Here is a 57,671-nt window from a genome sequence, read left to right as displayed (position 1 = left end):
CCTAAAAATGATGTTTTAGAAATAATACGTTTTCTATTATCTTGTTTGTTATCTTCATTCGGTATAACTTCATTGAATCTTGTTAATTTAAAATACTTTGATTTCAAAAGGTTTTTATCGGAACCTGAAGTGAAAAAATATTTAACAATAAATGTTATGAAATGACGTAACTTGCGTTTTAAATTCACAGCACCTAATGCTGGAACAGATAATAATGCTGTTTTGTCGTCTAGGTTTATATCACAAATTACAGTTTTATTATTAGATAGGCTTGGTAAATCAGTTATACAAATTGTGTAATCCCAATTCTTTTGTTTTTTAATATTTGATGCGATGTCTAGTGCTTTATCCATATGTTCAGCAGTTCCAACCATTGAAGCGACATGTGTTTCAAATTCCCAATTTGTTTTATCATCTACATGGTTTTGGATATCATCAGCTAGATAATCGGAAATCTTGTTTATAAGTTTATGTGGCATGTCAGGTGAAGGAATTAAACCTATTGTTATATTTGTCATTATATCCCTCCTTTATAAATAGTGTATGAAATGATTAGATTCATACTTTAATTCCCGTTCGTTAAGGAAATTAATCATTGTTAACAAGTTTGAGTTTTTAATTGAAAGTGTATATTACTTTGTTTGTAACTTTTTAGTAGTGGTAAACAATAATTAAGACGAAGAATAAATTATAACGTAGGAGGTTGAAGTAATGCCTTGGACAATGAATGATTACCCACAAAGTTGGAAAAACATGGAAAAACTAGAACTTAAAAAAGCAATAGATATTGGAAATGCGATGCTTAAAGATGGTTATAAAGAAGATAGAGCAATACCAATTGCGACGAAACAAGCTGAATCTTGGTATAAAGACGCTTCTAAAAAAGAATTAGATGAATTGAAAAACAAGAAAATAACTAAACATGAAAAAGATGATTCAGCGAATCCTAAATTAAATAATAAAGATGTTCACGTTTATTATGAAGATAATAAGTGGAAGATTAAAACGGAGGGTGCTAAGCAAGCTTCCGATAGTTTTGATAAGAAAGAAGACGCCATGAAACGTGCACGTAATATTGCTGATAACAGATCGACAGAAGTGAGAGAACATAAGAAAGATGAATAGCATTCAAATATTCAGTTTTCTAGTCATCTTTGCCGGGGTGGGACAACGAAATCTCATTTAAAAATGAGGTTTCTGTTCCACTCCTTTTTTAAAATATATTTTAGTTTTGAAAACAAAACAACGATTTTTTTAAAGTGTAGTTTATCACATTTGAAGTATCTTTTTATTTAGTTAATAAATGGGAATTAGCTATAATGTAGTTTAAGTAGATTTTTGGGAGGAACGAAATATGTATATTGAACGTAAACCTTCGTTAAATATAGACAATTTGAAGGAAGAATTTAGAGCGAGTATAAAAAATATCAATAATCAAGAAGATGCATTTGATATGGTAATAGGGTTTGTTGCTTTGGAACAATTATACTCGTCAGCACTTAAGGAAATTAGTACCAAGTTAGATATCTTAGATGACAATTTTCAACAAATGTATAAACACAACCCAATTCATCATATGGAACGTCGCGTTAAAGAAATGAGAAGCTTAATTAAAAAGTTAAATCGTAAAGGATTAGAGATAAGAACAACGTCTGCTAAAGAAAATATACTAGATATCGCAGGTATTAGAGTGATATGTAATTATATTGATGATATTTATGTTATAGAAGAATTATTACTCAAACAAGAAGATGTGAAGCTCTTGAAACGTAAAGACTATATTGGAAATCCTAAAGATAATGGATATCGTAGTTTACATATCGTTGTAGCCATTCCAGTATTTTTAGCTAATTCAGTAGAAACTGTGCCTGTAGAAATTCAAATTAGAACAATTGGTATGGATATGTGGGCAAGCTTAGAGCATAAAATACGTTATAAAAACACTGAAAATACTGAGAACCATAGAAATGTATTAAAGCAATGTGCAAACGAAATAACAGCGGTTGAAAGTAAAATGCAAAATATACATTCCGAAGTCTTCGATAATTAAATAAGGCTACATTAAAGTTGAATCGCTAATTTGTTGTGGCTAGGGACGGTGTCGTGAGCTTCACCCATCTTAATGCTTCAATTTTTTATGAAAGTAAAATAAATATAAAAACCGATATGCCAGGTTCAAGTCCTGCCATGTCGGTTTTTTAAGTTGAAAAGAGATAAAAATCTCATTTGCAAGCGTTTGCAAATGCTGAACTTGTGTATTACTATACTTGTATACAAGTATATCGTATTGATAAAAGAGGTGATGTCATCATGAATTATAAATATCCAGAACAATGGTTAGAGGGTGTCTCGAAAGGTGAAATGATTGCTGCAGAGATTCGTTTAAGAATTGTTGAGGGCACAATAACGCCAGATACGTTATTGACGGAGAATCAAATTGCTAAAGAATTTAATGTTAGTCGATCGCCAGTTAGGGATGCATTTAAATTATTAAAGCAAGATCAATTGATACATTTAGAAAGAATGGGCGCAGAAGTATTGCCTTTTGATGATACAGAGAAAAAAGAACTTTATGATTTAAGAATAATGTTGGAATCATTTGCGTTTAGTAGAATCAAAGCTTTGAATAATGAACAGATTGTTAAAGAATTACGTAAACAATTAGAAATGATGAAAGTGGCAGTTAAATTCGAAGATGCAGAAGCATTTACTGAACATGATATGAAATTTCATGAAGTAACCATACTCGCTTCAAAGCACCAATACTTAAAAACTTTTTGGAATAACTTAAGACCGGTAATGGAAGCACTGATACTATTGTCAATGCGTACACGCATGAGCGAGAATCCAGAAGATTTTGAGCGCATTCATCGTAATCATGAAGTGTTTATAGAAGCGGTTGCGAAGCAAGATGCTGCAAAACTTAGAGAAGCATTCCATCTCAACTTTGATGATGTTGGTGAGGATGTTGACAGTTTCTGGTTAAATTAATGTTTTAACCCGGTAAAGAAGTAGGAGGAAAAATCATGAAATACATGATAGGTGTCGATATAGGCACAACGAGTACGAAGTCAGTACTATACGATGAAAAAGGTCAATTTATAATGAAACACAATATCGGTTATCCATTGCATACACCGAATGTGGAAATTTCTGAAGAAAACCCAGACGAGCTATTTGATGCAGTGTTAATGACAGTTAAGTATGTAATGAGAGAAGCTAATATCGCTAAAGAGGATCTCAAATTAATCTCCTTTAGTGCACAAATGCACAGTTTAATAGCAATGGATGCAAGTAATCAACGCTTAACTGAAAATTTAACTTGGGCAGATAATCGTGCAAGCCAATACGCTGAACTAATTAAAAATGAACATAATGGTAATGAAATATATCAAAGAACCGGCACACCAATCCATCCTATGTCACCATTGGCAAAAATATTCTGGATGAAGCACGAACAACAAGAAATATACAAACAAACTGCTACATTTGCTGATATTAAGACATACATTTTCTACCAATTATTTGAGCAATTTGTTATAGATCAATCCATGGCATCATCTACAGGAATGCTTAACTTAGAAACATTATCTTGGGATAAAGAAGCGCTCGAATTGTTAGGTATTGAAGAAACACAATTGCCAGAGGTTGTACCAACAACGCACATTTTAAAAGGTATGAAACATCGTTATGCAACATTAATGGGCATAGATGAAAATACACCAATTGTGGTTGGTGCGAGTGACGGGGTACTTTCCAATTTAGGTGTGAATGCATTTAAAAAAGGTGAAGTCGCTGTGACGATAGGAACATCAGGAGCGATAAGAACAGTGATAGATAAACCACGTACAGATTACAAAGGACGTATTTTTTGTTATGTGTTAACTGAAGACCATTATGTTATAGGCGGTCCTGTGAACAATGGTGGTGTTGTATTACGTTGGCTTCGTGATGAATTATTAGCTAGTGAAGTAGAGACTGCAAAACGTTTAGGCGTCGATCCATATGATGTGTTAACTAAAATTGCTAATCGAGTTAAACCAGGTGCAGAAGGGTTGATTTTCCATCCATATCTCGCTGGTGAGCGTGCACCATTATGGAATGCAGATGCTAGAGGATCATTCTTTGGTTTAACACTAACACACAAAAAAGAACATATGATTCGTGCTGCGTTAGAAGGTGTACTTTATAATCTTTACACCGTATACCTTGCGCTAATCGAAGTGATGAATGAAACACCATCGACAATTAAAGCAACAGGCGGTTTTGCAAAAAGTGAAGTGTGGCGCCAAATGATGGCAGATATTTTTGATACGAATTTAATTGTACCTGAAAGTTATGAAAGTTCTTGTTTGGGTGCATGTGTATTAGGAATGAAAGCACTTGGGGAAATTGATGATTTTTCTATTATCGAAGAGATGGTCGGTACTACAAACGAACATAAACCAAACCAAGATAATGTGAAAGTGTATCAACAACTCGTTTCCATATTTATCAACTTAAGTCGTTCATTAGAGGATCGCTACGCAGAAATTGCAACATTTCAACGTGAACATATGACAGAGGACAAACCATAGCAAAACGATATAGATATAACCTTTAAAGAGAAAAGTGACAAGTAAACAAGCGACACTCACGTTACGAAAAACTTGTCACATGCTCTTTAAAATTTTAATTATGAAAGAAAGCGTTACCACGATTGATTAGTTATATGTCTGTTAAGTTCTAATTCAATCTTTAATTTGAAAGGGGAGAACGATGATGTTTGAAACAATTTGGCCATTGATTACGGTGGTAATAGGAATTATCGTATTATTATCACTTATTATTTTCTTGAAATTAAACACATTTATTTCATTAATTATCACATCAATTGTGACAGCAATTTTACTAGGTATGCCTTTAGATAAAATCATTGAAACAGTAGAAAATGGTATGGGAAGTACACTAGGACATATTGCATTAATCTTCGGATTAGGTGCTATATTAGGGAAACTACTCTCTGATGGTGGGGGTGCGACACGTATTGCCGACACGCTCATCGATAAGTTCGGACCTAAACATGTACAATGGGCAATGCTTGTAGCTGCGTTTATTGTAGGTATTGCCTTATTCTTTGAAGTAGGTTTAGTATTATTGATTCCTTTAGTATTTACGATTGCAAAACGTGCAAATGTTTCACAATTGAAATTAGGTTTTCCAATGGTTGTGGCTTTATCTGTAACACACGGATTTTTACCGCCACATCCAGGACCAGTGGTTATAGCTAAAGAATTAGACGCAAACCTAGGTCATGTATTACTTTACGGTATGATTATTGCAGTTCCAGTTACAATTATAGCTGGACCATTGTTTAATAAAATTGCTCAAAAAATTGCACCAACAGCTTATACACGTGAAGGTGATATATCAGCCTTAGGTGCACAAAAAGAATTTTCAGAAGAAGAAATGCCTGGATTCGGAGTCAGTTTATTAACTGCGATTTCCCCTGTTATTTTGATGTTATTATCAACAATTGTACAATTAATTACAGGACATGAAGAAGCTACAAATGGCTTTGAATCATTTATTTACTTTATTGGTACTGCAGCTACGGCAATGCTTATCGCGGTATTGTTTGCAATCTTTACTATGGGTATAAAACAAGGACGCAAAAACTCAGAAATCATGGATTCAGTATCTAATGCAATTTATCCAATTGGGATGATGATCTTAATTATTGGTGGTGGCGGCACTTTCAAAGAAGTGTTAATTGAAGGTGGCGTTGGAGATACGATTGCTACATTATTTGAAGGTACAGAAATGTCGCCGATATTCTTAGCATGGCTTGTTGCTGCAGTACTTCGTATTGCACTAGGTTCATCAACAGTAGCAGCAATATCATCTACAGGTATCGTCTTACCATTGTTACAAGTATCAGATGTTAACGTTGCGCTCGTTGTTCTTGCCATAGGTGCGGGTAGTGTTATTTTATCTCACGTTAATGATGCAGGTTTCTGGATGTTCAAAGAATATTTCGGTTTGACTGTTAAAGAGACTTTCTTAACGTGGTCATTACTTGAAACTGTGATTTCAGTATCTGGTTTAATCTTCATACTTATACTTAATATGTTTGTATAAAATAGAAAGACAATCTGTCGACAAAGTCTAACGACTTTGTTGGCATTTTTTTGTGCGCGCTTTTTGCGGGCACAGCCTGAGCTTGTAGTCTTCGGCTAGTGCTTTATTAACGATTCAGGAGTCGGCCCAAATAATTGCCGTTTTAAACTAACATAATCTCATGATTGAACTCATATAAAAGTAAACACATAAAAAAATATAACTGAAAAAGCGAAAAAAGATTAACTTAATATCTATTAAAATTAAAAAATAAATTTGATGAACAAAGATAATCTCAATAAAGGATCCCTTAATAGTTAAGAGGCATTTTATTTAATTTATTATGAATTTTTAAATTTTTGTTGTGATTTTACGTTACTTAAATATAGTTGTCATTGAGAAGAACAACATTAAATTGCTTTAAAATGATAAAATAGAATCAATATCAAATTTTTAACGGTGTCAAAACGCCTATTTCAACCTTTTAGAGTGATTGAAATATGAGTTATTGATGTTACACAAATATACGAGTATTGAAATTATACACAACTCATTTATAGTAAGTAAAATAGGGGGCTTAATTATGAAAAGAATATTACTGATCGCAAGCGCGTTTATCGGTGTCATTGTAGGAGCCGGATTTGCATCAGGGCAAGAAGTACTCCAATACTTCACGAGCTTTGGCATTATGGGGACATTTGGCGCTATCATTACTACAGCATTATTTGCTTATGTGGGTATGATGCTTGTTTGGTTAGGAAGTAAATCTAAGACAGATTCTCATAAAGAAGTTATACATAATATCACAGGGAAATCTATATTCGGTAAAATTTTAGGATGGATTATTGATTTAGTCATTATCTTTACACTCTTTGGTGTAGGTGTCGTTATGATTGCAGGAGCTGGATCAAACCTTAATCAACAATTTGGATTACCTTCAATTGTAGGTACTATCCTTATGACAATACTTATTTTACTTGCGGGTATGATGAAAGTAGAAGGCGTTGTTAAAGTTATTGGGAATATTACTCCATTTTTAATTATATTCATTATAATAATTTCAGTTTATAGTTTTATGACAACAGATACATCATTTTCACAACTTAATACAATGTCGGATGCGAAACCATCAACATTACCTAACTGGTTTATAGCAGGTGTAAACTATGCATCATTTAATACAGCAGTTGGTGCTTCTATGGCAATTGTTATGGGTGGTTCCGAGAAAAATACAAAAGTTGCAGCATTAGGTGGTTTATTCGGTGGACTCGCATTAGGTGTTATGATTGTACTAAGTCATTTAGCTATCTTTACACAAATCGATATTGTTGGCGAAATGGAGATGCCAATGTTAGGTATCGTAAATCATATTTCACCTATACTCGGCGTCGTTATGGCTTTTGTCATTTTCGGTATGATTTTCAATACTGGTTTAGGTATGTTCTATGCATTTGCAACTCGTTTTACGGTAGTAGATACGAAACGATTTAAACTTTTCTATACAGTTACAGTTATCGTTGGTTTATGCTTGAGTTTCGTAGGTTTTACAGATTTAGTAGCAATTTTCTATCCATTAATTGGTTATTTAGGACTTGTACTAATATTTGTATTATTCTATGCACCATTTAAACTCAAATTTGGTAAGAAAAATTCACATAAATAAGCACGAGAGTATAACGTAAATAGTCGTTTATCCAGTTTGAATTAATATTTTTAATGAATTTTTTTGATAATAAAAAATGAACTAGTTATAGAATTATTTGATAAGTTCAAAGAAATTTAATATAAATTTCACACCTCACTCCTTATTTTTAGATATAATAAAAATATAAGGAATGGGGTGTTTTTTTATGAATGAGGAAACGCTAGAGATTTTACAGATGAATGCACTACAATTATTGGGAATTCGGCTAGAAGGATATGATATGAGTGATATGAATGGGGTGATTAATCATATCAAGACGCCGTTTACAAATACTGCACGCAAGCAGTTCAAAAATGAATTGAAACATTTTATTGTGCAAATGCACAGCAATAAAATTTATCATTATACGAATCGTTTTGGTGTGAACTTTTTAATATTCAAATTTAAAAAGTACAAACAAATTTATATTGTTGGTCCATATATGGAGAAGCGGCCTAATGAACGTCGTTGTAATGAGTTGCTCCAGAGTTTAGATATTAAAATATCTAAACTATCTATATTGAAGCAATATTTGCTGACTATACCTTTATGTCATCAAGTTAAAGCACAAAAAATGTGTCGTTTAGCAGTTCGATTCTTGAAAAAAAGAAATATAAATTATGAAACTGTAAAAATTGATTTTAGTTTTCATTCAAATACAGAAGATTTAGCAGAATCTAAAGCGCAAATGGATTATACGTTAAAAGAAATAGAGTATCGTTATAATTTAGAGAATCAGCTACTTACTGCAGTTGAAAATGGCAATGCTAATGAAGCTTTATCAATTCTAAATGCAATGAATTTATCAGTGGCAGGCTTACGACGTGTAAGGGATGATATTTCAAATGAACAATATAAGGCATATTTGATTAATACGTTATGCCGTAAAGCCGGTGAAAAAGCGGGTGTAAGTTTGATTCATATTGATGAAATATCTGCAAAGTATGCGGCATTGATAGATCAAACAATGGACATAGAAACTTTAGATGAAATTACCCATTCAATTGTTAAATCATATACAGATAGAGCGATGAAGGTAAAAGCGAATGCTTATAGTCCAAAAGTAAGTAAGGTAATTCAATATATTGAAAGAAACTTAGATAGTGCATTGTCATTAGATGAACTCGCCTCATATGTTGGTTTGGCACCAAGTTATTTGTCCAAAATATTTAATAAGGAAGTTCATAAATCTATCTCACAATATATCATTGAATCAAGAGTTAAAAAGGGACGTGATCTTATTGCAAGAACTAAAATGACGGTCGCTGAAGTTGCCAATTATGTAGGTTTCAAAGAACAAAGTTATTTTACACAGTGTTTTAAAAAGCAATACGGAACAACACCATTAAATTATCGAACAAAACATAAAGAGTTTTATTAGGATAATGAAGTATAGAAAATTAGAAAAAAGGCTTTAAATCTTTCATTTTTAGTGAATATATTATTAAAAATATCAATAAAATGATAATTATGATGTAAAATCATTGTTTAACGTACAAGTTTACAACATATATTTAAAAAATGAATTGCAGGCAAACCAAAAAGAACAGCTAAGTTTATATGTCAAAAAGAAGCTGTAGTTACAGAGTTTGTGAATCACCTACACTTACGATGTATTAATTAAGTGAAATTCATTTTATAACAACGTTGTTATTTTAATGTTGACTGTTCTGTATTTAAAAATATAATAAAGTTAAGATTCCTATAAATAAGGGTGAGCGATATGTCACTATCGACTTCAAAAACAGTTTAATTTATGGGGATAAAAATTTTTAACGATATAAGAAAACGCTTACATCATTGTGTGTCTTATTATCGATTGATTGTAACAATCACTAATACATACTAAGAAACGATTAAACACTAAAGTGTAGTCAGGAACGTTTCTATAGTGGAAAGAGGTTATCAGCATGGTTACAGCAAAATTAAAACCGGCAAATAGTAAGTTAAAGAGTTTTAAAGAAATTCAATCACCAAGATTAAAATTCAAAGAAAAACTTGCGTATGGATTTGGAGATTTAGGTAATGGCTTAATGTTTGATATGGGACAAATTTACTTATTGTTATTCTATACAGATATTTTAGGCATACCGTCAGTAGTTGCGGGAGCTGTTTTTCTTGTTGCGAAGTTCTTTGATGCCTTTGTAGATACTGGAGTGGGGACTTTAGTAGATAATCAAAGGAACTTTGCTAAACGTGGTAAATTCAAGCCTTTTATTTTGTACGGTACGATACCGCTCGCCTTACTTACAGTTTTAACCTTTATGTCGCCAGATATTAGCCAAACTGGGAAAATAATATGGGCATTTGGAACATACTTGTTATTTAACGCAGCATATTCATTTGTGAATATTCCATATGGTTCATTATCAGCATCTATGACAATTAATGCAGATGATCGTACGCAATTATCAGTGTTCCGTAACTTAGGTTCACAAGGGGCTATGTTTATTTCGGGAATCGTAGTTATCCCATTAGTTAGTCTATTTCCAAGTCATGAATTGGGTTATCCAGTTGTAGTAGGTATACTTGCAATCTTTGGTGTAACGTTCCATATGTTGTGTTACAAAGGCGTTAAGGAACGTCATACAGTAGAAAAACCAAAAGAAAAAGGTATTGGTCGTAAAGCGTTTTTTAATTTATTGAAAAATAGACCATTTATCATTTTAGCATTATATACATTATTAACGATTACAGCATTATTCTTACAACAATCATCGCAACTATATTACTTCCAATATGTTTTAGGTGAAGCTAACTTAGTCGGCGTGGTGAGTACATTAAACATCATTGTGTTAGTACCGGCATTATTCTTAACTACATTTTTAAGTAAAAGAGTTGGTAAGAAAATGACAGCAGTTATCGGTGTATCTGGATTCGTTGTATTCCAATTTATAAACTTTATGTTTTTCTCAGAACACGTAGTACTATTCTTAATTGTTAATTCAATTGCCTCATTATTCTTAGTTATTCCAAATACAGTGACATGGGCGTTTATTGCGGACGTTGTAGAATATGGCCAATGGCAATCAGGTATTAGATCAGAAGGTATTATTTATGCGAGTTACAGCTTTACTAGAAAAATATCACAAGGGTTAGCTGGTTTCCTACCAGGTTTAGCTTTAACACTCATTGGTTATGTGCCACAAGCAGCCCAATCAGCTGAGACAATGACAGGATTAAAAGTATTATTCTTTATTGTACCTGGATCACTTTGTTTAATTGCAGTGATATTGTTCTTCTTTGCGTATCCATTAACTGACCATAGACATAAACAAATTGTTAAAGAATTAGCACTTAGAGAAGAATTATAATACATTTCTAATATAATTGAACTGTTATGGAAGGAGTTAAATCATGTTATATCCAGCGATAAACGAAAATAGAAGTATCATTGATTTAAATGGTATCTGGGACTTTAAATTAGAAGGTGTAGATGATCAAATTGATGTGACACGACCATTAAATACGGAATTAGTTATGGCAGTGCCAGGATCATATAATGACCAAGGTGTTACTTCAGATATTCGTAATCATGTAGGCAATGTTTGGTATGAAAGAACATTTACAATACCTAACGTGTTGAGAAACGAACGTATTGTATTAAGATTTGGTTCCGCAACACATAAAGCAACTGTATATATAGATGGTAAAGAAGTAACATCACATCAAGGTGGTTTCTTACCATTTGAAGTTGACATCGATTCGAAATTTGGTTCTGGTCAACATCGTTTAACAGTTTGCGTGAATAATATTTTAGATGAAACCACTTTGCCAGTTGGTGAATACAGTGAAACGATTGGTAAAGATGGTAAAATAATTAAGAAAAATTCACCAAACTTTGACTTCTTTAATTACGCAGGATTGCATAGACCTGTAAAAATATATACGACGCCTAAAGTATTTATACAAGATATTGAAATTGTACCAGAAGTATTAACAGATCGAGCTAATATAAAATATAAAGTCACAACGAATGAAGCAGTACCTACAATAGCAGTTAAGTTGCGAGACGAAGAAGATAATATTGTTGCTGAAACATCAGGTGCAGAAGGAATGATAGAAGTAGAGCATCCTCATCTATGGCAACCCTTAAATGCCTACTTATATCATCTAGAAGTGACATTGTTAGATAATGACCAAGTCATTGATATGTATGCGGAACGTTTCGGTATTCGTTCTGTAGAAGTAACAGATGGGCAATTTTTAATTAATGGAGAGCCATTTTACTTTAAAGGCTTTGGTAAACATGAAGATGCTTATTATAGTGGACGTGGTATGAATGAAGTTACAAATGTATTAGATTTCAATTTGATGAAATGGATTGGTGCCAATTCATTTAGAACGTCACATTATCCATATTCAGAAGAAATGATGCGCTTAGCAGATGAACAAGGAATCGTCATCATTGATGAGACGACCGCAGTAGGTGTGCACTTAAACTTTAGTGCTATTTTATCTGGTAGTACAACGCGAGATACATTTAAGGAAATTGGTACAAAAGCAGCACATGAAGCGGTAATTAAAGGTTTGATTGAACGTGATAAGAATCATGCATGTGTAGTAATGTGGTCTGTTGCTAATGAACCGGCGTCTACTGAAGAAGGTGCTAAAGCATACTTTGAGCCTTTAGTGAACTTAGCTAGAGCATGTGATCCACAACAACGACCGGTAACGATTGTGACAATTCTCACGTCACAACCAGATACATGTGAAGTACAAGATTTAGTTGATGTGCTGTGCTTAAATCGATATTACGGTTGGTATACACAGTCTGGCGATTTAGAAGCAGCTAAAGAAGCATTAAAAGCAGAGTTAGATGGTTGGACAGAGAGACAACCAGGTAAGCCAATTATGTTCACAGAATACGGCGCAGATACAATAGCGGGGATGCACGCAATTAATGATGAGTTATTTACGGAAGAATATCAAATACGTTATTATGAAGCCAATCATGAAGTTATAGATCACTATCCGCAGTTTATAGGTGAACAAACATGGAACTTTGCTGACTTTGAAACATCCAGTGGAATTATTAGAGTGCAAGGAAATAAAAAAGGTATCTTCACACGTGAGAGAAGACCGAAAGCAGTCGCACATTATTTCAAAAAACGTTGGGACAACATTCCAGACTTTGGATATAAAAATTAACACATAGGATTCATAATGAAGTTTAAACTTAGAACCCTCTACGATGGACGATGCATCCGTAGGGGGTTCGTTTTGCTAACGACTTTACGTAATAAGTGATTATTATGAACGAATTCCGATATAAAAATCACTTCATTTGATATATATTAACTATTAGTTTAGTTAATATTACACCACCATTGCTTAATTTATGTATTATTTTTGTTTGAAAAGTGGCAGTGATTTGGTCCGACTCCTGATGAGTTAATAAAGTACTAGCCGAAGCATACAAGGCTGAGGCTGTACTCATAGAAAGCGTGCACAAAAAATGCCAACAAAATCGTGAGGCTTTGTCGACAAATATAAAAGGGATTTTCCGTAATTGGAAAATCCCTTTTAGTCGTTGATAAGTATTTATGTTCTTAAAAATATTTCAACAATCTAATATATAAAACTTACTTATTATTATAATTTTGCTTGCCATTTATCTGTCCAAACTAAGTCGTTATGCGTACCTTTGAATTCACTTTCACCCATGATTTTGTCTACTGTTTGTTTGATTGTTTCTGGGTTCGAATGATATGCGTTAATATAAGCTTTGACCATTGTTGCATCGTGTAGATGCGTTGTGAAGTTTAAAGAGACAAATACTGTTGGGACTTCATGTACATACCAAGGAATTTCATTACTCATGGCAGTACCCCATTTAATACGGTAATTATTTTCAGCAGCGTAACCAATAATGTTTGCGAAGACAAGTGCTGCATCCACTTTTTCACGATAGTCTAGCGTTTTGCCTTTAACTCGTGTAGAGCCATCGTTCAATGTCACATGGAAACCGCGTGATTCTAATTCTTGAATAATATCTTCTTCTACATTGTTCGAAGATTTATAGATACCATCTTTTTCACCTTCGATAATATATAACTGAATATTCTTATGCGTTTCAGGTCGAATCGGTAATTGATCTAAAGTGTTTTTAACTAAAGTGATACCTAAGTCAGCAGCTTCAGCACGCATTGCTAAATGTTCATCACAACCAATAATAGCTAAATCTTCTTGTGAGCGGATCAGCGTACCCTCTGCTTGTTGTTTATGCAAATTCATTTGAGCTTTAAGTCCTAAAATGCGACGTACTGCATCATTTAAACGCTCCTCAGTGATAATACCTTTGTTATAACCATTTAACATAAATTGATAATCTTCTTCTAAATCATTGAAGAATAAGAACATATCACAGCCGGCAGCAATAGCTTGTGGCACATAGTCTTCACGACGCATTGCAGCGGTCATACCTAACATATGGCTAGCATCCGTAACAACTAATCCATTGAAGTTTAAGTCTTCTTTTAATAAGCCTGTAATTAATTCGGGTGCGAGTGTAGCAGGTAAGATATCTTTATCTTCAAGCGATGGATTTAATTTTTTAGAATAAGCGGGTTGTGCAATATGACCTGCCATAATCATTTGAACGCCACGATCGATATGATGTTGATAAACTTTGCCGAAACTATCATCCCATTCTTGTGTTGATAATTCATTCACACCAAGTACGAGATGTTGGTCACGTTCCTCAGTACCATCTCCTGGGAAGTGCTTGATACAAGTAATCATATCGCGTTCAGAATTAAAACCATCTATAAAAGCGCTAGAATATTTTATAACTGTTTCTGCATCTGTCCCGTATGCACGTGTGTTCACTATTGTATTTCGCCAATTTTGCAAAATATCTACACATGGATCGAAATTAATATGTACGCCTAAAGCTGAAGATTCACGTGCTGATACGAGGCCAGCATTATAAGCGACTTTTGTGTCTTGTGCTGCTTCACATTGTGCAGCACTTGCGATGTAGGTGCCATCTTTACAAGCCCCGTTACCACCTGAATCACAGTTTGCGGCTACTAAGACTGGAACTTTTGTGTGTTTTTGTAAATCATTGAGTAAATTTTGTACATCTTCTTTATTCCCGCCTTCATAACGTGCACCACCAATGTGGAAACGTTCTAAGACTTCTTTATTTGTTAAGTCAGCATCATGAAACTTCTTCCCGCCTTCTAAAGAAAATAAATTAAAAAAGAGTTGTCCAATTTTTTCTTCGTCTGATAAATTTCCTAGTGTACGTTCTACCCATGAAATTTGTTCGTCATCTAAATTATAAGGTGTTGCTTTTAAATTTACTTTTGCCATAAACTTAGTTCTCTCCTTCGAAATTATTATAAAATATTGTAGTTAAGGATGATTGAATGTCTTGATTGAATCGACCTTCTTTAAATAATTTTAAATATTTATTATCAAAATCTAACCATGATTGATTTTCATGTCCTGCTAAAATAGGATAGAAATAAAGATCATGCGATTGAGCAGCATCCATGTCACCTTTAGCATCACCTAACATGATGATATCTTCGGTATTGTAAAATTGTTTCAATTGTTCTAAACAGTATTCTTTAGTACCAGCTTCTTGAGCAAACATGCCACTTAAATAGGGTGTAAGGTGATATGTTTCCCATTCATAAGCAACTGCGGATAAATTTGCGGAAGATACGATTGCAATATCTGCAAACGTTGAGGCATTTTTCAACGTACGTTGTACATGGTCGAAAGGACCAATACTAGGTAAGTTTTTGATGTGATCATTTACACTGTGTGACCACGACAGTGCTTTTTGTAAACCTAACTTTTCAGGAGAGGCTTGAATTGCTTTTTCTAGAGCCGGATTGGAAAAAGATGCTGTTGTTTGGACCCAATGCTTTATATCTTCATAACCTTCAATGTTTAATCCTTTTGCTACAAGTTCGCTCAACATTTTTTCAAGGCCTTTAAAACGATTGATACCTCTTGTAATTTCGTATAAATTAAAAGCATTCCAACGCTCTAACACGTCTTCTTTGATATCATCAAGTTGCCATTCATCTACAAGCGCAGGGCCAAAAGCACGTTCGTGTTTAATTGTCATTGAATCGATGGCACAACCATCTGAATCAACACAAATTAATTTCTTAAACTTAGGTTGATATTGTGATAAAGTTTCGATCATATTAAATGCTCCTTTCAAAAATATTTTTTATTTATAACTATCTAAACATTACGAATAAATAGTTAAAGCATTGTTAGTCTAAGCGTAGGGAATATTTATAAAGCGCTTACATTACACTATTAAAATTATCACGCTCAAAGCAAAAATACCACATTATTTCACGAAATAATGTGATAAGATTCACAAATTATTCAGTTTGAAGTGAAATTTTAATAAAAAGGTTATTTTTTTAATAAAAAAGCTGTTTGTGAAAGATCGTAATAAGGAACTTATAACTTATGTATGTCTATAAAAATAATGATATAAGGATACTTTCAACGATATGAAAATGGAAGAAGCGCTTCAATTAATTTGAGAAGTCAATTAATAAACGATTTTAATAAATACAAAAAGATTAAAAGTGATGATTATGTGAAAAAAATCACAAAATACTTTAAAATTAAGTCACTATCTATTATGATGAAAGTGTAGAAGATAGATAAAGCTTAGCGAAAGCAAAAATACGGAGTGATTATAATGAGAAAAGTAATTGAGGAAGTAATTTTTTCAAATGAAAGCAGTTATGATATTTACACGCATACCGGTGTAAACCAAGGCATTATCAATGATATTAAAGATGGATACAGAAGTATTGATTATATCGCTTACATTGATGCAGAGAAATTATACAACTATGGACTTGCAAAAAAAGTAGCTAGTTAATGATTTATACACTGTGTGCATCGAGTGATTTTGGAGCTGAGTATATCTCTCGTTATGACTGTGCAATAATGAAAGTTATCACTCAACTTCTAGCATGATTTTCTCCCCATTATCAACTTTCATGATTTACCGTTCGTCCGTTAAAAGCTTAAAAAGCCTACACTTACTGTTCATCCAGTAGTGTAGGCTTTTGTATTGTATATAAAGTGCAAACAAAAACGTTATCTTAGTATGATGGAATCAAATATAGGCTTTAAAATTATGTTTAATTTCATTGTAATCATAAACTAAATTATACAAGCGCATACGAATATGATCCTCGGTAGTGTAAGGTATGCGTAAATGGTCGTTTTGTTCTATAAATTTATGAAATTCACGTTCTAATTGTTTACGCTGTGGTATCTTCATATTAATCCATTCTTCTTTATCAAATAATGATTCAAATCGAAAATCAAAGCTTGTTTTACCGATTGTTTCACGTAACTTAGCTAAGCGTTCTTCAAAATTCATGAGCCATCCTCCTTTAAGCATCGAACATGTTGCTACTTATATTTATTATACACACTTACTTTATAACGAAATAAGTAATCTGACAAGATAACCAAAATTCAATTATTTATTTATCCTTACAACTGCATGATACAATGTGGAAATATAAAGAAGTAATTACATATATTAAAAAGAGAGGAAGTTATAAATGGTTGAATTGAAAAATAAAGTTGCAATTGTTACAGGTGCAAGTAGTGGAATTGGTGCAAGCATTGCGCAAGTACTTTCAAGTCATGGAGTGAAAGTGGTATTGTCAGGACGTAATGAATCACGTTTAAACGATACTGCCCAACGTATTCAAACAGCAGGCAATGCAGACGTTGAGACATTAGTAGTGGATATTACAGACAAAAAAGATGTTGAGCGTTTAGTCCAAACTGCAAAAGACAAATTTGGCCGTATAGATATATTAATAAATAGTGCTGGTCAAATGCTGTCTTCAGCAATCACAGATGGTGATGTAGAAGCGTGGGATGCAATGATTGATGTGAATGTTAAAGGAACACTTTATGGCATAAATGCAGTGTTACCAACGTTTTTAGGTCAATCAAGTGGTCATATTATAAATATAGCTTCTATCTCTGGATTTGAAGTAACGAAAAAAAGTACATTATATAGTGCGTCAAAAGCAGCTGTACATGCGATAACACAAGGCTTAGAAAAAGAATTGGCTAAGACAGGCGTTAGGGCGACAAGTATTTCACCAGGAATGGTTGATACGCCTTTAAGTGGAGAAACGGACTGGGGAGAACGTAAGAAATTAGACCCTGAAGATATTGCAGAAGCAGCTATATATGCATTACAACAACCGAGCCATGTCAATGTAAACGAAGTAACTGTACGACCAGTATAGAATAATATAAGTGCAGATCCCTAACTTCAAGTAGAGCTAGGGGTCTATGATGATACTTGTAGCGATAGACTGAAAGGCGTGATTAAATGAACTTTAGATATTTAAGTGAAGCTGATGTATCACAGTATCGATTACTAAGACTCAATTCACTCCAGACAGACCCTAATGGCTTTGCTTCTACTTATGCTAGTGAGATTGAATTTCCGATTGAGAAATTCAAAGTGAGGTTAGAAAATACAGCTACTCATTTTACTGTAGGGGCTTTTGATGAAGCAACACTGGTTTGTATTGCGACGTTTTATAGCGAGACTTTAGAAAAAATAAAGCATAAAGGTAATTTAGTTTCAGTATATTGTCATCCACAATATAGACGTCAAGGTATAGCTGAGCAACTAATTCAACAAATCATTGATTATGTGGTTGAACAAAATACAGTAAAAACAATCAATTTATGCGTGCTTAGTGAAAATAAACGTGCAATTAATTTATATGAAAAGTTAGGATTTAAGCGTTATGGAACTGAGCCGAAAGCACTATACGATGGAACTGTTTACTATGATGAAGACTTAATGTGTTTAGAACTTTAAGCTGATTTTAAACTTTGTGATTAGTAAGGCAGCAGTGGGAGAAAATGATGGAACAGTATACAAAAACAGAATTACAACAAAGTAGGGAACAAATACGCTCGCTTTTAACAAAATGTCAAAAATCGCTAACGCAATTAGAACAAAAAGGAAATCCAAATAGTCGAACGACATTATTAAAAAATAGAATTCAAGCATTAGAAATTGCTTTAACATTGATAGATGAACAATTATAATTGCATAAATTACCTAATAAACGCCTCGTACATGAATGATTATGTGCAAGGCGTATTTTTAAGGAATCTAATAAACAACCTAATTATAACCATTCAATAATCTCAATTCGATTGCCGAATGGATCATAAATATAAAAACGATCGGCACCTTCAAGTTCGTCCCCATATATAATTTCAATTGCTTTAGATTCAAGTAATTTTCTTACGTCAGTAGCGTTATGAACGAGAAAAGCAGGGTGTGCTTTTTTAGCCGGTGAGAAGTCATTTTCAACACCAACATGTAATTGTTGATGACCGACTTGAAACCACACGCCACCCTTTAAAGCTAAGTTAGCAGGTTTTGTAATTTCTTTGAATCCAAGTGTGTCGGAATAAAATGTGCGAGCTTCTGATTCACGATTGGCTGGGGCAGCAACTTGTACATGATCAATTCCTAAAAAGTAATTTTCCATTTCAGTCATCTCCCTAATATAATTTTAGAATATCAAAAGATAATTAAAAGAACAGTAATTTTATTTAGCTCATTAAATATAGTATATATTTATTTCTTGTAAAAGTATAATTAAATTGCAATTGATAATCAATTTCAATTATAATAAAGGTAGTATATAATGGGAGAGGTTATTAATTTGAAAAAAATACTATGTTTAATGTTATGTTTTATAATGTTTTTAGCGGCATGTGGTAGTGGCAATGAATCTAATAAATCAGATGCAAAAGATGATAAGGGGACGAAATCTTATACTACAGAGGATGGTAGTAAAGTTAAAATACCTAAAGATCCGAAGAGAGTCCTAGTTTTAACAGCAAATTACGGGAACTTAAAAAAATTAGGTGTTAAACCTGTTGGCATTACGAATGTATATCCAGACTCTAAATATTTAGACATGGGGAAAGTTAAGAAAATTGATCCAGAAAATGTAGAAGCTGCTGCTAAATTGAAACCAGATTTGATTATTACATATAAAGAAAATAAAAATAATAAAAAATTATCTAAAATAGCGCCAACAGTACCTATAAAAGTACAAAATATGGACTATAAAGATACTCATATTGAAATTGGTAAGTTAGTAAACAAAGAAAGCAAAGCTAAGAAACAAGCCAATGAACTATCTGAAAAGTTAGCAAAAGATGGTGAAGAAATTAAAAAAGCCATTGGGGAAGATAAAACTTTTTCAATTATGGATATTCAAGCAAAAGATATTTATCAATTTGGACCTAGGTTTGGACGAGGCAGTGAAGCAATTTACGAAGGGTTTAAACTAAAAGAAGATCCTGAAGCTAAAGAAGCGATGCCAAAAGAAAAATTCATGAAAGTACCTAAAGAAAAATTCAATGACTATTCAGGCGATTATTTACTTTTACCAACAAAAGATGGTGGGAAACTGAACAATGAATTTGTTAAGTCGAACATATGGCATAATAACGAAGCTGTACAAAATGACAATGTGATTTATTATTCAATGGATGAAGCCATTTATGCTGATTTGATCTCAGTAGAAAAACAAGCAGAATTTTTCAAAAAAGAACTTTTGAAAAACAAATAAAATATAAAGTGAAAGAGAGCGGAAATATGAAATCAAATTTTGATTTCTGTACCGCTCTCTTTTTTATGATTTAAAATCGAATGGTAGCAATCAACTTGCTACGTTATCAAAATTAAATAGGATTCACGTCGAAGTAAAGTAAGTGTTGTTTTTACCAATTGTCTATATCATTACGTTCGCCTTTGAAGTTATTTGAGGTCTGATGACGTTGTGCTAACACAGCTTCGACGTCTTCAAATTTAATATTTAAAGCATGTAATAATACGAATAGATGGTACATTAAATCTGCAGTTTCATTTGTCACTTCATGACGATCAGACTTCATCGCGCCAATAACAACTTCAAACGATTCCTCGCCAAATTTTTTGGTAATTTTTTCAAGACCTTCATTTAACAAATATTGTGTATATGAGTTCTCTTTATTGGATTGTGCACTTGAAGTTACAGTTTGTTCTAATTGTTGGATATTAAAAGGAACGTCGGTATTAAAGCAACTTTGGCTCCCAGTATGGCAAGTTGGACCATTTGGCACAACATCGATGAGTAGTGTATCTTGATCGCAGTCTAAATGAATATTTTTAACTACTTGCGTGTGTCCAGAAGATTCGCCTTTGGTCCACAAACGTTCTTTAGAGCGAGAATAGAAACAAACAATGCCATCTGCTAAAGTTTTGTTATATGCTGCTTCGTTCATATAGCCAAGCATGAGCACTTGTTTTGTATCAACATCTTGCAAAATTGCTGGTAAGAGTCCTTTACTAAAATCAGGTTGTTGTGTCATCTAATGGGAATACCTCCTTGTGCCATCGTTTGTTTTATTTCATCTACAGTAGTTTCTTTATCGTGTAATATACTTGCCGCGAGACCTGCAGAGACATCTGTTTGTTTAAATAAATCAACAAAGTGATCTGGTTTTCCGCCACCACCTGAAGCAATGACAGGAATATTTACAAGTTGTTCAATGTCATGTAAATGTTTCACATCAAAGCCTTGTTTCATACCATCGTGTGTCATGCTTGTGATGAGTAGTTCACCTGCACCTAATGCTTCTACTTCTTGGACCCAATCATATACGCGTTTATCAGTACGTTGTTTACCACCGTGAGTATAACAATAATAGTCGTTCAGTTCGTCATCATAATTGCTATCAATAGCGATACAAATGCACTGACTTCCAAATTTTTCACTCGCTTGTTTAATGAACTCTGGATTGTTAAGTGCGCTTGAATTCAGTGAAACTTTGTCTGCACCATGATTAAGTAATTGTGAAATATCATCTAAAGTAGCGATCCCGCCGCCAACCGTAAGTGGAATAAATAATTTTTCGGCAGTTTCCTCAATGACATCAAGTACAAGATCATGACCTGCTTCTGTTCGAGAAATATCTAAAAAGACAAGCTCATCTGCACCTTGGTCATTGTAATAAAGTGCATAGTCTACTGGATTGCCAATATCTCGTAATCCTTTAAATTGAATCCCTTTAACTACGCGACCATCTTTTACATCTAAACAGGGGATAATTCTCTTTTTAATCATGATAATCCCTCCCAAAAATCAGCATTGTGCGCTGCTTTACCGACGATTGCAGCATAGACGCCTAGTGATTCTAACTGTGTTAAGTCTTGTTGGTTTCGTATACCACCTGAAGCGATAATTTGTTTGTCAGATGCTTCGACTAATTGTCCTGTTATTTCAAAGTTAGGACCTTCAAGTCGGCCATCTTTAGAAATGTCTGTATAAATAATACCACCAAGTGGAAAGTGTTCGATTTTATTAACTAAATCAAATAGGTCTAGTTGAGCGTCTTGTTCCCAACCATTGATTTTTACATCACGACGATAAGCATCAACAGAAATGTATATACGATTTGGATACTGATTTGCCACTTGTTCTAACCATGTTAAATCTTGAATCCCTTTCGTACCAACAATACAATAATCAATACCGTCATTGAAATATGCTTCTATTGTGTCGATGCTTCTAATACCACCACCAACTTCCATTGGTTTGTCAGTAAGTTGTCTTAACTCTTTTATATAATTTCTTTCAATAGATGATTGCTGTTTTGCGCCGATTAAATCGACAATGTGAATACGATCAACACACTTAAACTGGTTATAAAATTTGATGCTTTCTTCAGCGCTACGTGGCATTTTTTCTTCTGAATTATATTTACCTTCAGTTAGTCGCACACTTGTAGCATTGATTAAATCAATTGCTGGCCAGAGTTTAATCATAATAAGAAACCGCCTTTCAATGCTTGGTTGAGTATTGCTAATCCATCGGCACCACTTTTTTCTGGATGAAATTGAATGCCGATATAGTGTTTATATTGAACAATTGCTGGAATGGGATCACCGTATTCAGCGAAAGCTACAACATGTTCAGACATTTCAGCTTGATATGAATGTACGAAGTATACATCTTGTGCCAATTGAGGGTGGTTGCTAATTAAATTATTCCAGCCTAAATGTGGCACAGGATAGGGTGTTTGAATCGGAACAATATTTCCTGGGAAAAGTTTTAAACCTTCGACATTTCCTTCTGCACTCCAATCGTATAAGAGTTGCATGCCAAGACAGATGCCTATAATCGGTTTATCTGTAATTGACTGTAACACTGTTGCTAAACCACGTGTTTGAATCGCTTGCATGGCATCTTTAAAATGACCAACACCAGGTAATATGATCATATCTGCAGCTTCAATTTCATTTTGATCATCTGTCAGTATCGTTTCATAGCCCAAATGTTCCACCGCACGTTGTACATTTTTAATATTTCCTAGACCGTAGTCTATGATAGCAATCATTCAATCACACCCTTAGAAGAGGGGATGCCTTCTGAATCGTTACTTGCTAAAGCTTCTTTTAGTGCACGGGCGAATGATTTGAATATGCCTTCGATTTCGTGGTGCGTATTACCGCCACGTAATAAATCAATATGTGTTGTTAATCGTGCGTTAATCACTAATGCACGAAAGAATTCATCTACAAGTTCCGTATCAAAAGTACCGACTTTTTCTTTACTTAATTGTGCATTAAATGATAAATATGGACGACCGCTGATATCTACAACTGAACGTGCAAGTGTTTCATCCATAGGAATATAGCTTACGCCGTAGCGTTGAAAGCTTTTGCGTTCTTTAACTAATTCTAATAATAATTGACCAAGCACAATACCAATGTCTTCAGTTACATGGTGATCATCGACTTCCGTATCACCGTTTGCTTCTATTATAATTGACAATTTGCTGTGGAAAGTAAAGAGGGTGAGCATATGATCTAGAAACCCCACACCAGTATCAATCTTACTTGAACGCTGATCGTCTGCGAGAGAAATACTTAGTTGTGTTTCGGCGGTGTTACGTGTTTTTTGATAAATCATATTGAGACCTCCAATTTTTAATGATTGCGATTAATTCATCTAATTGTTCATCTGTAGCTATAGAATAACGTACATAATCAGCCATTTCCTTTTCGTCATAGACTCTAGGTAGGAAACCGTGCGCTTTAATAAATGCGCCTAAACTTTTGGCTGCAGTTCCCTTTGTTAAAACAAAGTTAGTCGAGGAAGGAAATACGACCATGATATCTGATACTAAATCATCAAACATATTGCGTAATTTCATAGCAAGTTGTCTTTGATGATTTATAAAATTGTTAAGCATTTCTGTATGTTCAAACATATATATAGCAATATGCAATGTAATTGTATTTAATGGATAAGGGTGTTCAATCCTTTTAATTTCTTGAATTGTTTCGGGCGTACTAATCAGCATGCCTAATCTTAATCCAGCGATGCCAAAGGCTTTTGAGAGTGTACGCATTTGTAAAATGTGCGGCTGCATCTCTATTTGATAAGTATTACCAAAATCTAAATAAGCCTCATCTATGATGAAATACCCACCTAATGTTTCCATCTTATCCCCAATTGCTTTTAAGAACGTCTGACTATATTGCTTGCCTGACGGATTGTGTGGATTGCTCATGATAAAGAACGCGGGCTGAACTTCATCTATACGTTGTAAAATATGCTCTAAATCGAATGATAAATCTGGCTCAGCATTCACAAATTCGATTGGACGATCGACTTGATAGGCATAGGCTTGATACATGAAAAAATCTGGATTCAATGTGAGTACTGGACCTTCTGGCATAATCAGCATTAACTTTTGAATTAATTCATCAGAACCATTACCTGCAATAATTTGTTTAGCTGAAAGTTTATAATAATTTGCATAAGCTGTTTTAAAGCGCTCATATTCGTCATCTGGATAGAAATTAAATGGTGCTTCTTGAATAATTGTTGCCAGTTGTGAATCGGATAATGGACGAAGTGGACTTTCATTTTTGTTAATTCTAATCATCATGTGGCTCCTTTGGTGATCTAATTTCTATAGATTGTTCATGGTTATAAAGTTGTTCAATATGAGCAAGCTTACGTGCAGAGCCTTCAATTGTCTCAAAAGTAGATTCAGATAGATCAATCACAGAATGACGTGTTAAAAAGTCATTGACGGATAAACCATTGGTAAATCTCGCAGTTTGATTGGTCGGTAATACATGACTTGGACCCGCTACATAATCACCTATAACTTCTGGAGAATAATGTCCTAAGAATAGTGCACCTACATAACGCACGTGATTTAGGTAATCACGTGGTGAAGCTGTTTGAATTGATGCGTGTTCTGGCGCGATTTGATTCATTAAATCACATGCTTCATTAAAATTATCTACTGAAATTAAAAAATGATTGTTTGTTAGGCTTGCTTGAACGATAGGTTGACGTTCAATTTGGCTTAAAGTTTGTTGAATGCGTTGTTCGAGTTGTTGTAATAAGTCTTTATTTTCACTAATCACAAACGTTCTCGCAAGTTCATCATGTTCTGCTTGAGCAAATACATCGTAAGTTATAGCATCTAAATCAGCCGTCTCATCTATAATTAGGGCGATTTCGCTTGGACCAGCAATTTGATCGATACCTACTTGACCAAAGAGATATTTTTTGGCGTAGGCAACATACTGATTGCCTGGACCTACAATTTTATCTACTTTAGGTATTGTTTCTGTACCATAAGCAAGCGCTGCGATGCTTTGTGCGCCACCGACCTGGAATACCCTATCGACACCTGCAATATAGCAAGCTGCTAAAACAATATCAGGTAATCCTTGAGTTTGTGGAGGTGTGACAACAAAAATATTTTTAACACCAGCTACTTTAGCTAATGTAACAGTCATTAACACAGTAGAAGGATAGCTTGCTTTACCACCGGGTACGTATACACCGACACGTTCTAATGGATGATACATTTCATAACATTCATTAGAACCTTGTTGTTCCGTGGATTTAATAGATGTTTGATAAGCTTTGATACGTGAGTGACTTTGTTGAAGTGCGTCACGTAATGTATCGTCAATGCGACTATAAGCTGCTTCTAAAGTTTCATAAGGAATTTCAAGTTCTGATGTCTCCACATGATCAAGTTGTTGGTTATAAGCTTTTAAAGCTTGATCACCTTGAAGTTTTACATTGTCACAAATATCCTTAACTAGAGGATATAATGCTTCATTTAATGCGGATTGATTTAAATAGTTCTCTAAAAATGTAGCTTTATTTATAATCAATGAGAGACACCTCCAATGTTTGTATAAAATCATCTATCTCGGTTGATTTTTTAAAATAAGATTGCTTATTTGTAATTAATTTAGCATTAATGTTTTTTATTGTATCTTTTTCAACTAATCCATTTGATTTTAAAGTTGTACCTGTTTGAACGATATCTACAATGCCATCAACCATATCGACTAAACAAGCTAACTCGATAGAACCAGATAGTTTTACTAATTCTACGTCTAACCCTTGGGCTTCAAAATATTTTCTGGCCGTTTTAGTATAAGATGTAGCTACTTTCGTAAAAGTTGTTGTATCTGGTTTCGCTGCTAATGCAAAGTGGCAAGCACCAAAAGGCAAATCAAGTAAATTATTGATTGTGTAATTACCTTCTTCTAGGATGTCACTACCTACGATGCCTACATCTGCAACGCCCTGTTCCACATAAATAGGTACATCGCTTCCTTTAACTAAAACAAATTGGATTTCTCCTACAGAGATGAGTAACTGACGCTCTCTCTGTTCCAACGCGCGTACAAGTTCTTGTTCATCTACTTCATTCAAATAAGCAATGAAACTTTTTAGTAATCTTCCTTTTGCTAAAGCTACAGTAAGCATGATGTTCTCTCCTTTTTAATTAAAGTATAAACCCAAGTCCAAAGCCTTCTAACTCACCTTTGTAAAAACCACCTGTAAGTTGTTGTGCTTTATTATTTTTAAGATGACATCTCATAAAAGCACCTTTGTAATAAGAACGCGGTGGTTGTGGGGTGATATCTAAGTGAATATCAGTGATGTGTTGAGATTTAAACCACTGTTCCCATCGAAGTAATGCTTGTATTGTACGATGATCATGTGGGAATAACTGACTTAATAAATCAAGTTGTTCTGTTGTCTTAGTAGTAAGTAATTGAACTACCGGGTGCGCTATACCTAATTGAGATGTAAGTTCTGAAATATTGCGTTCCTGTATGAGTTTCAATACCTCTTTGGTTTGTTCTTTAGGAGATAGAAGTAAATCTATCAGTTGATAATGACCTAAAATCACAAAATCAATATCATCATTTAAAGTTGTTTTGATATAGTCATAAAAAGTGATGAAGTCATTTTGCATATCTGTAATGGTTGGATTGTAATGTTCGATACCTAACTGAGTATAGACTTCATTATCACGAACAATAGGGCCGGTGTACGCGACACTTTGATATTGTGGTGGATAATTACTGTAATAACGTAATAATTGATCGGTAAAATCATTGCGTAATGCAAAGATATGATGGTCATGTTGCCAGAAACTGCGCTCAGTCATTTGCTGTAAATCGTCTGTAGTCAGTGTTCGCCACGACAGTGATTCGATAAAACTGAAATCTACAAGTTTGAATCCAGCTTGTTCAAAATGTTTTAAAAACGCTAATTCAAATTCTTTGTTATTAATAAGTGTTGTTGTATTCATAATATGACCATCCTTTGTCTTTTTGCTTTGTCACTCTACCGAACTAAAGTGGATTGATAAAGAATACTTTAACATAGTTATTTTTTAAATTCAATAAATATTCTGAAAATAGATATTTGATTTAAATGAGATAACTAAAAGTTTCTTATTAAAAAATGGGAGAAAATGATTAAAAAGGAGCGGGAATATGAAATCGAACTTTGATTTCATATTCCCGCTTCCAATTATCTAACTAAATAGTGATCAGCTATTTTAAATTAAACTCTGACCATAGATGACGTATTTCATCATTTCTTCTTTTGGTACCATGTTTCCACCTGTAGCCCACACGATGTGGTTGGCATTTTCTATATGAATCCCTTTGTTTTTAGCGTGTTTTGTAGCTTCAGCAATGCCAGCAAAACCTGAAGCAGCAGATGGTTCGATAAAGATATCTTCTTTTTCACTTAACATATATAAGTAGCGATACATTTGCTTATCCTCAACTGTAAATGCGCCATATAAAAGTGTATTCATGATTTGACCGACTAAGCGGGAAGGGCGTGACACTGCAAGTCCATCGGCATCGGTACGTCCGTCTAATCCAATATCAGTCACTGAAATTTCATCGTGCAATTGCGTCATCATGCCAAGTAACATACAAGGTGCATGGGTTGGTTCGGCAAAAATACAATAAACGTGTTCACCAAAGACTTTTTTCAATCCAAAAGCAACACCACCAGGTCCGCCACCAACGCCACACGGTAAATAGACAAAAAGAGGGTGGTCAGCATCTACTTGAATATTTTGACGCTCTAATTGTGTTCTTAGGCGTAATACAGCTACAGTATAACCTAAAAATAAATCAGCAGAACCTTCATCATCAACAAAGTGACAAGATGCATCATGTTCTGCGCTTTTTCTACCCTCAGCAACAGCAAATTGGTAATCAGATTGATGTTCCACGACTTCTACACCACGCGCACGTAGTAAGTCTTTTTTCCATTGACGGGCATCACTAGACATGTGTACAGTAACACTGAAACCAAGTTTGGCACTCATGATACCTATACTTAAACCTAAGTTGCCAGTTGAGCCAACAGAAACATTATATTTACTGAACAATTCTTTATAATGTGGTTCATCTAGAATACGATAATCATCTGTCCATTTGAGACCACCATGTTCCATTGCTATCGTTTCAGCCAGCTTAAGGACTTCATAAATACCACCTCGAGCTTTGATAGAACCTGAGATAGCAAGATGGCTATCGCATTTAAGCCATAACTTCCCGTTAGCTCCATATTGTTCCGTTTGAGAAAGGTGATTGTGCATAAAAGGTATGGGCTTTAATGGTGATTCAATTAACCCATGATCTTTCTCTGTTTCAGGAAATACTTTGCGTATATAATTACTAAATCGTTCGAGACGTAATGCTGCGTCCTCCATATCTTCTATTGAAAATGGCAGTGTTTCAACTTGACGAAATTTGGGGTTTTCCCAAAAGATAGGTTTATATTGTTGCATATCATTAATTAAAGGGAAATTTTGTTTTAATTTTTCTAATTCTAGCATAAAAATCCTCCTATAATACGAAATCTTTCATTTATTAATTATAGCAAAAATAGTGTGTTAAAATGCGAATGATACGAATGATATCATTTGATGCGTCGTTTTTAAAAAATATCAAATCAATTATCAACTAGAGCGTAAATAGGAGCGATAACAATGAAAGTGTTTATATTTGGTGCGAATTGTTATTTAGGTAGTCAATTAATTAAGAAATTACAAAAGCATCATGAAGTTTATACAAATAACAATATTGCGCATTTGAATAGTGGTTTTATGGCAACAAATGTATTCCAAACTTATGAATTGCAACGTACTTTAAAACAAATGCATCATATTATATATATAACGAATAAAGCAGCGCTTCCCAATGCATATTTACAAGGGCATTCGCATAGTATGCATGTGTGGGCTATTGAAAATATATTACAGACCTTACCTTCATATAGTGACAAGAAGATTCACATATTAAACGTGGAAAAAAAGTATAATAATCATTTTAAAAATTTATTTGATTCGCAAAACGTCAAAGTAATCGATATGTCAGCATCTAAAGTTATAAACAAAATAGGTAAATGCTCGAGACCTATGCAAAATAAATATAAAAAAGTCTATTCATTTCAACATATGTTACTTACAAAAGAAATCAATGCAATACAACTTGTTGGTATGTATGAACAATATTTAAAAGAATGTAGTTTAGGATGGATTAGAATTAAGCAAACAGAGCAACGCTTTGAAATTAGCTTGAAGTTTCTTCCATATCCATTAATAAAAATGGAAAAAGCATATAGCTCACCAACCAATTTCATTTTAAAAGTAACAGGCGGTTTACTAGTAAGTACAAAAGGAGAAAAAAATGGGATGCTCGAATTTAGAACGTCAGCATCGAGTTATAGATGTGTGATTGGTTTGAACCATTATGAACCCGCATTGCCTTGGCTGGTATATTTATTATCACAAGCTCCGATTCACAAGTGGGTGATGTCTAAACTTTATAATTATGTGTGGAAGTACTATTAATATATAATGGCAAGCGCTATTGTATGGCAAAAAACATAATAAATAGCGCTGGGTGCTCACTTTTAAACGGAGCATTCAGCGCTATATTTAATGTAGTGGATTATTTTTTGAAGGTGCGACGTATTTTAGAGAACCAACCTTGAGGTGAATTGGCTGATACAACATGAGGTTGTGATACTTCATCTTGAAGTTGTTGACCATAATTCACCGCTTCCTTCATTAAATAAGCTTGAGAGTTCAATGGTGACAAGTTATTTTGGATGTAATGATAACGTCCATGTGCATCTTGAAAACGTCCTTTTTGATTATCAGATAACTGAAGGTTCATATAATCTAATAAACGTTTGGCAATGACTTTGTCTTCAACAGGAAATAAGATTTCTACACGTTTAATCATGTTACGTGTCATGGCATCTGCTGAAGATAAATAGATTTTTTCATCTCCATTATTGTGGAAATAGTAAATGCGTGAATGTTCTAAAAAGCGACCCACGATACTCACGACTTCTATATTTTCACTAATACCCGGAATACCTGGTTTGAGACAGCAAATACCACGAATAATAAGTTGAACTTTTACGCCGGCGCAAGAGGCTTCAAATAATTTAAGAATAATATCTTTATCTGTTAAAGAGTTCATCTTCATTATAATATTGCCGTTACCATGTTCGTGATGTGTTTGAATTTCATTGTCTATGCGTGCTAAGAAGACATCTCTAATATCAAATGGCGCAACGATGAGTTTATTGTAAACAGGTTTGACTGAATACCCACTAAGATAATTGAAAAAGTTTAGAGCATCTTCAGCAATTGCATCGTTGGTAGTAATTAATCCCATATCTGTATATAATTTAGCCGTTTTATCATTATAGTTTCCAGTTCCTAGATGAATAAAGGAAGTGAGTTTATTATTGATACGTTTGACTACAAGCGCAATTTTACTATGCGTTTTTAAATGGGTCATCCCATATATAACGTGACAGCCAGCATCTTCTAACATTCTTGCCCAATGCACATTATTTTCTTCATCAAAACGTGCTTTTAACTCAACAAGTACGGTAACTTGTTTCCCATTTTCAGCTGCCGTTTTCAAGCTATTAATAATAGGAGAATCTTTACTTACACGATAAAGCGTTTGTTTAATAGCAATTGTGTCTGGATCTTCAGCGGCTTCACGTATAAAGTCGACAATAGGTTCAAACGATTCGAAAGGATGATGGAAGAATATATCTTTTTTTAACGATAAATCAAATACATTATGATTACCTAAAGACTGTGGTGTCTGTGGCACGTACTTTTTGTATTTTAAGTGTTTCAATTTATTAGATAAGTGATCAACTAAATTAGATAGCATCGTTAAATCTAACGGCCCGTCTACGAAATAAACCTCATCATCATGTACTTCTACTTGGTTCATAATCCACACAATGTCTTCATGTGTAGCGAATCGGCCATCTACTTCTAAACGTACAGCAGTGCCACGTTTACGCTCCTTTAAAAACCTTTCAATTTCAATGAGGAGGTCTTCCGCACCGTCTTCATGTATAGTTAAATCAGCATTTCGAGTGATTCTAAAGGTAAAAGTATTTAATACTTCATATCCACTAAATAAATCATTGATAAAATGCGTAATGATGTCTTCAACCATAATAATGAATTGCGTATCGCCTTTATTTAATGAATAAAACCTTGGTATTAAGGAAGGTATTTGAACAATTGCAGAGTTAATGGCATCTTCAGTATCTATATCAACAAAGATATTCAGGCTTTTATTATTTAGTTTTGGGAAGGGATGATAGGCATCTATTCCTAATGGCGTTAACGTTGGTAAAATGCCCGTTTTGAATTCTGATTGTAATTGAGATAATAACGATTCAGGTAATTCATCTGGTTGAACAATTTCAACTTTATGTTGGCGTAAATCTTCTACCAATTCGTTATAACGCTTATATTGTAAGTCAACATTTTGTTTATTTTTGATATTGATTTGATTAAGTTGTTGTTTTGGTGTTAATTGGGCTTTGTTTTCTGGTTTGTCATAACCCATTTTGACTTGGTCTTGTAACCCAGCTACACGTACCATAAAGAATTCATCTAAATTCGAACTAAATATCGAAACAAAATTAAGTTGTTCAAGCAATGGATTGTTTTTATCACTTGCTTCTTGTAATACGCGATAGTTAAAATCTAACCAACTGAGTTCTCTATTATTAAAGTATTGTGGTAGGTTCAAATCTTTTGCTCCCAAATTTCTATGCATAACTCTAATTACACCTCGTTGTAGTCTGAATATTGGATTTTGCTACGTATAACTTATCATATAAATTTTAAGATTTTGTAAAGATGATAGATAGGTCATCTTTTAAGATTTTTTCAATATGTTTTTTCTGCCTCAAGGATTGATATTCTTCAGCGATAGGCTCACCGTTGTAGTATACATATAAGGTGTAACCATCATCATTTTGTTGTAATTCTACTTGCTCTACAGAACTCGTATGAGAAACATTAAGCGCATTAACAAACTTGATAATGCCACCTAAGCATTGGATGTTATCTAGTTCTTTACCACGCAACCACTTTGTTTCATGACTAAAGAATTTTAATAACGACTTATTTTTAAAACTAGCAAGTAAAGCGAGTTTCACTCGATCTTCGTGTGGAAAACCATCAATCATTGAATTCGCGATAATATAATAAGTGTGCGGTGAGCTTGAATCAGCATCAATAAATCTCCCTAAGTAATACAAGAAAGAACCCTCGGCAAATAGTTCATTTTCTTTTTGAGTGACCTCTAATTTTTTAAAGCCTATTAATTGTTCTAATAATGTTTGTGCTAACTTCACACGTTGTTTTGCACTTGTTTCCTCAATACGATATTCATTAGCTAAATGGTATAACGCGTCTTTACGAATATTCTCTTTTCTAAATTCTTCAGGATGACGTTCAGAAATTAATTTCATCGCATAACCTTCACGCAGTCCTTTTCGAGAAAAAGTGAATTGCTTCGCGTTAATTCTATTAAATAATGACTTGAAGACAGCTACTGCAGGTAGAATAATGTCTACACGATCTCTACTTAGACCATCTATATCTTTTAAATCATCATATGAACTTTTTTTAATGATTGAGTAGACTTCATCAATATGCGCTTCAGTCATTGCATAGTTGTGAACCCCGCCGATAGGATATGAGTGTTCAGATTGATGAATGCGCGCGACATTACGTGCAGAACCCCCAATACCAACTAAAGTAACTTCTTGATTTTTTAACCAAGAAAGTTGCTCAAATTGTTTAACTAAAAACTTTTCCATATTTTTGATTGCTGATTTATCATTATGGTCTTTACCCTCAAAGAATCGATGGGACAAAGTAACGACACCAAATGGAAAACTATGCGAATCTATTAGTTTTTTATCTTTAAAAAGTGTAACTTCTGTAGAGCCACCACCGATATCGATAGATACGCCGTCATTAACGTCAGTAGTATGTGTAATAGCGTAGAAACCATAAAATGCTTCTTCTTGTTCTGAAATAATTTTAATGTTGATGTTAAGTGTTTTCTTGATATGTTCTATAATCTGATCTTGGTTGATAGATTGTCTAATGGCTGCAGTTGCTACCGGATGTAATTCATCTATATTAAACTTGTCAGCAACCTTTTTAAAACTGCGCAATGCTTTAGTTAATACTTCAATACCGTCATCATTCATGGCCAAATCTTCAGTTAAATATTGGCTTAATCTTGCCGGTGTTTTGATATTTAATATTTCATTTAATCCTGTTTTATGATCAAATTCAAAAATAACGAGTCGAATGGTATTTGAACCAATGTCTATTAATCCTATACGTTCCATAATTTCCTCCTAAGTAAATGAGGTTATTTTACTTTACTTGTACTGTATTTACCCTTTTCTTACTTATATATTACAACATTTATAAAAAAATGTGATCTATAATTTTAATATTACTTAATAAAAGTATAACTATACTTTGGTTATTTCAGAGATTAGTGTGGTTGAAAGTAAAGAGACAGACACGGAAATGATTCTACGTGTCTGTCTCTATTTTAATAACTTATTTTACATGTAAAGGGCCACCTGGGCCAAGCGGCCAACCTAATAAATACCAAGCAATCATGAATAATGGCCACACGATACTTAATATAATTGTATAGGGCATTAGACTAGATAATAAAGAACCTAATTTCATATCATTATCATATTTTTGTGCATAAGATAATAACAATGGCAAGTAGGGCATCATAGGTGTAATTGGGTTACTAATGGAATCACCAATTCTATACAGCATTTGAGTCAATGCTGGATGGAAACCTACAATGATAAGCATCGGTATGAAAATAGGTGCTAAAATACCCCATTTGGCAGATGCACTACCAATCAATAAATTAATTAGTGCACTTAATAAGATAATACCTAGGATAAGTACAACGCCGTTCTGACCTTGAAGTATTGAAGCACCTTTAACGGCAACGATAATGCCTAGGTTACTCCACTCTAAAAAGGCAAGTAACTGAGCTGCAAAAAACACAATGACAATAAAGGAACCCATAGATGACATTGAATCAGCTAACATTTTTCCTAAGTCCTTAGAACTCTTAAATTCATTTACCATAATGCCATAAACTAAACCAGGAACTAAAAATAATACTAAAATAATTAGGCCGACGCCGTTAATGATAGGTGCATCATTCAGTAAACTACCTGTGTTAGCATTCCTCAGAAAACTTTGTTGCGGTATAGCTAAAATAATAAGCAATATAATTAATACAAAAAAACTGATATTAGCCCAAAATACGGCACGGTTTTCTTGAGGTGTGAGTTTTGAATTAGAATCATCTGCTTGAATAGCTGAATTAGAATCATCATATTTACCTAATCTAGGAATGACAAAACGCATAGTAACCCAATATACGGAAGGCAATAAGATGAGCACACTTGCTGCAATAAAGTACCAGTTCATTGCTACGTTGACATGCACACTATCAGAAACAATGCTTGTAGCTGGTTTTGTAAATGCATAAAGCAGTGCGTCTGACATACCAATCATGACATTTGCAGAGAATCCGCCAAGTGCAGATGCGTAAGCCATTGCTAAACCTGCAATAGGGTGGTAGCCCAATTTAATAAAGACCATAGCTGCTAATGGGGGTAACACAATCGGCGCTGCATCACCAGCAGCATTGCCTAAGATACCTATAATAATAATGACCGGCACAATGAAATGCTTAGGTGCCTTATGTACGACTTGAATCATTAATTTATCGAAGTAACCTGTTTTTTCTGCTACGCCAATACCAAGCATGACTGCAAGGACAAGACCTAATGCCGGAAATTCTGAAAAGTTTTTTATGGCGTCATTCAGAATCATCGATAGTCCATCTTTACTCAAAATACTTTTGATTGCGATGGTATCGCCTGTGCCCGGATGTTTTACGGAAATCTGAAACAATGATACAACCCAAGTAAGTATTGCGAGTCCTACACACATTAAGAAAAATAAAATGCTAGGATCAGGTAATCTGTTTCCAACTTTTTCTACAATATTCAAAAATCTATTTATTAGCGTTGGCTTATCTTTAGTATTCGAAACCATCATAACGACCTCCCTAATAAGTTATCGGTAGTATAACAAATTAAGAATAAAAATAGAATAAATATTCTGAAAACTTTATAATTTTCAAATTTTAAATATATATTGCATATATGAACGTTCGTATATTTATTTAAAAATTTCATTTGAAAAGTATAAAAAAGAGAGGGGATAGAAAATCAACTTTTGATTTCTGTCCCGCTCCCGTATAGCTTATATAAATTCACGCTATGTTTGTTGAAAAGTTATATTTGAATACTGTGTCTCAGTTAACTCGTAGCTTACCAAATGATTTGATCAACCACATCGTCATTAAGAGATTTAATAATTTCTGTAACTAAGGCTACTGAATTTTTGTAATCATCCGTGTGTAACACAGAAACATTGGAATGCATGTAACGTAATGCGACGCCAATAGCGACAGTTGGTGTCCCTTCATTCGCTACATGAATACTTCCTGCGTCTGTTCCGCCGCCAGCAGTAGTGTCTAATTGAATCGTAATATTGTGTTTTTTAGCCACTGCTTTAATATGTTTCATAAAACCAACATGACCGATATTAGATCCATCCATTAAAATAACAACAGGACCATTACCAATTGCTGTATCACTTACTTGCCCAGACATTCCTGGTGTATCATATGCAACAGCAACGTCTACAGCTATAGCCAAGTCAGGTTTAATCTTGTTGGCAGCTACTTTAGCACCTCGAAGCCCAACTTCTTCTTGAACATTGGCACCTGAGACAAGATTGATGTCAATTGTCTCGTTCTTAAGGTTTTGTAATACATCTACTGCAAGTGCACAGCCGTAACGGTTATCAAAAGCTTTTGCAGTTAAATATTTATTATTCGCTAATGCTTCGAATTCACTATATGGTGTGACCATATTGCCTAATTCAATACCGAATTGTTGTGCTTCTTTTTTACTTTTAACTCCAATATCAATAAACATTTCTTTCATATCAACGTTTTTTTTGCGTTCTTCCGGTGATAATACATGTGGCGGTTTTGAACCAATAATACCTCTGATTTTTCTACCATCATCTGTAGTTACCGTTACTTTTTGAGAGAGCATGACTTGATTCCACCAGCCACCAATAGGGGTGAATTTTAGGAAGCCGTCATTATCTATTTTAGTCACCATAAAGCCGATTTCATCTAAGTGACCAGCAACCATTAATGTTTTATTACTTGTAGTGGCAGTCTTTTTACCGAAAACACCACCTAGATTGTCTTCTATGATTTCATCGCTTACTTGTGTTAAATATTCGTGCATTAAAGATTTAACTGCCATTTCGTGTCCTGCAATACCATCAACATCTGTTAGAGATTTTAATAACTTCACTGAATTGTTCATATAATGCCTCCCATTAAAATTGATAACTTTATTTTAACATGAAGTATGCGATTACATAGCATTTTGACTGTAAGGGGGGATTAAGCAGTGAGGAAAGTCGTTAGTTTATTTGAAAAATAAAAATTCCTACTAAATCACTCAGACTAAAAGTGTGCATAAAAAGAATAAGCATGTTTCAATATAAATATAGACAAAGTGGAGGGATTTTATATGACAGAAGTTCAACATCTTACATTAGGTTCATCAAAAGCACCTGTTAAAGTGGAATCATTTATAAATTTGGCTTGCCCATATTGTAAAAATTATTTTAAAGCCGCAGATCAATCATTAAAACCACTGATAAATCAGGGGAAAGTACAACATGTAATTAAGCATTTTGATAAAACGAAGCAAGGATTATTAAAAGGTACGGTTGCAAATATTCATTTAGATTATCAAAATACTGATGAAACACTAGAAATTATACGTAAATTGTATGACACTCAAAAAGAATGGACAGTTGATTTTGCTACTATAGAAGAAAAAATGCAGCAAGAGTTTAACTTATCACCTCAGAAAGAAGCTGATGAACGCGCTTTAGCGATTACTGAAGAAGCGTTTAGTCGTGAAATTAAAGGCATACCAACAGTATTTATAAATGATAAGAAATTTGAGTTCAATCCATTAGAAGATGCGCAAAGTACAATAGAAACAAAACTAACGCAACAAATAAATGAAGCAAGTCATTAGAAAAAAGCTCTATTACTTTGAAAAGCAGTTTAATTGCTTTTAAGTAATAGAGCTCTCTTTATGTCATCGATGTTGATCAATCAGTTTCAATTTATAGTCTCGTATAGATTGGATTCCGCCATCTTTATTTTTAATAATAAGATGGTCTTTAGATATTTGAGTAGGTGATTCAACACCAACCGCAGCAGCTATATTAAATAACCCCTCATGTAAGCTTGTTACAAAATTAGTGACACGATATTGTTTCTCATCGATAATCAGTCCTCTTTCAAGTTTAGGATCCGTAGTAGCTACACCTACTGGACAAGTATTCATATGACATTGTTGACTCATAATACAGCCGACACTAATCATCATGCCACGTGCCACGTTCACTAAGTCTGCGCCGAGTCCTAAAGCAATAGCGATTTTATCCGGCGTGATAAGCTTTCCGGATGCGAAGATTTTAACACGATCACGAATGCCATGCTTTTCAAGCAGTGAAGTTACAATAGGCAAAGCCGTAAATAAAGGTAAACCAACACCATCTTGCAATTCTTGGAAAGTTGCACCAGTGCCGCCCTCACCGCCGTCAACAGTTATGAAGCTAGGATATTGGTTTGTCTCAACCATAGTTTGTACAAGTTTTTCTACTTCTGAAACTTTGCTTACAACAATTTTAAAGCCAACTGGTTTTTGAGCTTGTTGCTTGAGCTGAGTCACCCAATTAAGTAAAGCTTTTGGACTATCAATGTTATCGAAGCGGTTAGGTGAATTAATGGTTTTCCATGGTTCAACCATACGTATATTTGCAATTTCTTCTGTTACTTTATTACCTTGCATATGACCACCACGCGTTTTGGCACCTTGAGCGAGTTTTATTTCAAAAGCTCTAATCTTATCTCTATGTGCTAACTCAAGAAAAGCATCTATATCAAATACACCTGCTTTATCACGTACACCGAATAATCCCGGTCCAATTTGAAAGATGAGATCTACGTCTCCAGAAAGATGGTGTTCTGATAATCCACCTTCGCCGGTATTCATCCAAGTACCTGCTTGACCAAGTCCTTTAGACAGTGCAGTGATTGCATTACTACCTAATGCACCATAACTCATACCAGATTGGCCAACTAAGCGCTTAGGTTTGAATGGATACTTAAGTTCTGCACCTAAAGTGATGCGGTTTTCTTCTGATATATAGTAAGGATTAAGTTCAGCTTGAATTTTATGTTCATCACGATTGAACAGACGTTCATTATCGATTTCATAGATAAAAGAAGAAATCATAGGTGACTGATCAATGTGTAATTCTGATGTTTGTAAAGGAAACATTGTATTTTGTAAATAAAACCCATCTTCGTAATCTTCTTGCGTACCAAAACTCGTCATTCTAGAATTATATTTTCCAGCTAATACGATGTTAGTAAAATCATTTCTAGAAAATGGTTTACCTTTCGTATCCGCTAAGAATAAATATTGACGGAGTTCAGGACCAATTTTTTCTCCAAAATAACGAACACGTGCAAGTAATGGGTAATTACGTAATACACTATGTTGCTTTTGGTGCTTATCTTTAAATAGTAAAAATCCCCCAACAATTAGTACACTTAATAAAATTAGCACTAAGATGATATTTACGATGAATTGTAATATTGTCAAAATCGTCATGTAACATCCCTCCCTATTTATATATATACTACAACAAAATGCGCTTTTTACAATATGATAACTACTATAAAGTTAGTCTGACCAATATACTAGTGTTGAGGATAGATACCGAATAAATATATTATAAAATGTATATAAGTAATTTAAATCATGGTATATTCATTGTATACAATGATAAGGAAGGTGTCATATGGCTCAACAGTCAACTCAAGAGATAAAAAAAGCACACAATGAAAAAAACATATGGAACAATGACAAGATTGTAAAAAAAGATTTTTGGCTATTCCCTATATATATTGTTGCGAATAATATAGTTCCTATTATTTTCTTTGTTTTGATATATGGAATATATTCTATTTTTGATATAAAAAATGAATCATTTGTTACTGATGAAAATATATTAATCATGGGCGCAGTCATTGCAGAAATAATCATTCTATATAGCTTTTATGTAATGCATAGAAAAGATAGAATGATATCAATTGCAATGGATAAATTTAAAAAAGTGCCACGATATCTATTGATGATTATGGGTGCATATCTATTAATTTTAATTTTAAATTCAACATACGCTTGGTTAATGGAATTTTTGCCTAAGTCATTACAATATAATGAAACACAAAATCAAATGTTATTAGAAGAAATGTTCGCTGATAACAGGATGTTACCATTTTTATTTATTGATATTGTGATTTTAACGCCTATTATTGAAGAACTATTATTTAGGCATTTAATCATCCATGAACTAGGCAAAAAAATTACATATGGTTTTGCCACTGTCCTTTCAATTATACTTTTTGCAGGTGTTCATGTGATTGGTGCCACATCTCCATTTGAGATAGGATCTTATATTATTATCGCGATGGGGATTGCTTTTGTTTATTTAAAGAGTGGTATGAATTTAGCACTGGCTATAACGTTACATGCTGTAAATAATTTAATTTCATTCATAGCTATTGTTTTTATGAAATAACAAATAAGTAAATGAAATTTGATGAGTGACATATTAATTATTAGGTGAACGCCTTAACTCAACTCATTATGAGAAAAAAAGGCTATTAAAATAATTGATTTAGGGAATAAGTAATATCAAATGATTCATATTTTAAGGAGGGCAGATGATGTTAGAAGTTAAAAATGTTTCTTACAAAATAGACAATAGAAACATCATCGATAATATCAATTTGAAGATAGAAAAGGGAGATACAATTGCTATTATAGGGCCTTCTGGAAGTGGTAAAAGTACATTGTTACGATTGCTTAATAATTTAATTAGCCCAACGCATGGCGAAATATATTTTAACGGCAAAGCTTATGAACAAATTAAACCCGAGTCATTACGTATGGACATTAGTTATTTATTACAAGAAAGTGATTTGTTTGATCTTACAATTGGTGATAACATGGCGTTTCCTGCTGTAGTTCGAGAGGACAAATTTGACCGTAAAAGAGCTAAGAAGTTATTAAAAGCTGTTGGCTTAGGTCACTATAATTTTAATACAAGTGTAGAGCATCTATCAGGTGGAGAAAGACAGCGTATTACAATTGCTAGACAATTAATGTATAAACCTCAAATACTATTATTAGATGAAGCTACAAGTGCATTGGATACGCAAAATAGTGAGAAAGTAGAAGACCTCATTTTCAAGTTTGCCGCTGAAGGTGTTGCGATTTTATGGATTACTCATAGTACGAATCAGAGTATTAAACATTTTCAAAAAAGAATCCGAATTGTTGATGGCAAAATAGACAAACAGGAGGATTTATAATGAGTACAACAGCTTTAGTGTTAACAGGGTTACTCCTAATCTTTCCTATGATTGTATCTTATAAAGAAAAATTACATATTATTAAAGATTTACTCGTGGCAACAACACGGGCTGTCGTTCAACTTGTTATTTTAGGATATCTTTTGCATTTTATCTTTGATGTAAACCAAAAATGGTTGCTCTTATTATTTGTACTAATTATCATTATTAATGCTTCTTGGAATACAATCAGTAGAGCATCGCCAGTGATGCATCATGTGTTTTGGATATCTTTTGCAGCAATATTTATTGGTGTTGCATTACCATTAGCAGGCGTCATCATCACAGGTGCTATTCAGTTCAAGCCTAATGAAGTCATTCCGATTGCAGGTATGCTTGGGAGTAATGGTCTGATTGCTATTAATTTAGCCTATCAGAATTTAGATAGAGAATTTGTTAAAGAGATGAGTAGGATTGAAGCTAAATTAGCGTTAGGTGCTACACCGAAACTCTCTTCTAAAACGACAATACGGGAAAGTGTAAAGACAGCAATTGTACCAACAATAGATTCAGTTAAAACATATGGGATTGTATCTATACCTGGTATGATGACAGGGTTAATTATTGGTGGTGTTGATCCATTAGAAGCTGTAAAATTTCAATTGATGGTCGTGTTTATTCATACAACAGCAACAATCATGTCAGCACTAATTGCTACATACTTAAGTTACAAACAATTCTTTAACCATCGCAATCAACTGATAGGGCGACACTTACACGCGAAACAACGCTAATTTTTATAGAAGAAATTCAGTCAGGGAGCATCTAAAATAGGATGTTCCCTTTATTTATTGTTGCTTTTAACTTTATGGGCTAATTAATGAATATTGCAGTAATTTGTGAATTGTAAAATGATATTAATAAGTCAGAGATTGCAATAAGTAAATGTATTCAAACTTGTTGACGAATGGTTTATAATATAGTGGTTATGTAAAAATTGCAACGAAATGAAAGAAAGGAGTGAAACGTATGTCAGCTATGCGAATTACAACCTTTATTTTAAGTATATTTATCGTAGGTATGGTTGAAATGATGGTTGCTGGGATTATGAATTTAATGAGTAATGATTTAGGTGTTTCTGAAGCAATTATTGGTCAGTTAGTAACTTTATATGCAATTACCTTTGCTATTGCAGGACCAATCTTGGTTAAAGTCACAAATCGTTTTTCACCAAGGCCAGTTTTATTGTGGGCATTAGTAATGTTTATGTTAGGGAACGTAATTATTGCAGTTGCACCTGATTTTACTATTTTAGTATTTGGACGTATTTTATCTTCAGCAGCTGCAGCTTTAATTGTAGTGAAGATACTAGCATTAACTGCTTTATTAACGGCACCTCAACATCGTGGGAAAATGATAGGTATTGTTTATTCAGGGTTTAGTGGTGCTAACGTATTCGGTGTGCCGATTGGGACGATTATTGGTGACTTAGTTGGTTGGAGATTTACATTTCTATTTATAGTAGCTGTAAGTATACTTGTTGGTATTCTTATGTACTTTTATGTACCTGATCCAGAGTTTAAAGCATCTACAACAAGTACAAGTAGTCAAAAACGTGGCAGCAGTTATTCTAAAATCTTAAGACCTGCAGAAATTACAAAATATTTAGGAATTACATTCCTATTATTAGTAGCGAATTCCGTTACATTTATCTACATTAATCCGTTAATGTTGTCTAGTGGTCATGATTTATCATTTGTCTCTATAGCATTATTAATCAATGGTATAGCAGGTGTAATAGGAACTTCGATGGGCGGAGTACTATCAGATAAATTAACAAGTAAGCGCTGGTTAACGATTGCAACTTCAATATTTATTCTTATGATGTTAATCTTGAATGTTTTCTTACCAGGTACTGGCTTGCTATTAATGGTCATCTTCATTTGGAACATCATGCAATGGAGTACAAATCCGGCAGTTCAAAGTGGTATCATCGAACACGTTGACGGTGATACGAGTCAAGTTATGAGTTGGAATATGTCGAGCTTAAATGCTGGTATTGGTATCGGTGGTATCATTGGTGGCTTGGTTGTTTCGAAAATAGATGTTTTAGCTGTAACTTACTTTAGTGGTGCCATTGCTTTAGTAGCACTCATATTGGTTATAAGTTTAAAAAATGTAGCAAAATATAATAAAGCATAGGTAACATTAATTCAGAGTATCAAAAATTGTTGATTAGCTCACAAAAATTAGTGATAATGATGCTTTAGTTATAAGTAAATTAAGATTTAATTTTAAGTAGAAAACTGAATGTTTGGAAGCCAAACAGTAATGAGGACGGACACATGTCGATTGAAGAATTGATGTCATGTATCCGTCCTCATTTTTATTAAGTTATAGATTATTAGAAAAGTTGATTTGTTTTTCGGGGGTTTGCTTAGAATTTAGTTGTATTTCACTAATGTTTAAATGCGCTTTTTTATTTGAAAAATGAGCAATAAAAGCTGAGATAATAATATATATAAAGGTACCTATGATATAACCTAATTTTAAATCTGAAATGAGCAAATAAGATTGGCATAGCAAGACTATAATTGCACATATAGCAATTGTCACCAGAATAGGATAAGGGACTTTAAATGGGGATTGTTTATATGCTTTAGGATATTTTTTTGGCAATTGTGTCACAGCTAAGGCTGGAAATGCAAATACGATGAGAGAGATGCCTGTACCAAGTTGTGCAACAACATCTAAAGACATACCTGTAATAATAGGCAATGCACCAATAATGTAAAAGATAAGTAATAGCCAATGAGGTGTACCAAAACGTTTGTTTACTTTACCTAAATATTTAGGTAAATAACCGTCATGAATTGCGACTAATAAACTTTTTGTTACCCAAGTAAAAGTCGAATTAAGTGTTGTTGCTAAAGCAAACATTGCGCCACCCACCATGAAGAAAATAAATGCCGGAGTTGGTAATACTTCTTTTGCGACACTCGTTAAAGGTCTACCTGCTACTTCTGGAATAGGTAATACACCTACTGCAATTGAGGCAATAAATGCGTATAATAATCCGACAAATATAGTAGCAACAATAATAACAATTGGAATGTCCCTTTTAGGGTTTTTCATTTCTCCACCAAGTTCAGCAACTACTTGAGCACCTCCTGTCGCAAAAGAAACAAGGCCTACAGCAGTAAAGAAGCCGGTGAAACCATCTGGGAGCATAGATTTCGTATTAAATACACCAAAGTTAACATGTGGAACACCAAATATGATAAAGCAAGACAAAGCCACTATTAAAGTGACTACCATGATATTTCCAATAATAGAGGCAGATTTAATACCAACTATATTTACGATAAATAAAATAGTTAATAATGAGAAGGCGACAGCCCTAACCGGTACTCCAGGGAAAAGACCTTCTAAATATTGTGCGAATGACAATGCATATAATGACAACGTGATCTGCAAAAAGATAAATAATAGTAACCAAAAAATGCCTGTCTTTGGAGACAATAAACGACTAGTGTATTGATACATTCCGCCAGTAGTAGGTAATGTCGAACCTAATATTGCGATTGGGAGCATCGTAAGTAAGGTGATGATGGCAGATAAAATAAATGCAGGTGTTATGCCGCTACCAGTCATCTGTATACCAATTCCAGTTAGTGACATGACACCAGCACCTATGATTTGCCCGATAGCTATACCCAGGACGTCAGTTAAACCTAGTACTTTTTTTAAATTTGTTGCTTGTTGCATTAAAATCACCTCTAAATTCTATGTAATAGTCTAAATAATAAAAAAATCATAACATAACAAACATTTAATTCATAGTACATCAATCGGAAAACTTGGTATAAATGTTAAAAAGATTAAATATAGATAAAATTAATCATTTCATAGTAGACTAAAGATAAATAAATTAATTATAAAGAGGTGCAATTTTTATGACTAATGAACACGATCATATTAAAGTAAATGCATTTATTGATAGGTTAAAACAATGGCAAGATGAATTTAAAATAATGCGTGAAATTATTAGAGAAACTGAATTAGTAGAAGATTACAAATGGATGCATCCTTGTTACACGTTAGACAATAAAAATGTTGTGATTATTCAAGATTTTAAACATTATTGCGCGTTACTTTTTGAAAAAGGATCTATCATGGAAGACCCATACCAATCACTTATCCAACAAACGAAAAATGTCCAAGCTGCAAGACAGTTGCGCTTTGAAAGTCTAGACGAAATTGAAAAACGAAGAGATGAAATTAAATGGTATATTGAAGAAGCGATAAGAATTGAAAAATCAGGTAAGCAAGTGCCAATGAAAAAAACAGCAGACTATGAAATGCCGGAAGAACTACAAATAAAATTAAATAACAGCGCTGAACTTGAAGAAGCATTTTATAATTTAACACCTGGTAGACAAAGACAATACATGTTCCATATAGGACAAGCTAAAAGAGCGATAACACGCGAAAAACGCGTTGAAAAATATGTGGATCATATTTTAGAGGGTAAGGGTATAGATGATAAATAATATAGACTTGAAGTTGATATTAAAAGAACGAAGTGAGTTTACAAAGTAGCAACTTAATTTAAGTAAAGTGTAAAATGTTTTTTAAGAGGTATTCATATTTATTTTAAATAAAATAAAACATGTGTTGAGTTCATATCGCTTGTTTAATGGTCATTATTTTAATTAATAATAAAAAGATACAGTTGCAACTTTAACAATTATCGTTTATAGTTTGCTCGAATATAAAAAGTGTTATGAGAAATCAACTCGTAAAGTACTTTTAGAGAGAGGGTGTATTAATGCCAAGAGTTTCTAAACGGATACAATTACTAGAAGCAGCTGCTTCTATCGTTAATGAACAAGGTAGTGAATATTTAACTTTAGATGCTGTTGCTAAGAAAGCAGGCGTAAGTAAAGGTGGCTTGTTGTATCATTTCAAAAACAAATTTGCATTAATTCAAGGGCTTGTCGACCATGCAGACGAAATATATCGAATTAACGTTGATAAACATGTGCAAGATAATGACCAACAGCAAGGTAAGTGGATACGCGCATTTATAGATGCCACGCGCGAATATAGTTCTGAAAATGCATCTATCACTTCAGGGATGTTAGCTGCACAAGGTATAAATAGTAATTTATTATTACCTTTACAAGACACATATAAAGAATGGCAATTCAATATTGAAAATGATGGCTTAGACAAAGTTGATGCGACAATTATTCGAATGGCAGTCGATGGACTATGGTTGTCTGAAATATTTGGTTTAGCTGCCATTGATGATTCGATGAGAGCTGAAGTTTTAGAAAGATTAACAGCTTATACTAAAAATGAAAAAATCGATTAAAAAGGGTCAATAAAATTAGAAATTATAAAAAAATAATTAAATGAAAATTTCATGTAAAGCACTGATAATATAGGGATAGTCAATGATTCAAAATTGATTAGTCCCTTTTTTTATATGTTATAAGGTTGAAACTAAACCGTCTGGTTGGTACACTAATCGATGTATTAAAAAACTCTGTTGGAGGTTTATATTAATGAAGAAAGTTATGCTAACAGCAGCTATAACAGGTGCTGGAGATACTACAGAAAAAAATAAAAGTGTTCCTGTAACACCTCAAGAGATTGCTGATTCAGCGATAAAATGTGCAAGAGCAGGAGCGACTGTGGCACATATACATGCTAGAGACCCAGAAACAGGTGGCATTAGTCATAATGTTGAATTTTTTAAAGAAGCAGTGAAATTAATTAGAGAAGCAGACGAAGATATTGTTATAAATATTACTTCTGGTGGGGGCGGAGACTTCATTCCGAATCTAGAAGATCCATATACTGGTGCAAAAGGAACAGACATGCTAACGCCAGAAGAAAGACATGAACCCGTAGGCGCATTATTACCAGAAATGTGTACCTTAGACTGTGGTAGTGTCAATATGGGTGATACGCTTTATTTAAGTCCAGCAGGTTGGTTAAGAGAACAAGCACAACTTGTTAAAGATGCTGGGGTTAAACCTGAGTTAGAATGTTTTGATAGTGGCCATATTTCATTTGCTAATCAACTTATAAATGAAGGTTTAATTGAAGGAGAGCCGATGTTCCAATTCTGTCTTGGTATTCCATGGGGCGCAGAAAATGACGCGGAAACGATAGAATACTTTAAGACACGTATACCTGAAAATGCACATTGGTCAGCATTTGGTATTGGCAGAATGCAATTTCCAACAGTAGAAGAAGCGGCTAAACGTGGAGGCAATGTACGTGTGGGATTAGAAGATAATTTATATTTGGCAAAAGGTGTCAAAGCCACTAATGAACAACTCGTTGAAAAGGCTGTAGAAATATTAAAAGGGTTAGATATAGCACCAATGACGCCAGCTGAAGCGCGTGAAAAATATCAACTTAGAGATCCACAAGGAGGCACAAAATGAAATTCGCAGTCGTAGGTACAGGCGTTATTGGTAGTGGATGGATTACAAGAATGTTAGCACATGGACATGAAGTAATTGCTACAGACCCAAGTGAAGGTGCATATGAAAGCATGTTGAAACAAGTAAAACAAAATTGGCCATATGCTGAAGAACTTGGCTTAGCAGAAGGTGCTTCATTAGAAAACCTTACATTTACACCTTATTTAGAAGAAGCAGTTAAAGAAGCAGATCATATACAAGAAAATGTGCCTGAAGTTGAATCAATAAAAGAGCAAGTGCTTACAGATATAGACTTTTATGCACGACCTGATGCAACAATAGGCTCAAGTACTTCAGGTATTAAACCTTCAGAATTACAGCGAAACTTGCAACATCCAGAACGTTTAGTTGTCGCTCATCCTTTCCATCCGGTATATATTTTACCGCTTGTAGAAATTGTTCCAGGACAATTAACTGCGGAAGCAACGACAGTAAAAGCTGAACAAGCTTATGAAAGTATCGGCATGGACGTATTGCATGTAAGACATGAAATAGAAGGTCATATTGCTGATAGATTAATGGAAGCACTTTGGAGAGAAGCATTGCATATTGTAAATGATGGGATAGCTACTACAGAGGAAGTAGATAAAGCATTCACACATGCAGCAGGCTTACGTTACGCACAATATGGACCGTTCATGACTTTCCATTTGGCAGGCGGAGAAGGCGGTATGCGCCACATGCTAAAACAATTTGGACCAGCATTGAAAAAACCATGGACTAAATTAGTAGCACCAGAATTAACGAAAGATTTATATGATGAAGTTGTTAATGGTTGTGAAGCTTCATCACAAGGCCAAACAATGTCAGAGCTTGATCAAAAACGCAATGAATTCTTAATCAAAGTTAAAAAATTAGCAGAAGCATATTGGCCAGAAGATACACCATCAATGAAAAAAGCTACAAGCCCATCGGTGTATTAATATGATACATTCACAGTTTGAATATACGACTAAAGTGAAAGATATTTGGGTGGACCACAATGGTCATATGAATGACGCTGAATATAATCGTGTGTTTAGTGATGCGACAGATGCTTGGCTTGCTTATCTAGGATTAGATAAAGAGACGATAGCACAAAAGCAATACACAGTGTTTACTTTAGAAAACCATGTGATGTATTTAAAAGAAATTAAAGTCGATGAATCCATCACGGTTAATGTTGAGTTATATGATTATGATGCGAAACGTTTACATGTATTTATGACGTTAACAGATGCAAATCAATCTCGTTGTGCAACTTATGAAGTGATGCTCATGGGGATGAATACAGCTGTAGATAAGCCCGAAGCATTTCCAGAAATGATAAAAAAAGCGATTGAAGATTATGCTGCTACCAATACGATTGAATATCAGCCCAAAGAGCTTGGTCATCTGATTGGTATTAAGCATAAATAGTATAATTGAAATCAATTTGAAACGATTGATTAACTTCGTTTATTGAATGTTTTAAGAAACAAAATCCATGAGTATAAATTGTTTATTTTTATTAATTAAGGTATCTTATTATATAGGGTAACAAAATCAAATTTTAATTTATTGTATAATTGATTTGTTTTTTAACAACTAAAACGAATAAATTAGGGCTATTTGTAGCTATGTTGTTACTTATTTTAGAATTTGTATAACATCCACAAGTAGTCCTAAATTTATTATGAAATATTTGTAATTTAAATATGTACATAGAAAGGAATTGAACCATGTTAAGTATTAAAAACTTATCAAAAGTCTACGGTGGCGGGAAGAAAGCTGTAGATAACATATCATTAGATATTGAATCTGGTGAATTTATTGCGTTTATAGGAACAAGTGGTAGTGGAAAAACAACTGCTTTAAGAATGATCAACAGAATGATAGAAGCTACTGAGGGACAAATAACAATTAATGGCGGCGATGTCCGCAAAATGAATCCAGTAGAATTACGTAGAAAAATTGGTTATGTAATTCAACAAATAGGACTTATGCCTCATATGACGATCAGAGAAAATATCGTTTTAGTGCCAAAATTATTAAAATGGTCTCAAGAAAAGAAAGAACGTAAAGCGAAAGAATTAATTAAACTCGTAGATTTACCAGAAGAGTTTTTAGATAGATATCCTTCTCAATTATCTGGGGGACAGCAACAACGTATTGGGGTAGTGCGTGCATTAGCAGCTGAACAAGATGTCATATTAATGGATGAACCATTTGGTGCATTAGACCCGATTACGAGAGATACATTACAAGATTTAGTGAAAGAATTACAACAAAAATTAGGTAAAACATTTGTTTTTGTTACACATGATATGGATGAAGCGATTAAGCTAGCAGATAAGATTTGTATTATGTCTGAAGGACAAGTTATACAATTTGATACGCCAGACAATATCTTACGTCATCCTGCAAACGATTTCGTTCGTGATTTTATAGGTCAAAATAGATTAATTCAAGATCGTCCAAACATGCGTACAGTTAAAGATGCAATGATTAAACCTGTAACTGTACACGCAGATCGTTCACTGAACGAAGTAGTTAAAGTCATGAGAGAACGTCGTGTAGACACTATTTTTGTCGTAGGTAATAACAGTAGATTACTGGGCTATTTAGATATTGAAGATATTAACCAAGGATTACGTTCAAACAAAGAGCTTATCGATACAATGCAACGTGATATTTATAGAGTAAGAATAGACAGTAAATTACAAGATTCAGTACGTACAATTTTAAAACGAAATGTAAGAAACGTTCCGGTAGTGGATAAAGATGGTGAAACATTAATTGGATTAGTTACGAGAGCAAACCTAGTGGATATTGTATATGACAGTATCTGGGGCGAAATAGATGAAGATGACAATGCGAATCAACATGCAATTGTCGAGCCCGAAAATGTAGGAGCTGATAAATAATGAAAGATTTCATAGAGCAATATGGTGGGCAACTGATATCAAAAACAGCTGAACACTTTTATATCTCAATGATCGCATTGTTAATCGCAATCGTAGTTGCTGTTCCATTAGGCATTATCTTATCCAAAATGAAAAGAACTTCAAATATCGTACTCACAATTGCTGGTGTGCTTCAAACAATACCAACGCTTGCGGTATTAGCTATCATGATACCGATATTTGGTGTGGGGAAATTACCTGCAATTGTAGCATTATTTATCTATGTACTTTTACCAATATTGAATAATACTGTATTAGGCGTCAAAAATATAGACAATAATATTAAAGAAGCTGGTACAAGTATGGGAATGACGAAGTTACAACTTATGAAGGATATTGAGTTACCGTTAGCTTTACCACTTATATTAGGTGGCATTCGATTATCATCTGTATATGTAATCAGTTGGGCGACGCTAGCAAGTTATGTTGGTGCAGGCGGATTAGGTGACTTTGTATTTAACGGGTTAAATTTATATGATCCATTGATGATTGTAAGTGCAGCAGTGCTTGTAACAATTTTAGCTTTAGTTGTAGATGTATTACTTTCAATAGTCGAAAAATGGGCTGTTCCAAAAGGATTAAAAGTATCCAGATAATATAAGGAGGACATTATGAAGAAGTTTAAACAGTATAGTATCGTGCTTGTACTGTGTCTGACGGTGTTGTCTGGATGTAGTTTACCTGGTTTAAGTGGTAGCAGCTCAGATAATGAAGTTAAAATTACAGCACTTGCAACGAGTGAATCACAAATTATGTCTCATATGTTGAGACTCATCATACAACATGACACAGATGGTAAGATTAAACCATCATTAATTAACAATTTAGGTTCAAGTACCATTCAACACAATGCTTTAGTGAATGGAGACGCGAATATGTCAGGGGCAAGATACAATGGCACAGATTTAACAGGTGCTTTAAAAGAAGACCCAATAAAAGATCCTGAAAAAGCGATGACAGCGACTCAAGATGGGTTCCAAAAGAAATTTGATCAAACATTCTTTGATTCATATGGTTTTGAGAACACATACGCATTTATGGTTACTAAAGAAACAGCTGAGAAATATAATTTAGAAACTGTTTCAGATTTAGAAAAATATAGTGATGAGTTAAGACTTGGCGTAGACAGTTCATGGTTACATCGTGAAGGTGATGGTTATCCAGGATTTACGAAAGAATATGGATTTGACTTTGATACAGTGCGTCCAATGCAAATCGGACTTGTATATGATGCATTGAATTCAAAAAACTTAGAAGTAGCAGTTGGTTATTCAACGGATGGACGTATTGAGGGATACGATTTAAAAGTACTTGAAGACGATAGACAATTTTTCCCACCATACGATACGAGTGCAGTAGCAACGAATAGTTTATTAGAAAAACATCCAAAATTAAAACCAATTATTAATAAGTTGAATGACAAAATATCAACAGAAGAAATGCAAAAGCTTAATTATCAAGCAGATGGTAAAGGTCAAGAACCAGCTGTTGTAGCTGAAAATTTCTTGAAAGAACACAACTATTTTGAAGACGATAAGAAAGGTGGTCAAAACTAATGGAAGGTAATTTATTACAGCAATTAGTCGAATATTATTCAGTCAACTTTGGCTACCTATGGGATTTATTTATTAAGCATTTATTAATGTCAGTATATGGTGTTTTGTTTGCAGCAATTGTAGGTATACCATTGGGCATTATCATCGCTAGATATAAAAAATTATCATGGACGATTATTACAATTGCCAATATTATACAAACTGTACCAGTTATTGCGATGTTAGCAATTTTAATGTTAGTGATGGGCTTAGGTCCAAACACAGTTGTTTTAACAGTGTTCTTATATGCATTGTTACCTATAATTAAAAATACTTTTACAGGTATTATTGGTGTTGATGAAAACATTAAAGATGCTGGTAAAGGTATGGGTATGACACGGAACCAAGTGTTACGTTTGATTGAGTTGCCGTTGTCTTTATCTGTAATTTTAGGTGGTCTAAGAATCGCACTTGTTGTAGCAATTGGTGTTGTAGCAGTTGGCTCATTTATTGGAGCACCAACTTTAGGTGACATTATTATTCGTGGTACAAACGCAACAGATGGCACGACGTTTATTCTTGCGGGTGCAATTCCAATTGCATTAATCGCAATTCTAATTGACGTTGGATTGAGATTTTTAGAAAAACGTTTAGATCCTTCTAATAAAACACAGAAAAAAGAAAAGCATAAGCCTCAAAGTATTAATTAATAAAGGATAGTGATTAAAGTTGGCAATTTTATCAATTAATTATAATTCTAAAACAATAGGTATGCATCATCATTTTATGGTGATTTTACCGGAAGATGAAAGTTATTTTAATAAAGCAGCACAACCGAAACCACTGAAAACTTTATTATTACTACATGGTCTCTCAAGTGATGAAACTTCTTATATGCGTTACACAAGTATCGAACGTTATGCTAATACGCATCAATTAGCTGTCATTATGCCCAATGCGGACCATAGTGGATACAGTAACATGGTTTATGGCCATAACTATTTTGATTATGTATTAGAAGTGTTAGATTATGCGCATCAAATTTTACCATTATCTGATAAAAGAGAAGATAATTTTATTGCTGGTCACTCTATGGGTGGCTATGGCACCATTAAATATGCTTTATCACAAGGCCATCGTTTTGCTAAAGCTTGTACTTTATCAGCAGTGTTTAATGGTCAACACCTTATGGATTTTGATTGGTATGATTTCTCAGGTGAAGCTATAGCAGGAACAAGTAAAAGGGTTGAAGGTACTGATTTAGATCCGTATCATTTAGTCGATCAAGCAATAGACCAAAATAAAGTTATTCCGGAGTTACTCATTATGTGTGGCACGGAAGATGATTTACATGAAGATAATCAACAATTTATCAAGTATTTAGATGAAAAAGCAGTCCCATATCAATTTGAAGATGGACCTGGTGAACATGATTATGCTTATTGGGATCAAAGTATTAAACGTGCAATTGAATGGTTTGTAAAAGTATAGCATAAAAAAATGTCGATAAAGTCTCAGACTTTATCGACATTTTTTGTGCGCAATTTCCGGGATTGAAATTATATAAAGTTATACGCACATAAAATAAGTATATAAAATGTGATTTTATATTTTATAGTAGTGATCACTTTTTCTAAATTGATCTATTTAACTGAAGCGTTACTATTTTTGAATTCTTCTTGTAGTTTACCTAAATGTCTTAATGTTGGCGTTAACGCTGCAAAGAAAAAGCCTTCTTTTAATTTGCGCGCTTGAGGTGCACGAGGTGAATATGCTCTAGAACCACCATTAACCATGGATGCTTGATTGACTTCAAGTAGTAAATAACCGGCTTCTTTTTTCAAATTAATTAAGTCACCAAATTGATTCTGTAAATCATTAGTATCTAATAAATTGTAAAATTGTTTTTTGATATTGTCGTAACGTGTTTCAAAGTCTTGAACATCATATTCTAAATACTTGTTAATACCATTTTGTGCATTAGAGAATTTATGAATTAAATCAAGTGATGAACGCACAGAACCTAATGCAATCGGTATTTGTAACGCTACAAATTGTGGACGTATCTTAGACGCGAATGTTTTTGCATCGTGTGTAATAATATGTGCTTCAGGTATGTGCAAATCATTCATTTCAATTGAAAATGTTGCTGAACCATTCACACCTAAGAAGGTAGACATTTCATTTATATTAACGCCTTCTTGATTGGCTTGAACGATAAACATTACAAGTTCATCTGATGTTTCAGATTTAGAAATAGCACCAAAATAATGCTCTGCAGCAATGTTACTAATCGCAGGTAATCTACCATTCACAATGAATTGCTCATCATTATAGTGATGTGACAAGTTGAATGATTCTAAATCATTAAATGATTTCATCGGATTTGATAATCCTGTAGCACCTAAAATCTCTCCTGATAGTAATTGCTGTTGTAAATCTTTATTTAAATGAGGCTGTTCTGCATTTTGTAAATAGGTAGAAAAGGCCAGTTGGCACCATAAACAGAAGCCAGTTGTCAGACAAGATTTTGATACTTCTTCGATAACTTCTGAATTTGCTTTGACATCATTTTCTTTAAAATATCCTTCTTTAAATAAATTTTGAATGAAGGTTTTAGGATAGTGTGAACCGTCATCAATTTCTACTAAATATGGATCTAATTCGTTTTCAATATGTGTTTTTAAACTCATAAATATGCTCTCCTTTATTCACCAAAACGTGTTAATATCATTTTCTCTAAATAACTAATGAGGCGATCAATTAAGAACCCAAATACCCCAATAAAGAATATGGCAGATAAAACATCTTCTAAATTCAACATATTCCGTGAATCAACAATTAAGAATCCGAGTCCAGATTGTGCGCCAATCATTTCGCCAGAAACTAAGAATATCCAACTTGTTCCAACTGCCATATGTATACCGCCCATAATATGTTTAAATGCACCAGGGAAGAGGATATTTCGATATAATGACCATCCCCTTAAATTTAAATTAGATGCAATCTTCAAGTATTGTGGTTCTACATTTCTAATCCCTTTGATTGTATTAAAAACAATTGGGAAAAATGCGGCGATAAAGATAATTGCCATTGCAGGTAAACTCCCGATACCAAACCATAAAACGACGAATGGTGACCATGCAATAGGGGAGACAGGTCTAATTAATTGAAATAGAGGTTCTATTGCATCAAAGAATGCATTACTACGGCCTAATAAAAAACCAACAGGAACCCCTATGATAACTGCAAATCCAAATCCTACAATAAAGCGAAATAAACTAATACCTAAGTGTGAAAATATTTCCCCGGTAATAATGAACTGCCATATACTTTCTGCTACTAGTAAGGGTCCCGGTAAAAGAATAGGCTGGTAATCTCCAATCCAAATTACGCATTGCCATATAAATAGGAAAATAATAAAAGTAATGATTGGTAATGTCCATTTTTTGACTATATTAGCTGTCATTTCATTTACCCCTCCTTATATAGCGTAGGATCAACAAAATCTTTATAAGCAGGTGCTTTAAAAAGTTTATGATCATTTACTAAATCTGTAATTTTACTGTAACCGTCTTTTTTAATCGTTAAATCGCCGTATGATGTCCATTCGGCTGATTGTTCAAGAACTTTTCTATCTTGCTTAAAGTTTTTTGCCATGACATCTACACTTTTATCTTTATTGTTCATTTTATAACCAGCTTGTTTATAATCTGACATAAACTCTTTGGCAACTGTATGATGTTGATCAATAAGATCGCTTCTAAGTACAAGTGCGCAACAATAAGCATCTGGAACGATATCACTACCATGCTTTATAGTATCGCCTTTACCTAATTTTTCTCCCAGTGCACCGAATGGTTCCGCGACAGAATAACCCGAGATTCGTTCTTCGCTTAACGCTGCAGGCATTTCTGCTGGGGCCATTTCATGATAACTAAAGGTATCAGATTTTAAGTTCATTTGTTTTCGCATTTCTTCTAGTAATAAATAATGTGTTGAATAACGATGTGGGATAGCAAAACTGTATTCTCCGTGATTGTGAAAATCAGAAGCTTCTTTACCTTTTTGTCCCATAATCACATTGCCCTCATGATGACCTAAGGCGACTGCTTTAATATCAGAACCTTTTTGTTTTGATTTCATCGCAAGTTCAATCAGTGTAGATGCGCCATCGATTTTACCGCTGTTCAAGGCATCCATAAGGTCTGGCCAATTATTAAAACGTATGAGTTCGAGTTTGTAACCAGATTTTTTAGATTTTTGTTGAATGTCTTCTGTCATCATCAAATTTGCTGAATGTGTTATTGGAAGATAGCCTATTTTTATAGTTTGCTTTTTATTGTCGCCATTTTGACTATCTTGATTTTTATTCGTGCTACAACCTGAAAGAATAAGAAGGAGTATTAAAGTAAAAGCAATATATTTTTTCAATTTCTAACACTCCTTATAAATAATATTCTGGCTCTGCCATATGGTGATTTAAAGCAAATTTTTCCATAATATCATTTCTTACTTTTAATAAATGACTATCATTGCGGTTACGAGGATGAGATTGTTTGATATTATATTGGCTGATAATTTCACAACCATCACCGAGTAGCACAATATTATCTGAAAGATAAATTGCTTCATCAATATCATGCGTAACTAAAATGATTGTTGCTTTTGTGCGCTCTTTTAAACGTACAAGTTGATCTTGTAATTTATAACGTGTAAAGGCATCTAAAGCACCTAAGGGTTCATCCATGAGTATGACATTCGGTTGATGTACTTGTGCTCTACAAAGCGCAACACGTTGCTTCATACCACCGGATAATTCTTCTGGAAATAATTTCCCTTTATGATTTAAATCTACGGTTTTTAACTGTTTATTGATGTCTTCATTGCTTATGTATTGAGACAAACCAATACGTATGTTGTCGTTAATATTTTTCCAAGGAAGTAAGTTGTGGTGTTGAAATATCATTAAACAATCAGGTGATGGTGTTTGTTTAATTTTTCCATCAATATTTACTGCACCTGAAGTTGGTGTTAAAAAACCACCAATAATATTTAATAACGTCGATTTACCACAACCACTTTTACCTATAAAAGTTACGATGTTACTTTTTTCTATATTTAATTCAAAATCATTAATGACTTGGTTATCGCCAAATTGATGTTGAACGTGGTCAATGTGAATCATTACAACACCTCGATTAATCTTATCGTTTTAGTATGGTTTATCCTGACACTAAAGGGCTATGCATACACATAGCCCGTGAAGTGATTGATTTTAATGTTTTATTTTGAAAAAAGTGCATAAGAACTACTCATCTCAATTTCATTGAGAAGCAAAATTAAGGATTACAATAGCTTTAGCTATTGCATTAAGAAAAACTAATGACTAAAAATCACTTTTAGAATTAAGGATTACAATTGCTAAAGCAATTGCATAAGAACTACTAATCTCAATTTCATTGAGAAGCAAAATTAAGGATTACAATTGTTAAAGCAATTGCATAAGAACTACTAATCTCAATTTCATTGAGAAGCAAAATTAAGGATTACAAT

Annotated in this window: 55 protein-coding genes (1 of these 55 running past the window's edge); 30 read left to right on the top strand and 25 right to left on the bottom strand. The window is 33.7% G+C overall.

Going from position 1 to position 57,671, the window contains the following annotated elements; translation table 11 throughout:
* Positions 1-518: the beginning of a hypothetical protein gene (locus AST02_RS07760; protein WP_069817117.1), read on the bottom strand. Its footprint begins 655 nt before the window's first position; only the first 518 of its 1,173 coding nucleotides appear in the window; the start codon lies at positions 516-518; its stop codon lies off the left edge, out of view.
* A gap of 193 nt (positions 519-711) precedes the next feature.
* Here AST02_RS07760 and AST02_RS07755 point away from each other — a divergent pair, with 193 nt between their 5' ends.
* The 9 genes from AST02_RS07755 (at position 712) to uidA (ending at position 12,934) form a co-directional block, all read left to right on the top strand.
* Positions 712-1,125 (top strand): DUF2188 domain-containing protein, encoded by a 414-nt coding sequence (locus AST02_RS07755; RefSeq protein WP_069817116.1) that lies wholly within the window; start codon positions 712-714, stop codon positions 1,123-1,125.
* A 229-nt stretch (positions 1,126-1,354) separates the two neighbouring features.
* Entirely contained in the window at positions 1,355-2,050 is a 696-nt protein-coding gene (locus tag AST02_RS07750) for a GTP pyrophosphokinase (protein ID WP_069817115.1), read from the top strand.
* Positions 2,051-2,310: 260 nt separating this feature from the next.
* Positions 2,311-2,991, top strand: coding sequence for a GntR family transcriptional regulator (locus AST02_RS07745; protein ID WP_069817213.1), 681 nt, complete (start codon positions 2,311-2,313; stop codon positions 2,989-2,991).
* A gap of 35 nt (positions 2,992-3,026) precedes the next feature.
* Positions 3,027-4,577, top strand: coding sequence for a gluconokinase (gene gntK / locus AST02_RS07740; protein WP_069817113.1), 1,551 nt, complete (start codon positions 3,027-3,029; stop codon positions 4,575-4,577).
* Positions 4,578-4,761: 184 nt separating this feature from the next.
* The gene (locus tag AST02_RS07735; protein ID WP_069817111.1) at positions 4,762-6,120 is read left to right on the top strand and encodes a gluconate:H+ symporter; all 1,359 of its coding nucleotides are present in this window, start codon (positions 4,762-4,764) and stop codon (positions 6,118-6,120) included.
* 562 nt (positions 6,121-6,682) lie between these two features.
* Complete coding sequence (locus tag AST02_RS07730; protein WP_069817109.1) at positions 6,683-7,762, top strand: YkvI family membrane protein; 1,080 nt, start codon at positions 6,683-6,685, stop codon at positions 7,760-7,762.
* A 187-nt stretch (positions 7,763-7,949) separates the two neighbouring features.
* The gene (locus AST02_RS07725) at positions 7,950-9,164 is read left to right on the top strand and encodes a helix-turn-helix domain-containing protein (RefSeq protein ID WP_069817107.1); all 1,215 of its coding nucleotides are present in this window, start codon (positions 7,950-7,952) and stop codon (positions 9,162-9,164) included.
* 529 nt (positions 9,165-9,693) lie between these two features.
* Complete coding sequence (locus AST02_RS07720) at positions 9,694-11,097, top strand: MFS transporter (protein ID WP_069817105.1); 1,404 nt, start codon at positions 9,694-9,696, stop codon at positions 11,095-11,097.
* Between the two features lie 43 nt (positions 11,098-11,140).
* The gene (gene uidA, locus AST02_RS07715) at positions 11,141-12,934 is read left to right on the top strand and encodes a beta-glucuronidase (RefSeq protein WP_069817102.1); all 1,794 of its coding nucleotides are present in this window, start codon (positions 11,141-11,143) and stop codon (positions 12,932-12,934) included.
* Between the two features lie 444 nt (positions 12,935-13,378).
* On the opposite strand, the gene AST02_RS07710 is transcribed toward uidA, so the two are convergent.
* Positions 13,379-15,103: a glycoside hydrolase family 3 protein gene (locus AST02_RS07710; protein ID WP_069817101.1), complete on the bottom strand. Its 1,725-nt coding sequence runs from the start codon at positions 15,101-15,103 to the stop codon at positions 13,379-13,381.
* A gap of 4 nt (positions 15,104-15,107) precedes the next feature.
* Positions 15,108-15,953, bottom strand: a complete 846-nt coding sequence (locus AST02_RS07705) for an HAD hydrolase-like protein (RefSeq protein ID WP_069817099.1) — start codon at positions 15,951-15,953, stop codon at positions 15,108-15,110.
* A 516-nt stretch (positions 15,954-16,469) separates the two neighbouring features.
* Here AST02_RS07705 and AST02_RS07700 point away from each other — a divergent pair.
* A complete protein-coding gene (locus AST02_RS07700) occupies positions 16,470-16,655 on the top strand; it encodes a hypothetical protein (RefSeq protein ID WP_069817088.1) in 186 nt (61 codons plus the stop codon).
* A 240-nt stretch (positions 16,656-16,895) separates the two neighbouring features.
* Here the strand turns inward: AST02_RS07700 and AST02_RS07695 are convergent, their stop codons facing one another.
* Positions 16,896-17,165: a DUF1413 domain-containing protein gene (locus AST02_RS07695; RefSeq protein ID WP_069817078.1), complete on the bottom strand. Its 270-nt coding sequence runs from the start codon at positions 17,163-17,165 to the stop codon at positions 16,896-16,898.
* A gap of 187 nt (positions 17,166-17,352) precedes the next feature.
* Between AST02_RS07695 and AST02_RS07690 the strand changes: the two genes are divergently transcribed.
* The 3 genes from AST02_RS07690 to AST02_RS14365 all read left to right on the top strand — a co-directional run bounded on the left by AST02_RS07690 (position 17,353) and on the right by AST02_RS14365 (position 18,877).
* Positions 17,353-18,057 carry an SDR family oxidoreductase gene (locus tag AST02_RS07690; protein WP_069817076.1) on the top strand — a complete coding sequence of 235 codons (705 nt, stop codon included), beginning with the start codon at positions 17,353-17,355 and terminating at the stop codon, positions 18,055-18,057.
* Between the two features lie 86 nt (positions 18,058-18,143).
* Complete coding sequence (locus AST02_RS07685; RefSeq protein WP_069817074.1) at positions 18,144-18,644, top strand: GNAT family N-acetyltransferase; 501 nt, start codon at positions 18,144-18,146, stop codon at positions 18,642-18,644.
* Positions 18,645-18,691: 47 nt separating this feature from the next.
* Positions 18,692-18,877, top strand: a complete 186-nt coding sequence (locus AST02_RS14365; RefSeq protein WP_176721522.1) for a hypothetical protein — start codon at positions 18,692-18,694, stop codon at positions 18,875-18,877.
* Positions 18,878-18,960: 83 nt separating this feature from the next.
* On the opposite strand, the gene AST02_RS07680 is transcribed toward AST02_RS14365, so the two are convergent.
* Complete coding sequence (locus AST02_RS07680; RefSeq protein ID WP_069817072.1) at positions 18,961-19,329, bottom strand: VOC family protein; 369 nt, start codon at positions 19,327-19,329, stop codon at positions 18,961-18,963.
* A gap of 177 nt (positions 19,330-19,506) precedes the next feature.
* On the opposite strand from AST02_RS07680, the gene AST02_RS07675 reads away from it, so the two are divergent.
* Positions 19,507-20,424 carry an ABC transporter substrate-binding protein gene (locus tag AST02_RS07675; protein WP_081325306.1) on the top strand — a complete coding sequence of 306 codons (918 nt, stop codon included), beginning with the start codon at positions 19,507-19,509 and terminating at the stop codon, positions 20,422-20,424.
* 151 nt (positions 20,425-20,575) lie between these two features.
* On the opposite strand, the gene hisIE is transcribed toward AST02_RS07675, so the two are convergent.
* The 10 genes from hisIE to AST02_RS07625 all read right to left on the bottom strand — a co-directional run bounded on the left by hisIE (position 20,576) and on the right by AST02_RS07625 (position 29,041).
* Positions 20,576-21,205 (bottom strand): bifunctional phosphoribosyl-AMP cyclohydrolase/phosphoribosyl-ATP diphosphatase HisIE, encoded by a 630-nt coding sequence (gene hisIE, locus AST02_RS07670; protein ID WP_069817068.1) that lies wholly within the window; start codon positions 21,203-21,205, stop codon positions 20,576-20,578.
* Positions 21,202-21,960, bottom strand: coding sequence for an imidazole glycerol phosphate synthase subunit HisF (gene hisF, locus AST02_RS07665; RefSeq protein ID WP_069817066.1), 759 nt, complete (start codon positions 21,958-21,960; stop codon positions 21,202-21,204). The genes hisIE and hisF overlap by 4 nt, the downstream gene beginning before the upstream one ends.
* Positions 21,957-22,661 carry a 1-(5-phosphoribosyl)-5-((5-phosphoribosylamino)methylideneamino)imidazole-4-carboxamide isomerase gene (gene hisA / locus AST02_RS07660; RefSeq protein ID WP_069817064.1) on the bottom strand — a complete coding sequence of 235 codons (705 nt, stop codon included), beginning with the start codon at positions 22,659-22,661 and terminating at the stop codon, positions 21,957-21,959. Before hisA ends, hisF begins: the two co-directional genes overlap by 4 nt.
* A complete protein-coding gene (hisH, locus tag AST02_RS07655) occupies positions 22,658-23,233 on the bottom strand; it encodes an imidazole glycerol phosphate synthase subunit HisH (RefSeq protein WP_069817062.1) in 576 nt (191 codons plus the stop codon). The genes hisA and hisH overlap by 4 nt, the downstream gene beginning before the upstream one ends.
* Complete coding sequence (hisB, locus tag AST02_RS07650; RefSeq protein WP_069817060.1) at positions 23,230-23,808, bottom strand: imidazoleglycerol-phosphate dehydratase HisB; 579 nt, start codon at positions 23,806-23,808, stop codon at positions 23,230-23,232. Before hisB ends, hisH begins: the two co-directional genes overlap by 4 nt.
* On the bottom strand, positions 23,786-24,790 hold the full coding sequence (locus tag AST02_RS07645; protein WP_069817058.1) for a pyridoxal phosphate-dependent aminotransferase: 1,005 nt from the start codon (positions 24,788-24,790) through the stop codon (positions 23,786-23,788). The genes hisB and AST02_RS07645 overlap by 23 nt, the downstream gene beginning before the upstream one ends.
* Positions 24,783-26,045 (bottom strand): histidinol dehydrogenase, encoded by a 1,263-nt coding sequence (gene hisD, locus AST02_RS07640; RefSeq protein ID WP_370736897.1) that lies wholly within the window; start codon positions 26,043-26,045, stop codon positions 24,783-24,785. The genes AST02_RS07645 and hisD overlap by 8 nt, the downstream gene beginning before the upstream one ends.
* Positions 26,035-26,652, bottom strand: coding sequence for an ATP phosphoribosyltransferase (hisG, locus tag AST02_RS07635; protein WP_069817054.1), 618 nt, complete (start codon positions 26,650-26,652; stop codon positions 26,035-26,037). Before hisG ends, hisD begins: the two co-directional genes overlap by 11 nt.
* A gap of 19 nt (positions 26,653-26,671) precedes the next feature.
* Positions 26,672-27,487: an ATP phosphoribosyltransferase regulatory subunit gene (locus AST02_RS07630; RefSeq protein ID WP_069817053.1), complete on the bottom strand. Its 816-nt coding sequence runs from the start codon at positions 27,485-27,487 to the stop codon at positions 26,672-26,674.
* 252 nt (positions 27,488-27,739) lie between these two features.
* The gene (locus AST02_RS07625) at positions 27,740-29,041 is read right to left on the bottom strand and encodes a D-serine ammonia-lyase (protein ID WP_069817051.1); all 1,302 of its coding nucleotides are present in this window, start codon (positions 29,039-29,041) and stop codon (positions 27,740-27,742) included.
* A gap of 153 nt (positions 29,042-29,194) precedes the next feature.
* On the opposite strand from AST02_RS07625, the gene AST02_RS07620 reads away from it, so the two are divergent.
* Complete coding sequence (locus AST02_RS07620; protein ID WP_069817049.1) at positions 29,195-30,058, top strand: hypothetical protein; 864 nt, start codon at positions 29,195-29,197, stop codon at positions 30,056-30,058.
* Positions 30,059-30,158: 100 nt separating this feature from the next.
* On the opposite strand, the gene AST02_RS07615 is transcribed toward AST02_RS07620, so the two are convergent.
* The 4 genes from AST02_RS07615 to AST02_RS07600 all read right to left on the bottom strand — a co-directional run bounded on the left by AST02_RS07615 (position 30,159) and on the right by AST02_RS07600 (position 37,026).
* On the bottom strand, positions 30,159-32,318 hold the full coding sequence (locus tag AST02_RS07615) for an RNA degradosome polyphosphate kinase (RefSeq protein ID WP_069817047.1): 2,160 nt from the start codon (positions 32,316-32,318) through the stop codon (positions 30,159-30,161).
* Between the two features lie 67 nt (positions 32,319-32,385).
* Positions 32,386-33,915, bottom strand: a complete 1,530-nt coding sequence (gene ppx / locus AST02_RS07610; RefSeq protein ID WP_069817045.1) for an exopolyphosphatase — start codon at positions 33,913-33,915, stop codon at positions 32,386-32,388.
* Positions 33,916-34,132: 217 nt separating this feature from the next.
* Complete coding sequence (locus AST02_RS07605) at positions 34,133-35,671, bottom strand: AbgT family transporter (protein WP_069817043.1); 1,539 nt, start codon at positions 35,669-35,671, stop codon at positions 34,133-34,135.
* A gap of 278 nt (positions 35,672-35,949) precedes the next feature.
* On the bottom strand, positions 35,950-37,026 hold the full coding sequence (locus AST02_RS07600) for a M42 family metallopeptidase (RefSeq protein ID WP_069817041.1): 1,077 nt from the start codon (positions 37,024-37,026) through the stop codon (positions 35,950-35,952).
* A 210-nt stretch (positions 37,027-37,236) separates the two neighbouring features.
* On the opposite strand from AST02_RS07600, the gene AST02_RS07595 reads away from it, so the two are divergent.
* Positions 37,237-37,755, top strand: a complete 519-nt coding sequence (locus AST02_RS07595; RefSeq protein ID WP_069817039.1) for a thioredoxin domain-containing protein — start codon at positions 37,237-37,239, stop codon at positions 37,753-37,755.
* A gap of 63 nt (positions 37,756-37,818) precedes the next feature.
* Here the strand turns inward: AST02_RS07595 and AST02_RS07590 are convergent, their stop codons facing one another.
* A complete protein-coding gene (locus tag AST02_RS07590) occupies positions 37,819-39,405 on the bottom strand; it encodes an FMN-binding glutamate synthase family protein (RefSeq protein ID WP_069817036.1) in 1,587 nt (528 codons plus the stop codon).
* A 190-nt stretch (positions 39,406-39,595) separates the two neighbouring features.
* On the opposite strand from AST02_RS07590, the gene AST02_RS07585 reads away from it, so the two are divergent.
* From AST02_RS07585 to AST02_RS07570, 4 genes are all read left to right on the top strand, one after another.
* The gene (locus AST02_RS07585; RefSeq protein ID WP_069817034.1) at positions 39,596-40,378 is read left to right on the top strand and encodes a CPBP family intramembrane glutamic endopeptidase; all 783 of its coding nucleotides are present in this window, start codon (positions 39,596-39,598) and stop codon (positions 40,376-40,378) included.
* A 145-nt stretch (positions 40,379-40,523) separates the two neighbouring features.
* The gene (locus AST02_RS07580; protein WP_069817032.1) at positions 40,524-41,174 is read left to right on the top strand and encodes an ABC transporter ATP-binding protein; all 651 of its coding nucleotides are present in this window, start codon (positions 40,524-40,526) and stop codon (positions 41,172-41,174) included.
* Positions 41,174-41,947, top strand: a complete 774-nt coding sequence (locus AST02_RS07575; RefSeq protein WP_069817030.1) for an ABC transporter permease — start codon at positions 41,174-41,176, stop codon at positions 41,945-41,947. Before AST02_RS07580 ends, AST02_RS07575 begins: the two co-directional genes overlap by 1 nt.
* Before the next feature lie 235 nt (positions 41,948-42,182).
* Positions 42,183-43,355 carry an MFS transporter gene (locus AST02_RS07570; RefSeq protein WP_069817028.1) on the top strand — a complete coding sequence of 391 codons (1,173 nt, stop codon included), beginning with the start codon at positions 42,183-42,185 and terminating at the stop codon, positions 43,353-43,355.
* Between the two features lie 192 nt (positions 43,356-43,547).
* Here AST02_RS07570 and AST02_RS07565 read toward each other — a convergent pair whose 3' ends face one another.
* Positions 43,548-44,921 (bottom strand): APC family permease, encoded by a 1,374-nt coding sequence (locus AST02_RS07565; RefSeq protein ID WP_069817026.1) that lies wholly within the window; start codon positions 44,919-44,921, stop codon positions 43,548-43,550.
* Positions 44,922-45,109: 188 nt separating this feature from the next.
* Here AST02_RS07565 and AST02_RS07560 point away from each other — a divergent pair, with 188 nt between their 5' ends.
* From AST02_RS07560 to AST02_RS07515, 10 genes are all read left to right on the top strand, one after another.
* The gene (locus AST02_RS07560; protein WP_069817025.1) at positions 45,110-45,706 is read left to right on the top strand and encodes a YdeI/OmpD-associated family protein; all 597 of its coding nucleotides are present in this window, start codon (positions 45,110-45,112) and stop codon (positions 45,704-45,706) included.
* 278 nt (positions 45,707-45,984) lie between these two features.
* Positions 45,985-46,533: a TetR/AcrR family transcriptional regulator gene (locus AST02_RS07555; protein ID WP_069817023.1), complete on the top strand. Its 549-nt coding sequence runs from the start codon at positions 45,985-45,987 to the stop codon at positions 46,531-46,533.
* A gap of 193 nt (positions 46,534-46,726) precedes the next feature.
* On the top strand, positions 46,727-47,617 hold the full coding sequence (locus AST02_RS07550; RefSeq protein ID WP_069817021.1) for a 3-keto-5-aminohexanoate cleavage protein: 891 nt from the start codon (positions 46,727-46,729) through the stop codon (positions 47,615-47,617).
* Positions 47,614-48,579, top strand: a complete 966-nt coding sequence (locus AST02_RS07545; protein ID WP_069817019.1) for a 3-hydroxyacyl-CoA dehydrogenase NAD-binding domain-containing protein — start codon at positions 47,614-47,616, stop codon at positions 48,577-48,579. Before AST02_RS07550 ends, AST02_RS07545 begins: the two co-directional genes overlap by 4 nt.
* Before the next feature lies 1 nt (position 48,580).
* The gene (locus AST02_RS07540; protein WP_069817017.1) at positions 48,581-49,054 is read left to right on the top strand and encodes a thioesterase family protein; all 474 of its coding nucleotides are present in this window, start codon (positions 48,581-48,583) and stop codon (positions 49,052-49,054) included.
* Positions 49,055-49,356: 302 nt separating this feature from the next.
* A complete protein-coding gene (locus AST02_RS07535) occupies positions 49,357-50,541 on the top strand; it encodes a betaine/proline/choline family ABC transporter ATP-binding protein (RefSeq protein WP_069817011.1) in 1,185 nt (394 codons plus the stop codon).
* Positions 50,541-51,176: an ABC transporter permease gene (locus tag AST02_RS07530; protein ID WP_069817009.1), complete on the top strand. Its 636-nt coding sequence runs from the start codon at positions 50,541-50,543 to the stop codon at positions 51,174-51,176. The genes AST02_RS07535 and AST02_RS07530 overlap by 1 nt, the downstream gene beginning before the upstream one ends.
* Before the next feature lie 15 nt (positions 51,177-51,191).
* Positions 51,192-52,136: an osmoprotectant ABC transporter substrate-binding protein gene (locus tag AST02_RS07525; RefSeq protein ID WP_069817007.1), complete on the top strand. Its 945-nt coding sequence runs from the start codon at positions 51,192-51,194 to the stop codon at positions 52,134-52,136.
* Entirely contained in the window at positions 52,136-52,825 is a 690-nt protein-coding gene (locus AST02_RS07520; RefSeq protein ID WP_069817005.1) for an ABC transporter permease, read from the top strand. Before AST02_RS07525 ends, AST02_RS07520 begins: the two co-directional genes overlap by 1 nt.
* Positions 52,826-52,844: 19 nt before the next feature.
* Positions 52,845-53,606 (top strand): alpha/beta hydrolase, encoded by a 762-nt coding sequence (locus AST02_RS07515; protein ID WP_069817004.1) that lies wholly within the window; start codon positions 52,845-52,847, stop codon positions 53,604-53,606.
* A gap of 152 nt (positions 53,607-53,758) precedes the next feature.
* On the opposite strand, the gene AST02_RS07510 is transcribed toward AST02_RS07515, so the two are convergent.
* From AST02_RS07510 to AST02_RS07495, 4 genes are read right to left on the bottom strand one after another with little or no spacing between them, the layout of a single operon-like run.
* The gene (locus AST02_RS07510) at positions 53,759-54,808 is read right to left on the bottom strand and encodes an acyl-CoA dehydrogenase family protein (RefSeq protein ID WP_069817002.1); all 1,050 of its coding nucleotides are present in this window, start codon (positions 54,806-54,808) and stop codon (positions 53,759-53,761) included.
* Between the two features lie 14 nt (positions 54,809-54,822).
* The gene (locus AST02_RS07505) at positions 54,823-55,584 is read right to left on the bottom strand and encodes an ABC transporter permease (protein WP_069817000.1); all 762 of its coding nucleotides are present in this window, start codon (positions 55,582-55,584) and stop codon (positions 54,823-54,825) included.
* A gap of 5 nt (positions 55,585-55,589) precedes the next feature.
* Positions 55,590-56,549 (bottom strand): ABC transporter substrate-binding protein, encoded by a 960-nt coding sequence (locus AST02_RS07500; protein WP_069816998.1) that lies wholly within the window; start codon positions 56,547-56,549, stop codon positions 55,590-55,592.
* 13 nt (positions 56,550-56,562) lie between these two features.
* Positions 56,563-57,303, bottom strand: coding sequence for an ABC transporter ATP-binding protein (locus AST02_RS07495; protein WP_069816996.1), 741 nt, complete (start codon positions 57,301-57,303; stop codon positions 56,563-56,565).
* Positions 57,304-57,671 lie beyond the last annotated feature (368 nt).

It is taken from the genome of Staphylococcus equorum, from assembly GCF_001747895.1.
GTDB classification, from domain to species: domain Bacteria; phylum Bacillota; class Bacilli; order Staphylococcales; family Staphylococcaceae; genus Staphylococcus; species Staphylococcus equorum_A.
This window is presented reverse-complemented; position numbering and strand designations above follow the sequence as displayed.

Bases quoted from the DNA above. Each gene is read 5' to 3' on its own strand.
- AST02_RS07685 (WP_069817074.1), top strand. From the start codon at position 18,144: ATGAACTTTAGATATTTAAGTGAAGCTGATGTATCACAGTATCGATTA.
- uidA (WP_069817102.1), top strand. From the start codon at position 11,141: ATGTTATATCCAGCGATAAACGAAAATAGAAGTATCATTGATTTAAAT.
- AST02_RS07545 (WP_069817019.1), top strand. From the start codon at position 47,614: ATGAAATTCGCAGTCGTAGGTACAGGCGTTATTGGTAGTGGATGGATT.
- AST02_RS07575 (WP_069817030.1), top strand. From the start codon at position 41,174: ATGAGTACAACAGCTTTAGTGTTAACAGGGTTACTCCTAATCTTTCCT.
- AST02_RS07710 (WP_069817101.1), bottom strand. From the start codon at position 15,103: ATGGCAAAAGTAAATTTAAAAGCAACACCTTATAATTTAGATGACGAA.
- hisIE (WP_069817068.1), bottom strand. From the start codon at position 21,205: ATGACACAACAACCTGATTTTAGTAAAGGACTCTTACCAGCAATTTTG.
- AST02_RS07645 (WP_069817058.1), bottom strand. From the start codon at position 24,790: ATGATTAGAATTAACAAAAATGAAAGTCCACTTCGTCCATTATCCGAT.
- AST02_RS07595 (WP_069817039.1), top strand. From the start codon at position 37,237: ATGACAGAAGTTCAACATCTTACATTAGGTTCATCAAAAGCACCTGTT.
- AST02_RS07570 (WP_069817028.1), top strand. From the start codon at position 42,183: ATGTCAGCTATGCGAATTACAACCTTTATTTTAAGTATATTTATCGTA.
- AST02_RS07510 (WP_069817002.1), bottom strand. From the start codon at position 54,808: ATGAGTTTAAAAACACATATTGAAAACGAATTAGATCCATATTTAGTA.
- hisB (WP_069817060.1), bottom strand. From the start codon at position 23,808: ATGATTTATCAAAAAACACGTAACACCGCCGAAACACAACTAAGTATT.
- AST02_RS14365 (WP_176721522.1), top strand. From the start codon at position 18,692: ATGGAACAGTATACAAAAACAGAATTACAACAAAGTAGGGAACAAATA.
- AST02_RS07585 (WP_069817034.1), top strand. From the start codon at position 39,596: ATGGCTCAACAGTCAACTCAAGAGATAAAAAAAGCACACAATGAAAAA.
- hisF (WP_069817066.1), bottom strand. From the start codon at position 21,960: ATGATTAAAAAGAGAATTATCCCCTGTTTAGATGTAAAAGATGGTCGC.
- AST02_RS07530 (WP_069817009.1), top strand. From the start codon at position 50,541: ATGAAAGATTTCATAGAGCAATATGGTGGGCAACTGATATCAAAAACA.
- AST02_RS07695 (WP_069817078.1), bottom strand. From the start codon at position 17,165: ATGAATTTTGAAGAACGCTTAGCTAAGTTACGTGAAACAATCGGTAAA.
- AST02_RS07705 (WP_069817099.1), bottom strand. From the start codon at position 15,953: ATGATCGAAACTTTATCACAATATCAACCTAAGTTTAAGAAATTAATT.
- AST02_RS07605 (WP_069817043.1), bottom strand. From the start codon at position 35,671: ATGGTTTCGAATACTAAAGATAAGCCAACGCTAATAAATAGATTTTTG.
- AST02_RS07565 (WP_069817026.1), bottom strand. From the start codon at position 44,921: ATGCAACAAGCAACAAATTTAAAAAAAGTACTAGGTTTAACTGACGTC.
- AST02_RS07735 (WP_069817111.1), top strand. From the start codon at position 4,762: ATGTTTGAAACAATTTGGCCATTGATTACGGTGGTAATAGGAATTATC.
- AST02_RS07540 (WP_069817017.1), top strand. From the start codon at position 48,581: ATGATACATTCACAGTTTGAATATACGACTAAAGTGAAAGATATTTGG.
- AST02_RS07495 (WP_069816996.1), bottom strand. From the start codon at position 57,303: ATGATTCACATTGACCACGTTCAACATCAATTTGGCGATAACCAAGTC.
- AST02_RS07700 (WP_069817088.1), top strand. From the start codon at position 16,470: ATGAGAAAAGTAATTGAGGAAGTAATTTTTTCAAATGAAAGCAGTTAT.
- AST02_RS07560 (WP_069817025.1), top strand. From the start codon at position 45,110: ATGACTAATGAACACGATCATATTAAAGTAAATGCATTTATTGATAGG.
- AST02_RS07625 (WP_069817051.1), bottom strand. From the start codon at position 29,041: ATGCTAGAATTAGAAAAATTAAAACAAAATTTCCCTTTAATTAATGAT.
- AST02_RS07590 (WP_069817036.1), bottom strand. From the start codon at position 39,405: ATGACGATTTTGACAATATTACAATTCATCGTAAATATCATCTTAGTG.
- AST02_RS07725 (WP_069817107.1), top strand. From the start codon at position 7,950: ATGAATGAGGAAACGCTAGAGATTTTACAGATGAATGCACTACAATTA.
- AST02_RS07520 (WP_069817005.1), top strand. From the start codon at position 52,136: ATGGAAGGTAATTTATTACAGCAATTAGTCGAATATTATTCAGTCAAC.
- hisH (WP_069817062.1), bottom strand. From the start codon at position 23,233: ATGATTGCTATCATAGACTACGGTCTAGGAAATATTAAAAATGTACAA.
- AST02_RS07745 (WP_069817213.1), top strand. From the start codon at position 2,311: ATGAATTATAAATATCCAGAACAATGGTTAGAGGGTGTCTCGAAAGGT.
- AST02_RS07750 (WP_069817115.1), top strand. From the start codon at position 1,355: ATGTATATTGAACGTAAACCTTCGTTAAATATAGACAATTTGAAGGAA.
- AST02_RS07600 (WP_069817041.1), bottom strand. From the start codon at position 37,026: ATGAACAATTCAGTGAAGTTATTAAAATCTCTAACAGATGTTGATGGT.
- AST02_RS07525 (WP_069817007.1), top strand. From the start codon at position 51,192: ATGAAGAAGTTTAAACAGTATAGTATCGTGCTTGTACTGTGTCTGACG.
- AST02_RS07755 (WP_069817116.1), top strand. From the start codon at position 712: ATGCCTTGGACAATGAATGATTACCCACAAAGTTGGAAAAACATGGAA.
- AST02_RS07680 (WP_069817072.1), bottom strand. From the start codon at position 19,329: ATGGAAAATTACTTTTTAGGAATTGATCATGTACAAGTTGCTGCCCCA.
- AST02_RS07550 (WP_069817021.1), top strand. From the start codon at position 46,727: ATGAAGAAAGTTATGCTAACAGCAGCTATAACAGGTGCTGGAGATACT.
- AST02_RS07730 (WP_069817109.1), top strand. From the start codon at position 6,683: ATGAAAAGAATATTACTGATCGCAAGCGCGTTTATCGGTGTCATTGTA.
- AST02_RS07630 (WP_069817053.1), bottom strand. From the start codon at position 27,487: ATGAATACAACAACACTTATTAATAACAAAGAATTTGAATTAGCGTTT.
- AST02_RS07535 (WP_069817011.1), top strand. From the start codon at position 49,357: ATGTTAAGTATTAAAAACTTATCAAAAGTCTACGGTGGCGGGAAGAAA.
- hisG (WP_069817054.1), bottom strand. From the start codon at position 26,652: ATGCTTACTGTAGCTTTAGCAAAAGGAAGATTACTAAAAAGTTTCATT.
- gntK (WP_069817113.1), top strand. From the start codon at position 3,027: ATGAAATACATGATAGGTGTCGATATAGGCACAACGAGTACGAAGTCA.
- AST02_RS07505 (WP_069817000.1), bottom strand. From the start codon at position 55,584: ATGACAGCTAATATAGTCAAAAAATGGACATTACCAATCATTACTTTT.
- AST02_RS07615 (WP_069817047.1), bottom strand. From the start codon at position 32,318: ATGCATAGAAATTTGGGAGCAAAAGATTTGAACCTACCACAATACTTT.
- AST02_RS07555 (WP_069817023.1), top strand. From the start codon at position 45,985: ATGCCAAGAGTTTCTAAACGGATACAATTACTAGAAGCAGCTGCTTCT.
- hisA (WP_069817064.1), bottom strand. From the start codon at position 22,661: ATGATTAAACTCTGGCCAGCAATTGATTTAATCAATGCTACAAGTGTG.
- AST02_RS07580 (WP_069817032.1), top strand. From the start codon at position 40,524: ATGATGTTAGAAGTTAAAAATGTTTCTTACAAAATAGACAATAGAAAC.
- AST02_RS07720 (WP_069817105.1), top strand. From the start codon at position 9,694: ATGGTTACAGCAAAATTAAAACCGGCAAATAGTAAGTTAAAGAGTTTT.
- AST02_RS07690 (WP_069817076.1), top strand. From the start codon at position 17,353: ATGGTTGAATTGAAAAATAAAGTTGCAATTGTTACAGGTGCAAGTAGT.
- AST02_RS07620 (WP_069817049.1), top strand. From the start codon at position 29,195: ATGAAAGTGTTTATATTTGGTGCGAATTGTTATTTAGGTAGTCAATTA.